This is a genomic window from Kitasatospora sp. NPDC032757 (genome assembly GCF_055579305.1).
The window spans coordinates 1-53,683 of sequence record NZ_JBVINN010000052.1 but is presented as its reverse complement, the minus strand read 5'-3'; the positions used below and the strand labels follow the sequence as shown (position 1 = coordinate 53,683).

Here is a 53,683-nt window from a genome sequence, read left to right as displayed (position 1 = left end):
GCGAACGACTGGACGATGGGAGCCGTGTGATCGGAGACGATCAAGCACGGTTCTGAGAGAGCCGGGGGGTGAAACTCCCCCCGGCTACTCGCTAGCAGGGCCGCGACCGCGTCGAACAGCTGCTGGCCGTGCGTGCCGCCATCACCAGGGTGCTGCGCGAACTGCCGGAGATGACCAGGGCGGAGCTGGAGCGGACCGAGGCCCTCTACGACGCCAGGCTCAGCGAGATCACCGGGGCGTAGGAGCGCGGTGCCGGGAGCGCCGCGGGCAGGGAGAAGGAGAGACGGCCGGGCTGGAGCGCGGGCGGCAGCAGCGGCCAGGCGAGGCGGGTGATCGCATCCACCTCCCGTCGGTACTGCGGCAGCGCCGCGCGCAGCTCGCGCTGGCGGGTGAGGAACTGGCAGGCCTCCTGCTCGGTGTAGGGCCGCACCTGCCCCGCCCGGGCGGCGAGCATGGCACCGACCGGGCCGGTCCACCGGCCGTCGGGGCCGATCGTGTTGCGGAAGACGGCGGTGCCATCGCGCTTCACCACGCTGAGGTGGTCGACCAGGCGCTGCTCCTCGACGGCCTGGACGCATTCCAGCACCGCCGCCAGGCACCGGTCGTGCCCGCTGGCGGTGGTGAACCGGCCCGGGCGGGTGCCGCCCCGGCTGACCTCGGCGTAGCGCAGGGCGGTGCCCTGGCGGCTGTCGGCCGCGCGGACGTCCATCACCAGCAACTCGAGGCGGTACCCGGCCCGGCGCCACGCGGCGGCATCGGCGAGGAAGGCGGTCGTGCTGCCAGGGGCGATCTCGATCACCGCGTCCGCGCGCCGCTCCGAGGTGCTGGAGGCCTGGACGAGATGCAGGGCCGCTACACCGAGGTCGCCGCGAACCTCGCCACGATCTTCGGGCGCGTCGCCGACGAGAACGGCGGCTGGGCCGCGGTCGCCGATGCCCCGCTGCAACCCGGTACGGCCGTCGGTCACAGCGAGGGCATCATCGAGCAGGCGCGGAACTGGCTGCTGTCCACGGCCGACTGCCGAACCCCCTGACCCGCACGCCCGGGGCGGTGCCCACATGGGCACCGCCCCGGGGCCGGTAGGTCAGCCCTCCTCGAAGGCCTCGGGGTGCGAGGTGTCGATGCCGAGCGCCGCCAGTTGTTCCCGGACCTGCCCGGCCGTACACCCGGCCGCCCGCGCGAGCACGTCCAGGTCATGCACGCCGACCCACCACGCCGCGACCAGGGCATCGCCGATCCGGCGGTCCGGCCGCCCGCCGCACCGGTCGGGGCCGGCGGCGAGCCCTGTCAGTGCGGCCAGGCACGCCGTCCGGGCGGCCGCCTGCGCCACGGCTTCGGCAGGAGCGGCCGGGTTCCCCGGCGTCGACCGGGCGGCCCGGTCGGGGAGTCGGCTCCGCAGCCGGCCGACTGTGGCCCGGGCCCGGGCGGAGAGCCACCCGGTCACCGGGGGGAGAAGGCGGTCCAGGGCGTAGCACACCAGGACTTCCAGCAGGGCACCGAGCATGTCGTCCACGAGGCAGCGGCGGCACGGCGCCCACGTACCGCCGTCCCACCCTTCGGCGGTGAGTAGTCCAGTTCCCCCCGGAGGCGGACGCTCTCCGCCGGAGGGGCAAGGACTTCACCTGGTGGCGACAGGCTGGTCACGACCGTGGTTGAAGGGTCGGGCTTGGCTGGCTGGCCCTCCGCGGCTGCTGACGACCAGCCTGCCCCACGACCCCGGCCCCGTACACGGCGCACTGCGGTACGGGCCCGGCGCCCGGGCCAGCGGCGGTGAGGTAGTAGGAGGGGGTGTAGTGGATCGGGTCGACGCGGTCGGCCGCCGTGAAGCCGAGGACGCGGATCTCCCGGCTGCCGGGCATCGGCAGGGACTCCAGGTCGGCCTTGGACAGTACGAGGGTCTGCCCGCCGGGCAGGTCGTACCCGCGGGCGATCTCCGCCTCCGTGAGGTACGTGAAGCGGGCCATGAGGTGATCTTGGTGGTGTGACGGGCTCACTCGCTGGCGGGTGGCGCTCCGATGTTCCGCAGTGAGGGCGGGTAGAGCGCACTACCGGCCATCCGCCCGCGTTTCGCCCCGCAAGGGACGGGGCCCGTGCCACAGTGGTCGCTGGCCGCTGGCCGCTGGCCAGGAAAGTCACCCGCCCAACGGGTTGTCATGGAAGAGCACCACATGAACGGACTGGTGAAGAAGCTCCTCGGCATCACGGCTTTGGTCGGAATCACTGCAGGGAGCCTGGCAACGTCCGGTGCTGCCCTCGCGGCGACGCCGGACAGCCGGCAGGCGGCCTCGATCTCCGGGCCAGCCGCGATCACGGAAGTGACCAACCTGGGGCTGAGCACCACCCAGGCGAAGAAGCTCCAGACCCTGCTTCAGAAGTACTGGGGCTACACCGGCGCCATCGACGGCGCGCTTGGGACAACAAGCTGGCAGGCCATGCAGCGTCTTCTGCGCACTTTCGACTACACCGGCGCCATCGACGGCATCGTCGGACCCGAGACGATCAAGGCCCTTCAGCGCTACTTGAAGGCGAGCTGGGGCTACACAGGTGCCATCGACGGCATCGCTGGCTCCGGGACCCAGGCCGCATTCGCGCGGTGGGTTGACGGAATCCATATCTGACCGTGCGTCAGAGACATCGCGGCCAGGTGGAGCCCGAAACCGCCAGCGTCGGCTATCTGGGGTCCGGTGGATATTTCGGCTGGTCGCAGCGAGGCAGCTTCCCCGGAGCACGTTCACCGGGCAGGCGCTGCGCACGTTCGCCGGGTGGTCCCAGCCGCGGCGGGTACCCGCCCGGATCGGTCCGCTCGCCACCGGCTGAAGCGGCCGCGGCGTCCACCAACGCCCCGCCGGGCCGGCCAGCGGGTCGGTCTCAATCGCGTGCGGCGGAGTGCCACAGCAGGGTGGCGGTGTAGCCCGCTGGCACGACAGGCCGGCAACCCGTTCCGCTCGGGCCCGGGGATGTCGCGATGGGAATCCGGTTGTCGGGGGCGAAGTGGCTGTCCTAGCGTGGCCGGTCCTCCTGCGGGAGGTCTGCTCCCTTCTCGGCAGGACCAGGCAACTGGACCCAGCTCACCGTCGAGGGTGACGGAGCCGAGACGGCTCTCCTGGGCCGGCCCGGATGCGATCGGGCCGGCCCTGGAGCAATTCTCGTGCCAGCGTCGTTGCGCTGTAGCCAGTAACTCCAGGATGGCGGCTGACGGGTCGAGACCGGACCCGCCAGCGGCGGGCCCTGCCTGCGCCGGGGCGCCGATTGCCGTTACACGGGCCGGTGCCTGCGGGCGGTGACGGCCTTGGTGACCGTGCGGGCGAGGTCACCGAGGCCGACTGCCGGCCCGTCGCCCCCGGCGCGCCGGTCGAAGAGCATTGAGGCAGCAGCAGGCGTTGTCGGCGCCCAACGGCCGGGAGGCTGGACAGTGAGGAAGTTCCGCACACGCTTTCGTCAAGGCGGTCCTGGACCGTATCGACGCGCACGAACAGGAACTGACGGCCCAAGCCGAGCAGGCCCGGGCCCGGATCGGGGAACGGACCAGACGGCTCCACGGACTCGACTACGGAGATCGAGAACCTGCGGACGACCCGCAAGACCCTCCTCGCCCCCCGAGCCCCCCGTCACCGAGGCCCCCTCGCCGCCCAAGGTCCCCGAACACCCCGCCTAGCGGCAGATCCTCACCGTCTTCATCGACACCGGCCGCCCGATGCGGGATCGACCTCTACCGGACCCTCGACCTGTCGATCGTCCCGAAGAACACCGAGCGCATCTGGTCGTGGCGCTCGGGGGATCGTGGCGGCGATGCCCCAGCGCCGCAGTAGGTGTCGGATCGCCCCGCTGGAGTACGCCTAATGCGACGCGAAGGACGGCAGGCAAGTTCCGTTCCCGGTCTGCTGGGACCGGAGCCGACCTTCACGGCGCGGGCTGAGTCTTTGAGTATGCCCGGACCCATCGAGTCCTTTGACAAGACGAGGCCGGATCCGCGCCCATCGTGAGTGGGACGTTACGGCACTCATGTTGGACACGGTCCTCGCGATCGAGATGTGCCGACATGGGGGCGTTCTTTCGTCCGGGCTGGTTCTGCGGGCTACGGATCCCGTCGAGGACCTGGCCGAACGTGGCGGCGTTGACGTTGCCGGGTGTGAGCACGAGCCTGGGCCTGAACACGGTGCTGCGGTCCACCTGATGCGTCGTTCGGGGCTGGTGCCGCAGGCCAGTGCGTTGCTGGACCTAGTCGGCGGCCAGTCGATCTGCGCCTCGGCTGTCGTCGTGCTGCCCGGGCTCTACCGGCAGGTGTCCCTCCGGGGGGCGATCGCAGCCGCCCCGGTGTCGCCTGGGAGGTGGCGCTGGCAGTGTGGCTCATCGTCAAGGGATTCAAGCCCTCGGGCCCTTCCCGTCCGGCCGCTGAGGCCCACCTGGTCGAAGTCCTCGGGTGAGGGGAAGGTCGCACCGCTCGGCGGGGCTGGTTCGGAGGCGAGGGGGCGGAGTACTGTGGGGATGAGCAAAGCATCCGGTCCGGAAACGTCGCCCGTTTGTGCCCTCCGGACCACATGGGGCTAGCTAGCACCGTGCGTCCGGAGCCCGACCCGAGACCCGGCCCTTCCGCCCCGATTCCGGCCCCACCCTCGTAACAGTCTGTGATGCGCGGCGCGCGCGGGAAACGACATGAACAGTTTCTCCGACCAGTTGATGATTCGGTACCTCGACCCGGCGCGGGTTCAAGGGCTACTGGTCCACGCCGACGATGCAGAGAAGAACCGGCTGCGATCCTTACTCGCCTCCGTGTACGAGCCCAGCGCGCTCGAGGTGCGGATCCTCGACGACCCCCGGGTTATCTCGACCCGGTTCCAGATGCCGGTGAACGCGCCGCTGACGGTCCACGGGAGCTGGGAGAAGCTGCTGCCCGACATCGCGCAGGCGCGAGCCGTCCTGGAGATCCCGAGCCTGGGGCCGCCGCTCTGGATCGACGTCGCGCTGGACACCGTGGTCACCGCGCGGGTCGCGCTGACCGCCGGCGCGCTGGAGTCCCTCGCTCCCGAGGAGCTCACCGGGCTGACCCAGGAGGAGTTCGTCGCCCGATTCGCCTTCCTCGACCTCGCGGAGCTGATGCGCCGTGCCAAGGTCACCGACTACCAGGAGCTCCAGAAGGAGTTTCCCCGGCTCTACCGACTGCACTATGCGCAGCCGCCGCCCTTCGACCCGACCGCGCCCGGCCGCACCTTCCGGCTGCGCGTCTCGGTGCTGATCTTCCCCGACCTGGACGACCTCGGCGGCGCGCTGCGCCGTCTCGTCCGGAGCCGGCAGGCGCTGGACGACACCCGCCCGCACGCCGACGAGTACGACGGCGGGGCGCTCCTGGCCGCGAGCGCGTGGCTCGCGGTCTTCCCCAGAGCGGCACTCCCGAACGCCGACCCCACCGGCATGGAGCAGCAGGTGACCGATCTGCTGGCCGCCGACGGCTTCGTGGCCGCTTTCGAGACCACGTCCTGACGAGACCACTTCCTGGGAGAGCACCTCCTGAACCCTGACAGACCACCTCGAGGCCCGTCGGCCGGGACCGACGCCGGGACGACACGTCGTCCGGCACCGGTGCCATCCGGCTTGACGCGCCGTCACCGCATCACGTAAGGAGCGGTCGATGCCGGTCAAGTACATCGAGGTCCATCCCCGCAGCGAGATGTTCGCGCCCGCGCTGCGGGCGTTCGGCGACATCGCCATCGTCGGCCGCGCCGGGTTCGGCGCGTCGGCCTCGGACCCGCAGCCGTTCACCTCGCCAGTGACGGCTGCGCTTTACCTTAACTCCCTCGGCGGGACAACGTTGACGGACAAGGCCGAGAAGGGAAAGTCCACAGCTCTCACGAAAGCGAGCGTTCCCGCGTCCCTCAAGGTGCGGTTCACCTCCGGTGATCTGTCGGAGGTCCACACGGTGACCAAAGTCGCCCCGGCCTCCGACGCGGAGCACGCCGCGGGACCCTTCACCCTCACCCTGGACGGCGATCTGACCGCTGAGTACCCCGCCGGTACGAAGGTCACCCAGGTGGCCGACAGTGAGCTGCTGCGCGCGGTCCGAACCGCGTTCGCGCAGACCCCGCCGCCAACCGTGGTCTGGGGTGTCCCGGTGGACTACGCAAGCCCCGGGTGGGACGACGGGCTGGCGCAGGTCGACAAGCTCGACGTCCAGATCGTGCTGCTCGCCAATACCCCGCTCACCCAGGAGAGCTCGGCCACCCTCGCCACGCTGAAACAGCATGTGACGGCCGATCTCGGCGACGGGAAGGAGCGGATCGGCGTGGCCATGCTCGACCGCGCGGTGAAGGTGAGCGAACTCGCCGCTGTGGTCGCCCCGTCTGTAATCAGCGAGCGGATGGTGCTGGTCGCCCACAGGTCGGACGACGATGTCGCGGCCGCGCTGGCCGGTGTCATCGCCGGCTACCAGCCGCACATCTCCCTGCTGCTCAAACCGATCAGCATCGCGATGCCCGACGTGTTCTCCGACACCGATATCGACGCCTTCAACAAGATGGCGGTCAACTGGATCACCAGGCCGGTGCTGCTGCCGGGCCACGCGCTCTACCTCGGTGAGGGCTACACGTCGGACGGGAGTCAGGGCAAGAAGTACATCGACATCGTCCGGGTTCTCGACGACATCAACTTCCGGGTCAAGGCCGCGCTGATCCAGACGATCGGCAACGTGCGGATCTCCCGGGTCGGGCTCCGCTCCGTCGAGACGATCGTGCAGGCGGTTCTCTCGCCGCTGGTGGCGCGGCAGGTCATCGACGGCTTCAGCATCGCGATCCCGCTGCTGACGCTGCTGGACAAGGACCCAGCGAACCCCGCCGAGGCCGAGGAGATCAGTAAGGCCAGGGCGGCCCGGTCCGTCGATCTGACCGTCCAGGTGGTATACGCGGGAGCCGTCCATCGCCTGACGATCGACCTCGACCTCAAGGGTTGAGTGAGCGGGACGAGAGAGGGAGTGAGAGACCATGCCCGGCGCCCTGAGGTGGGACACGCGGTTGACGGTGATGCTGGACAGCGTCACGTTGACGCCGATCGATTCGTTCAACCCGACCTTCAACGTGCCGGTCCAGCCGTTGCACTCATTGGAGGCGGACAACGTCGCGCACATCGTCCAGCCGCAGGTGTTCACCTTCACCATGGCGGTCAAGGCGATCGGCACGGTGGTGGCGACGCTGACCACGCTGGCCCTGTCCAGCACGGGGTTCAACATCGGGGTTCAGCAGGCGAAGGGAAACGACTGGACGTTCAAGAGCATCGCCTTCAACGACTGCTACATCACGTCCGTGGCCAACACCATCGTGATCGACGGTGTGCCGACTACCACGTTCAACTGTATCTGCCTGCAGGCCGTCCCGGCCTGATCGTCGCCCGACCGGCCCGAGGAGGGCCGAGGGAGGATCCGATGTCGGACTGGAACCCGGGCCCCGCGCCCGAACCCGACGGAGTGCAGGCCGTCGATCGGCCCGGGCCGATCGGGGCGTGCCCGGCGGATTGGGAGATCCCGGCGCCCGGATCGGAGGCGGCGATGGCCGACCGCTCCGGCACCGAGGTGCACTACGTCTTCCCGATTCACGTGGTGCTGGCCGACGACGTCACCCGGGAGGCCGGGAACGACATCGCCGCCACCATCTGGGACGCCCTCTACCAGGCGCTGAGTTGAGCCCAGGGGCGAGACGAAAGCGAGCCGAGCACATGCCCCGGATCGAGTGCGAGTTCCCGATCACCGTGACGGTCACCGACACGCCGTCGGCCGCCGCGCTGGCCGAGCTCGGCCGGGTGGTCGAGGAGGCGCTCGCCGTCCGCTTCCGCGAGGCCAGGGACCTCTTGGCGGGGGGTTGCCCCCGGGGGCGCACCGGCCCGGCCGGGTCCGCCGCCGGAACGCAGTCTAGGACCCCGGAGCGGCGGGCCGAGCCGACCGGCCGGCCGGCTGCAGCAGCGGGAGCAGGAGCCATGAACGGCGGTGAGGTGCTGCGGATCCGGCTGCACCCGCCGGAGGCGGTGGCCTTCGACACCGAACCGGCACAGCCGCGGGCGGAGCTGGCGAGCGTCCTGCTGGCGGTGGTCGGCCGGGCACTGGCCGGGCTGGGCGAGGCGGACCTCCTGATCACCACGGTTTCCGGACCGGTCGCACCGCTGGCCGTACCGACGGCCGAAGCCTTCGAGTCGGCCTCCCGACCGCCGGTCCGCCACCACCCCCTGCTGGCCTTCGCGGTGCCGGAGTCGGATCCACCAGCGGCCGACACGGCGGATCAGGCCGCAGAGGCCGGCGAGCCCGCGGCCGCCCTGGCTCCGTCGGCCCGTCCGGCCGTCCGGCCCGTCGCTCTCCGGTCCGCAGCCGGCGGCGGAAGGCGGCTGTCCGCGCATGTGCCGACCCGCCCGCCGCGGCGGAGTCGGGTCGCCAGCCGTGGCGGAGCTCCGGCGAAGCGCTCTGCAGCGACGGAACCTCAGCCGGGCGGACCCACCCGGCTGAGGTTCCGGGTGATCGTGGACCACGCGATGCGCCCGGACGAGCTGCTGCGCGAGTTCGTTCGCCAGTACTACCAGGCCAGGAACGAGCAGGAGGTCGAACGGTGGCTCGTCTGGTGGCACTGGGTGGGCGGGCACGGGCGGTCGGCCTCCAAGGAGGACGCCGAGCGCCGCTTCGTCGTGCTGACCGTCACGGACGCCACCCAGGCCGCGATGGAGACGCTGCCCTCGGCCGAGCAGGAGCAGATCAACGCGGAGACGGACGAACGGTTCTGGCGGGAGAGCGGCCTGCCCCCGGGGACGAAGCTCGGCACCGGCCCCGAGGACGCCGCCCGGCGGGCACGCTGGCGCGGTGCGCGGGCCGACGTCGCCGAGGAGCACCTGCTGCGCCGGGACCTCGCGGCCCTGCCCAAGGGCATCCGGCGTATCCTCTTCGCGGGCGACCGGCCGATGACCGTCGAGGACCTCCGGTCGGCCGTGCGGCTCGGGCACAGGTTCGCCGCGATGACGCCGGAACAGCGCGCCGACTACCTGGGCAGGGCCGCCGGAGAGACGACGAGCTGGGCCGAGCTGGACGCGTCGATCGACCGGTACCTGGAGGACGAACGCCTCCGCGAAGCCGAGGCCTTGCGGACCGAGGAGACGGCCGCCTCGCTCTTCGGCTGCAAGGACCTGTACAAGCTGTGGCAGGCCGTGAAACAGCTGGAGGACCAGCTGGGTAGGGACGAGAGCGACGACGTCTACGCCACCGCCCGCGAGCTTGCGGAGATGAGGAGGCGCTTTGAGGAGGCGCTCGACCGGCACGGCTTCCCCGACGAAGAGGCGTTCGCCGCCGCGGTGGAGGCCTACCGGCTGCAGTTCCGGGCCGCGGCGGTGAGGCTCGGGCTCGACATCCTCGGGCATATCGACCACGAGCTCCACGAGGAGCGGACCAAACTGCACACCCCCGGCTACGTCGAGAGGATGGTCGCCGCCATCGCGACCTCGTCCGCGCGCGCCGACTTCGCGGCGGCCTCAGCCCTGAGGTGGAGGACCACGTACAACCCGGAACTGGGCGAATTCGTCTCGGAGACGGGGGCGAACCAGGCCGAGGCCGAGTCCTTGAGCACCAGGGCGAGCCGGACGGTGGTGGAGGCCTCCGGCCACGACCTGCTCGTCGACCCCGACCGGCTGGGCCGGGGCACCGACCGCGAGAAGCTCGTCGGCGTCGACGCGGACGCCGCCCGCGCGTACCTGCTCGGCGTCGCCGACGACTTGCAGGGCAGATCGGCCACGGTCCGGACAGAGCTCGTGGAGGACCCCGAGCGCGTTTTCAGCCAGGAGGGACTGGTGGAGGCGGCCAGGCTCGACCAGGGAGTGGCCGGCGGGACGATCTACGCCTGGATCGTCGACGACCACATCGCGGCGGTCGGCGCGGCCCACCTCTTCTCGGGCGCCGCCGTCGCCGCCATCGCCCTGCTCCTCGCGGCGCTCGTGCCGGTCGGCGGCTGGGTCGCCGCGGCCGCCCTGGTGGCAGGCACCGGGCTCAGCGCCTGGCAGGCGGCGGAGGCGATCACGGAGTACCAGCGGGCGGGCGCGGAGTACCAGCTGTGGTTCATCCGGGACGAGCCCTCACTGCTCTGGGTGGTCATCGCCGTCGCCGCAGCGGCCCTGGACCTCGGGACGACGACGGCCCGCCTGCTGAAGGGCTCCGCCAAGGGCCTGTCGTTGCTGCGGGAGCCGTTGCTCGATGTCGCCAGGGCCGCGGACGCCGAGACGACGGCGGCCCGCTACCGGACGCTCCTCGTGAAGATCGACGAGGTCGAGGGGCTGGCGCGGAAACTCCGGGAGGTCCTCAAGGCGTACGCGGCGGCGGAACAGGGCCTCACACGCGTAGTGGGCGAGTTCGCCGGCCGGCTCTACGGAGGCTTCCTGATCGACCCGACCGGGCCGATGAAGGCGATGTACTACGCAGTGAAGAAGGGCGTGGCCACTGTCGCGAAGCTGAGCGGCGAAGCGCGGTTGCTCGAACTCCTCGGCGATGTGACGAAGTTGGGTCCTGCCGAGCGCGCCGCCATCACGACGGCGTTCAAGCAGGTGAAGCGGATCGTCACGCTGGGCGAGCAGCGGGGCATGGACGAGGCCATGGTGCTGCAGTACGTCGACCGGCTCGCCGCGGAGCGGTCGGCGGTCACGTTCGACGAGATCACGGCCGAGATGAGCGCCTGGCGTCGCCCGACCGTGGAGCAGCTAAAGGCCGAGAGGCAGCTCGTGGAGGCGAGCGAACTCCTGGAGCAGCTGCGCGCGGAGTGGGAGGAGCACCTGACCGAGCTGCGGACCGGGCCGAAGACGCCGTCCGGGGCGCGGGACACGGACCGCATCGCCGAGCTCCGCAAGGAACTCGCCGATCTGGAGGGCGCGGTCAGCGTCGACCGGTCCGGCGTGGGGCGGGTGGCCCGCGAAGGCCTCATCGCCCGGGCGCAGCGCAGACTCCGGGAGGCCGAGCGGCTCGCCGAAGCGGCCCGGGTCAGCCCGGTGGTACAGATGCGGCAGTTCTTCAACGCGTCGGCGGAGCGGGCCGAGGTCGCCGCCTCCGGCACGGTCGACCGGGTCGGCCGGCTGCGTGCGGCCTCCGGCCGCGTGGAGGTGGACCATGTCGTCTCGCTTGAGCGCATAACGCGGATGGAAGGCTTCGAGCTGCTGACGTCCGCCGAGCGCCGCACCCTCGCCGTCTGGCCGCCTGAGAACCTCCGACCAATGGACGCGTCCGCGAACGCCTCCAAGGGGGCGCGCAGTTGGTCGCAGTGGCCGCAGGCCTCGTACTACTACGTCGACCCGGCGGACATCGTGCGGGAGTGGGCCCGCGACGCGGAGCTGACGGAGAGGATCCAGAACTGGATCCGGGACAGGGTCAGGGGCCGGCGGCCGGCAGCACCGCCCGCCAAGGTCAGGGTGGACGTGCCACCCGAAGTCCCTGTGGACGTGCCGCCCGTCCAGGTCGGTGTCGATGTGCCGGAATCGCTGCCGGCCGAGGCCGCCGAGCTCCCGGCCGAGGAGGCACCGAAGCTGCTCCGCGTCCTGAGGAAGCCGGAAAGGTAGGCCGTCATGGTCGCCGGTGTGAACGTCCCCGTGCTGATCGGCCCGGTGCCGCTGCTGACCGTCACCAGCCTGACCGTCAACGAGGGCTACCAGGTGGCCCGGATCGCCGGCAGCCGGCTGACGCAGCTGGTCTCCCCGACCACCCGGACCATCACGGTCGAAGCCGTCCTGGTCGGCCGGACCAGGCTGCTGGTCAAGAAGGGCCTGGAGGCACTGGCGCTCACCTCGCGCGCCCTGGCACCCGCCACCGACCTGGCCGGCCTCCCGGTGGTCTGCGGGATGACGATCAGCCTCGAAATGCAGATCACCGGCCTGCGGTTCGTCCAGTCCAACCAGAAGCGCGACGCCATCGACGTCAGCATCACCCTGGAGCAGGTCCCGCGCTCCAGCCTGACCGCCGTCCTCGGCGAGGCCCTCGACCTGAAGCTCGCGAGCGGCATCGCCGTGGCGCGCAGTGTGAGCGGTATGGTTCCCGTCCGCCGCCAGCTGGGAGGTGTGCTGTGACTGTCCCTGTCTATCCGACCGCGCCCGTCGCCCCGACCGCCTCCGCCCTGGTGTTTCACCGGCTGCCGGTGGAACCGGACGAGGGACTCCCACAGGCCTTCGGCTGCCTGATCGGCTCCACCGCCTACGACTTCGGCCTGTACGCCGAGCTGGACGCCCCCGACACCGATCCCCCGGAGACGCTGTACGACCTCGCCGCGCCCGCCCCGGCGGCCCCACCGGTGGCCCCGCCCGGTTACCTGGTGCTCCGGGTCGTCCGGCACGGGGCGGACGGGCCTCGGACGGTGTTCCTGCGCAAGCTCGTCGTCGAGCCGGAACTCGTCCATGCCGCCGATCAGTTGGCGATCCGCCTGGTGACCGCCCGGGTGGCCCGGGGCAACCTCAACGGACCCGGCCACTACGGCACCGAGATCGTGATCGGGGTGGCGCAGCGATGGGCGTGATCCTCTGGTACCGCGTGGCCTTCCCGAAGTTGAACCTCACCGTGTCCAACGACGTCACCGCCGGCCGGATCCTGAGCGACGCCGAGATCACGGTGCGCTACGCCGTCGGCCGGGCCGGGACCTTCACCGTCGAACTGGCGGCTCTGCCGCTGGCCGCCCACCGGGCGCTGGCGGGCGCGCTCGACGGCGGCCGCGGCGATCCGAACAACGCCGTCGAGGCGGAGATCACGCTCGGTTATCTGGACGCGCCCGGGTCCCGGCAGGCCGTGCTGAAGGGCCGGGTGGACCGGCTGGGCGTCTCCGAGCGGTTCCCGCCGCTGGGCGTGTGCCTGACGGGCTACGAGGAGGCGGCATTCCGGCTGCTCACCGCCACGGGCGCGGGCGGCGGGGGCCTGCGCAGCGGCGGCACCGTGAAGGCCGGGCTCGCGCATTTCGTCGCGCGGGCCACCACCCCGGCCGGGGCGGCCAAGGCCATCGTCGAGCGCAGCGGCGGCACGCTCGCGGACGGCGCGACGCCGACCGGGCACGCGCGGGACGTCAACCTGGACGCCCCCAACGACTTCGAGCTGCTGGCGAGCCTGGCCCGGCAGTACGGTGCCGAACTGCTGGTGCAGGACGGCACCGTGCAGTTCGGCACCGCCGTCACCCACCCGCCCGCCGGGCCGGGACTGTCCGTACCGCCCGACCCGTCCGCCGCGCTGACGGCGCTCGCCGGTGAGGACGTGCTGATCGTGCCCGAGACCGGGACCATCGCCCGGCTGGCGGCCTTCCGGCCGGTCCAGGCCGGCACCGCGGCAGCCCTGCGGGTCGCGCGCGACCTGCCCGACGACATCTCGGTGGCCGCCTTCGACTTCACCGTGCTCGGCGTGCCCGAGCTGCGGGCCGGCCAGCTGGTCGCGGCGAGCGTGGACGGCTACCAGAACCCGCTCCAGGGCTACCGAATCATCGAGCTCACCCACTCCTTCTCGCCCCGGGGCAACGCCTTCACCTCCCAGGGCGGCTACGTCTGCACCGGCCGGGCCGCCGTCTTCAGCGCCGGCCCCGGCGGCGGAATCGGTGCCGGGGGCCGCAGCGGAACCGACGCCGCCAACCGCAGGAACACCGAGGCGGCCCGGCGGGGCAGCCCCGCCGCGATCGCCGAGGCGATCTCCGGGCGGATCCGCGACGCCCGTACCGTCCTGCCCTCCGTCGACGTCGGCCTTGTCGCCGCCGCCAAGCCCGACCACCGGACGGCCGACCTCGGGTACGGGCAGGGCGAGAACCCGCAGGCCGTCGCGCCGAGTGTGGACCTCGCGGTGGCCGACGGCGGGCCGGTGCTCCACGACAAGCCGCTGGCCGCGCCGTTCGCCTGGCATAAGACCGGCCTGTCCGTGCCCGTCTACCCGGGCATGCGCGCGCTGCTGAACGGCGTCCGCGCGTCCCGGGAGGACTCCGTGGTCGCAGGGTTCCTCTGGACCAACGAGCCGGCCATGGACCGCCCCGCCGCCAAGGGCGGCGACTGGTGGCTCTGCCTGCCCACTGCCCTCACCCCCGGGCCGGACCCGCGCCCGGTGGGCAAGGGCGCCAACGACCTCACCGCGGCGGACGGCCGCCGGGTGGTTGAGGCGGTCGGGCTGAAGCTGGTGGTCGGCACCTCCGCCTGCTCCGCCGTCGGCGACCGGCCTGCCGAGGGCTCTGCGGAGGAGTTCCTGCTCTCGCACGCCTCGGGCACCGAGGTGCGGATCGGCCCGACCGGCGACGTCACGCTCACGGCGGCAAGCGGCGCCACGGTGACCGTGACGGCAGGCCAGGCGTCCGTGACCGTCGCCGACGGCAAGGTGGCCGTCGCCGCCGGCTCGGCCACGGCGAGCGTGGCGGCCGAACAGGTGAGCGTCGCCGTCGGCCCCTCCGAACTGAGCGTCACCGCGAACAACGCGACCATCAGAGCGGGCGGAGCCAGCCTCACGCTCGACAAGGGAAAGGTGGCGATCGGCTGATGCCTCTCGTCCTCGTCGAAGGCGCAATCATCCAGTGCTCGCACGGCGGGATGTGCCGGCTGCCCGGCCCGGCCAGCCCGCAAGTCACCGTGGCCGGGAAAGCAGTCCTGCTCTCGGGCGCGGAGGCGACATTCGCCTTCGGGAGCGCCGCCACGCCCGTACCCGGCATGATCACGCCCTGCACCGCCGTCCTCCCGAGCGGGAACCCGCAGCCCTGCGTCACCGCACCCGCCCCGCCGGTGGGCCTTGCCGCGAAACTCGCCGTCGGCGAGCGGCCGGCCCTGCTCGCCACCGCGAACGGCGTCACCGCGAGCGGCGCAGGTCCCGGTACATGGAACATCGCCGACCCCGGCCAGAAAGTCCTGGAGGCGGTCTGAATGAACGATCCCGGCGCCATGACCGACCCCGGCCTGCCAGCCGAGGCCGGCGTCCCGATCGACCCCGGAGTCCTGACCGGTCCCGGTGTGCCTACCGACCCCGGCGCCCTCGCCGCCCTGTACCCCAACCTGTACGGCGCGCCGCCGGCCGGCCGCTCCGGCGCGCCCAGCCTCGGCCACGGCCTGGCCCTCGACGACGGCGACCTGGTCACCGACCCGACCACCGGCGGCCCGGCCGAGAACCAGGGCCTCGACACCCTCGTCCAAGCCCTGCTCCTGGCCGTCGAAACCCAGCTCGGCACCGACCGGCTGAATACCGCCTTCGGCTTTGACCAGCTCGCCCTCGGCCGCTACGCGCTCGAACTCCCCGCCCGCAAGGAGTACATCCGGATGGAACTCGTCCGCTGTCTCAGCGCCGACCGCCGGGTCGCCGACGTCCGAGAGGTGTTCTTCCAGGACGACCAGCGCTACCGCGACCTGCGACCCGACCTGGCCCCCGCCACGTACGAGCGGATCGTCCAGAGCGCCCGGGCGAGCCGCCGGTACACCGTCTACGCGATCATCGAAACCATCGCCGGCTCCACGCTGACCCTCACGTCAGGGGGACGCCTTGACTGACCTCGCCCCGCCCACTGGATCGGTCGGCCCCGACCCTCCCGCCGCCGACGGCTACGGCGTGACCCCGGACGGCTTCGTCCTCAAGGGCATCGACCGAATCGTCGCCGACCAACAGGAGCGCGCTCGGGCCATGTTCGGCAGCGACGTCGACCTCACCTCGGGCAGCGCCCTGCGCAAGGTGCTGGACGCCGCCGCCGTCCACGTCCACGAGCTCTGGCGCGGCCTGGAGGATCAGTACTACGCCAACTTCGCCACCACCGCCCAAGGCCCGAGCCTGGACCTCCTCGGCACCGACCTCGGGCTGGAGCGACGGCAGCTTCAGGCCACCGGCGAGGTCGCCCTGACCCTCACCGGCCTCGACCCCGAGCGCCCCTTCGTCCTGCCGCATGGCACAGTCCTCCAGACCGACGCCGCCGACGCGCCCAGGGTCAGCCTGCGGACCACCAAGGCCGTCCGCCTGACGGCCGACGCTTCCCCAGTCACCGTCGGCATCCGGGCCGTCCCGCGCGGCAGGCAGGGCGATCTGCCGGCCGGTCAGCCGTTGCGGCTGGAGCCCGTCTGGGCCCGGGCCCACCTCAATCTGGGGCCCGCGCAGATCACCGTCACAGTTCCCGAGGCGATCCTCGGCGGTGAACTCCTCGAACCCGACGACGTCTACCGGGCTCGCCTGCTCGGTGTCCCCCGCACCCTCTGGACCCAGGACGCCGTCCTGGCACAGATCCTGGACATCCCAGGCGTCCGCGACGCGGCGATCTTCGACCCGCTCGGCGGCGTCGACGCCTCCCGCAGCCGCTTCAACACCTACCGCTTCGGCCAGCGCACCTTCTCCGCCGGGCACTCGACCGGATCGCCGTACTACTTCGACATCATCGTGGCCGTCGAACCCGGCTGGCCCTGGCAGCCCGCCGACGGCGACCTCCCGCCCGTCCACGACGCTGTGGTCGAAGCCGTCCGGCAGTGGCGGCCAGTGTCGATCTTCCCCAACGTCAAACCGGCCAACCAGGTCGACGTCGGCATCCGGGCCACCCTGGTCGTCCAGGCCGGCCACGACCCGGACGCCATCCGAGGCGAGATCCTCGCGGCCTTCACTAACGGCGTGGACCGGCTGCGGATGGGCCGGGGCGTCCTGCACTCGGACATCGTCCTGACCGCCCGCTCGACCGCGGGAGTCGTCGACGTCCAGAACCTGCGCCTGCGCCGCTGCGCCCCCTCCTTCGGCGACATTGGCTTCGGCGGCGCCGAATACGGCAGCGCCGAGGAGCTGTCGGTCGGCGAGAACCTGCTGCTCGCGCCGGACGAGATCGCCAGGTTCGCCCTCGACAGCCCGCTTGTCGACCTCCAGGTGACCCCACAATGACCGCCGACTTCCTCGACACCATGCGGGGCGGGCTCACCCCGGCCTACGACCGCGGCATGGAACGGCTCGCCGTGCGCCTCGGCCCCGGCCCGGACGGGAGCCTGACGGCCATGTACGACGACCGCTTCCAGGCCTACCAGGACCACTACGGGCGGCTGCCGGACTCACCCCGTCTGTTGCTCGCCCCCCGGTGCGACACCGCCGAGCCGTTCACCGTCGAGGTCGGCTTCGTCGACGCGTCCGGGCGGGCCGAACCACCGGTCACCGCCCGGTTCCCGGCCGGCTGGCCGGCCGGCCGGGGCATGCCGGTGGAGCCGCCCGCCGCAGCCGGACCCGTCGGTCAGGTGCGGCTGGCCCGGATCAGGCCGCTCCCCCCGGCCCCGCGGTCGGCGGCGGACTGGGAGGTCACCGCCCTCCTGGGCAACCTCGCCAAACTGCTGTGGGTGATCGGTTCCGACTACGAGGACCTGGGCCGGCGCCTCGCCGAGGTGTCCGCCCAGCGCTACGCGCACCGCGCCCACGGGGCCAGCCTCGACCTGATCGGCCAGGACCTCGGCGCACCCCGCTTCCCACCCAGGCCGCACACCTGGGACGACAAGACGGTGGCGCTGTACCACCTGGATGACCGGGCGGCACCCGGCAGCGAGGTCGAGGACGTGGCCGACGACGCGGCGCGCTTCGGCACCACCCCGCACCGGGGACGCAACGCGGGCGCGCTCAGCGGGCGGACCGGCCGCTTCTCGGCGGCCTTCGAGTTCACCACCGACAGCCGGGTCACCGTCGATCCGGCCCCGGTCCTCGACACTGGCCCGGACGACCCGCTCACCGTCGAGGCCATCGTCCGGCCGACCCGCACCGCCGACCGGCCCGGCGCCGTCATCGCCAAGCGCTCCGTACTGAACTCCGCTGCCGTGCCCGGCTGGTCGCTGACCGTCGGCCGTTTCCGCGGGCTCGGCCGGAACCTGCGGCTGTCACTCGCCGACGACGCCGGCCACGCGGTGGAACTCTTCGCGGACCGCGACCTTGGTGACGGCCCCTTCCACCATGTCGCGGCCGTGATCGAGCGTCTGGACCGTGTCCCCGGCGACCGGGCCGGCCCGCGGCCGTCCGCCGTCCGGCTCCTCGTGGACGGCATCGAGGTGGCCCGGCAACGGCTGGACGCGCTGGGCACGCTCACCAACGACCAGCCCGTCGTGCTGGGCTTCGGCCGGGAGGAGACGCCCACCGGACCGGTCGACGCCGGGTACACCGGCCTGCTGGAGGAGGTACGGATCTCCCGCACCGCCCGGACCGGCTTCGAACCAGTGACCGGGGAGAGCGACGACCACTACCGGATGCGGCTCGGGCTGTTCCAGGGCTGGCTCGTGCCCACCGTGGACGCGCTGCGGAGGGCACTCAACGGCCCAGTGCCACAGGGGGAGGCGCAGGCGCCGATCGAGATCGACGAGGTAGCCGGGCAACCCGCCACCGGCACCTTGGACCTGCGGATCCTGCCCCACCCGCTCATTCGCAGCCAGAGCATCACCGCCGACGGCGACCGGCGAGCGGGCGAGGCCGAGGCGGTCGGCACCCCGGAGGACGAACCCGACTTCGATCCGGGCTGGCTCTGCCGGCACGCCGGCCGGACCGGCCTCGACCTCGGCCCGAACCCCGACACCGTACTGATGCAACTCGGTGTCAAACAGGCCCTGGACGCGCTACTGGACCGGCTTGCCAGCCGACCCGGGACCCTGCACGTCCTGCGCGCCCACGACCCTGCCGCCACCGACCTGCACCAGGTCGGACGGGCCCTGCTTCTGCGGCACTCCGCCCTGGAGCCCGGCGAACTCGCGGTGCACGCCCACGCCGCCGGCTTCGGCTGGGTCCAGCACACGTCCGAGGGCCTGGTCCGCGCCGCCCAGCCGCCCGGCCCGGCCTTCCGCATCCTGGTCACCCCACCCGAACGGCGGGTACGGGCGGGCGAGTCCGTATCCCTCGGCCTGGATCCGGACCTGGCCCGGCTCCCCGGCGCCAAGGTCCACTGGTCGGTCACCCGCTGCGGCCCCGGAGCGGCCACCGTCGGCCAGGGCGTCCCGGCCACACTCACCGCGGAGGCCGCCGGGGAGGTGACCGTCCAGGTCGAGGTCGTCCGCGCCGGCCACGTCCGGGGCGGAAGTCTCGTCCTGCGGATAACTCCCGCCGCCGGCGGCCTCGCCATCGGTGAGTCGATCAGCCACTCCGGCCGGACCGGGGTCACCGAGTCACAGGCCGCCGGGCCGCACACCGACCACTTCGACCCGGCCTGGCTGCTGACCCGAACGGACGACCTGCGCGGCACCACCCGCGCCGTGGACTACGGCCCCGACCCGGCCCACCGAAGGATGCAGTGCGTCACCTCCCGCGCCCTGGACCAGCTGCTCGGCCTGCTGCCCGCGGGCGGCACCCTGTCAGTGCTGGCCGCGTTTGACCCCGCCGCGGCCGGTCTGCGTGCCCAGGGCCGGGCGCTGCATCTGCGACACAGCGTGCTGCCCGCAGATGAACTGGCCGTGCTGGCCTTCGAGGCGGGGTTCGACTATGTCAAGGTCGCCCAGCCGGACCCGCCGCCCGCCGACGCCCGGCCCGTCGTCGAGGTGGCGGTGTCCGCCGGCGAGCCGATCGAGGTCTGCGGCCCACCCGACCTCGCCGTCGGCGAGCACGCGGTGGTCGCCGCCGAACCGCACGCCGCCCCGGTCGCCGCCTGCTTCACCCCCGACGGCGCCCGCGTGCACCTCTCCGACCCCGGCAGCCATCGCGTCGTCACCTTCACCGTGGCAGCCGATCGCCGCGGAGGCTTCCCCCGGCTCGCCTTCGCCGACTCCACCCTGGTCACGCCCTTTCCCGGCCCGCTCACCATGGCCGGCGGCCGGCTGTTCGTGGCGCACGAGCTCGCCGGGTCCGTCTCGGTGCTCGACCCGGTCACCCTGGCCCCCAGCCTCCCGCCACTCGAGGGCCCCCGCCCTGTCGCGCTGGGCACCGACGGCAACCGGCTCTACGTCGCGTACGCGGGCGACCGGACGCCCCCGCACATTCGCGCCTATGACCCGCAGACCGGACAGCCGACCGGGAGTGCGGACCTCCCGGCCGCTCCGCGCGGGCTCGCCGTCACTGCGAGCGCCCCCGCCCTGGTCGTGCTGCTGGACGGCGGGCAGTTCCACCTGGTGCTCCGAGCCAGGTTGAAGCTCCAGGGCACCGCCGTCAGCACGGGACCCGGCAGCGAGGCCCTCGATGCAGCCTTCACCCCGGCCGGGGCCAAGCTCTACCTGGCCTGCCGCACCGGCCCGATTGTCTCCGTCCAGGTCTACCGCGCTGGGGCGACCGCACCCACCGCCACCATCACAGGTTTCCCGCCCACCACCGTGCCGCTGATCCTGCACGCCGACCCCGACGGCCGGCACCTGTACGTGGCAACCGCGGGCTCGGCGTCGGCGGCCGGGCGCGTGCACGTGATCGACACGAGCACCGACACCCTGCTGCCCCGGGCCCTCGATCCCGGTGGCGACTGCCGCGCCCTCGCCACCAGCCCGGCGGCCGCGCCGTACCGGCCGTGCCTGCTGGCCGCCCCTGAGAACACGGGGAGCGTGCTGCTGGCCGACCCGGCACCGCTGCTCGGGCCGGCGCCTAGGCCGCCGCAGACGATGTCGCGCCAGGTGCTGGGCCCCGGTGGCGGCCGGGAGCTGTCCTGGTCGGTCACCCCGTCCGGGCACGGACGGGTGACAGCCACCTCACTCACCGACCCGGTCAACCGGGTGGAGGGCGCGGCCCCGGGCGTCGTGCCGGTGCGGGCGACCTACCTACCGAGCGGTGGGCTGCGTCCCTACCAGTGTGAGGTCCGGCTCGGCGGCGACCTCGACGGGCAGAGCGACTTCTTCATCAGCAAGGACCGCTACGACCTGATCCTCAACATTCTCAACTGGTTCCACCCGATCGGCGTGGAGTTCCGTACCGAACGGCTGCGCGCACACGTCCGCGAGCTGTCGGGCGACGCCGCCGACACCGACCTGCTGCCGGCCTACACCTTCCCGACCTACCACCGGTCGGACGAGCTGCCGTCCCGATCGCCGGCTCGCTTCCTCCGACCGACCAAGGACGACGAACCATGAGTCCCGAGATCCCCGAGTACGTCCCGAAGTTCTCCCACACCGACTGGATCGACAACGAGGACCGCGTCCAGGCAGGCGGGGAGAACGGCATCAACATCAGGTTCCACAACCTGCAGGACGAGTTCAGCACCCTCGCGCACACACACCTCAACCCGTTGATCAGATCGATGGTCCCGCAGGAGTCCTTCCTCTCGCTGGTGCCCCTCCTCACCCCGAACCGAGTGCCGACGAACACCGTGCCCCCCACACCCTGGGTGGTGGCCACCGACCAGTCGCAGAAGGTCTCGGATGCCAAGGAAGCACACGGCATCATGAACGTCCTCCTCCCGGAGGGGGTCGAGCTCAAGTCGCTCCTGGTGCTCGGCACCAGGCCCACGAACGACACCGGAGTCCTCACCGTGGTTCTGTACCGCAAGGACTTCTCCGGAGCCGGGGCGGAGGACCTCGTCACGGTCACCGCGTTGAATGCGTCCACCCCCGTGCCCGTGCCCGCGTTCGTCACCAACAAGACGCACCGGTACTTCATCACCGCGGACCTCACCGGGGCAGCGGCCAACGGAGAGTCGGTCAAGCTCTCCTGTTTCCAGATCGCCTACCGGTGATCAGTCGCCAAATCATCGAGGAGGGTGTCAAGATGCCCATCGGACCGCCGCAGGCGCAGGGAGAGAACCCCAGTACCTTCGATCCGGGCCTGGAGAGCCCGCGGATCAGCTTCGGCGTGCACGGCTCCAACGGGAACGGGCCGGGAGTGATCGGCAGCAGCAGTACGCCGGCCGCCACCGGCCCCGAGGCCGCCGGCACGATCCAGAGCGGCGTGGGCGTCCTCGGCGTCAACCTCGCCATCCAGGGCATCGGCATCCACGGCTTCTGCGGCAGCGGCACCGGCGTGTTGGGGCGGGGTGGCGAGGGCAACCCGGGGGTGCTGGGGGAGAGCACAACGGGGCCAGGCGTCGTCGGACGGGGTGTCGGCTCCGCGGAGGGGGTATCCGGAGTCGGTGAACACGGTCCCGGGGTGACGGGCGTGAGCTACGAATATGGACCGGGTGTTAGTGGGAATTGCACCGATGGCGTGGGCGTACAGGGCACCAGTGACGAGAGCCCAGGGGTATTTGGCGAGAGCAGACTAGATGCAGGTGTCGAGGGGCATGGTCCCTACGGCGTGGCCGGCTTCGGGGTGGGCGGTCCGGGTGTGCTCGCCAAAAGCGACGTGGGTCCGGCGGTCGACGCGGTGGGTGACCTGGGGATCCGCATCACCGGCCGCCACCTCGGAGCGGAGATCAATGGTGATCTCCATCTGAACGGGACTCTGCTCAACGACGGGGGTGGCGGGTTCCGGATCGACCATCCGTTGGACCCGGAGAACCGCTTCCTCTCCCATGCGTTCGTCCATTCGCCGGAGATGAAGAATGTCTACGACGGTGTGGTGACCCTGGACGTCAGCGGGAAGGCGACGGTGAGCCTGCCGGAATGGTTCGAGGCGCTCAACGAGTCCGTCCGGTACCAGTTGACGGCGCTGGGATGGCCGGCGCCCAATCTACACGTGAGCCGGAAGCTGGCCGACAACAGCTTCTCAATCGCGGGTGGTAGTTCCCGCCAGGAGGTGTGCTGGCAGGTCACCGGTGTCCGCAGGGATCCATGGGCCCTCGCCAATCCGATCCCGGAGGAAACGGACAAGGCACAGGACGAACGCGGGCTGCTGCTGCATCCCGAGGCTCGGGGGGAGCCACCGGAGCGCGGCCTGGCCGCGCTGCGCCGTCCGGAGCCGTCGTCCGCGCTGCGGGAGGGCGAGCAGAGGGCCTAACACCGGCCAACGGGAGCCACTCAGGCTCTCCGATTCTTCCGATCACCTACCGGTGATCATCCGATCGTCAGAGATGGGGTGGCGAGATGTCCCTCGGACCTCCGCAGACTCAGGCCCAATCCGCCAGTAACTTCGATCCGGGCTTGGAGAGCCCGCGGATCAGCTTCGGCGTGCACGGCTCCAACGGGGACGGACCGGGTGTCATTGGCAGCAGCAGCAGCCCGGCTACCACGGCCCCGGTATCCGACACCGCTATCGAGAGCGGGGCGGGCGTCCTCGGCGTTAACATCGCCGCGACAGGCATCGGCGTGCACGGCTTCTGCCGCGGGGGCACCGGGGTGCTGGGGACGGGCGGCGGCGACGGCGCGGGTGTGCTCGGTAGGACGGATCGCGGGCCGGGTGTCTCGGGGACGAGTGTCCAGGGGCCAGGTGTCTCGGGGACGGGGAGTCAAGGTCCTGGTGTCCAGGGGCAGGGCGGGGAATCGTCCCCCGGGGTGTCCGGTACGGGCAGCGCCGGGCCGGGTGTCTCGGGGACGAGTGTCCAGGGGCCAGGTGTCTCGGGGACGAGTGCACAGGGGCCCGGCTTGAGGGCGGAGAGTAAACAGGATGCCGGCATTAGGGCGATAGCCGGCCCGGGAGAGGCGGCAGTTGAAGGGTGGAGTAACGAAGCTCCCAATAAGGCCGAGGAGTTCGGTGTCGGAGTGGTCGGGCTCGGCGGACCTGAAGGTGAGGGTGTGATCGGGTCCGCCGACGCCGGCGATGGGGTAGAAGGATTCAGCCGCAACGGTACCGGGGTATACGGGGCAAGCGACGAAACAGGTGTTCATGGCATCGGCTACGGCCGTGAAGGCACCCCGCCTCGGAGCGTCGGCGTCCGAGCCGAGGGAGACACCGGGCTGATAGCCAAAGGCAGCTACAGGGCCGCCCAATTCCAGGGCGACGTCGATGTGTCCGGGAGCATCAACAAGTCGGCCTGCCAGTTCCGCATCGACCACCCTCTCGACCCGGCGAACCGCACTCTCTCGCACTGCTCGGTCGAGTCGTCGGAGCGCAAGAACATCTACGACGACACGGTTGCGCTCGACGCAGCCGGCGAAGCCACCGTCGCCCTGCCTGAGTGGTTCGTCGCGCTCAACGGCCGGCTCTGCTATCAGGTGACGCCTCTCGAGGGCCCGGCGCCCGAGCTGTACGTGGTCCGCCACGAGGGCGGAGGATCGTTCGACATCCGCGGCGGACGGCCGGGGGCGGAGGTGTGCTGGATGGTCACCGGGGTACGCCGGGATGCCTGGGCGTTGGCCAATCCGTTCGTCGCGGAGGAGGAGAAGCCGCCGGAGCAGCGCGGCCTCTTCCTCGCCCCGGAGGCCCACGGCCAGTCGCCCGAGCGGAGTGTCCTGGCCCAACACCGCCCTGCTCCGATGACGGGGACGCGATTGCGCGGCCCGGCCATCTCGGGACCTGATGGGCGACGCCGACGGCGTCCGGATCGAGCAGGCCCCATGGACTGATCAGGGGTCCGCTAGTGTCCTGCGCCGGAGATAGCAACGGTCGCGCGTAGGACCGACTAGGACGTCGAGGTCGGTGGTCTGGAAGCGGCGCACGCTCTTGCGGTCCAGGCCCAGATGCCGGGCGATGGCGCTGATCGTCCAGCCCTTCCCCAGAAGCCGGTGGATGTCCGCGTAGCGGTGACGAGCCCGCTCGACCATCCGAGAGGGTTTGATCTGAACGAATTGCCCATTCTGCGCCGGAGGCGGGCGCGGCCAGCGCCCGGGCGCCGATTGCCGTTACACGGGCCGGCACCCGTGGGCGGTGACGGCCTTGGTGACGGTGCGGGCGAAATTGGAATCTGCGGATGGTCGCCGTCCAGCGGGACCTGTGGCGGCCGAGCGAGGTGCTGGCCGCCTTCCAGCAGGTGGGGTTCGACCCCTCCTTGAGCAAGGTCTCCGCGCTGTGGGGCGGCAAGCCGGTCACGGTCCGCCTGGACGACCTGGACCTGATGTGCGAGGCGCTGGGCTGCACGGTCGCCGACCTGCTCCAGGCCGAGCCGGTCGGGGCCGTGCGTTCAGCCCCGGACTCGGGTCAGGTCGCGGTCGGTGCCGAGGGACGTGAGCCGGGACCGGTGCGGCCGGTGCCCCGGCCCGGCCGGCGGACCACGTTCGCTGCCGCCGAGCTGAAGGCCGGCCATGGCGAAAAGCGCGGGCGCCGCCCGCAGCTGCACGATGTGCCTGACGTGGTCGGTTACTGCGCGACGGATGGATCTGCGCCGGCTGCGAGAAGTGGAAACAGGCCCACCCCGTGCGCGGGAGGTGCCCGCGCTGCTGGCACGAGGCGCACCTCAACTCCGACGGTCTGTGCAAGTCCTGCCTCCTGGCCATCCGGGCGCAGGACGACGCGCAGTGGGCCCTGGCCCTGCCCGGGGCCCGCCCGCGCGACCTCCAGCTCATGATCGGAACTGGCCGGTACTACGCCACGCATGCTCGCCCGATCGTGCGCGGTCACAGCAACGGGCGTTGGGTGAATTCCGGCTGGAAGCGCAAGCTGAACGAGCAGCTGAAGGAACCGGTCGACGCGGCAGTACTGGAGCCGCAGTCGTGGGGCCAGGGTGCCCTGTTCCCGATGCCCCGCACCCCTACCGACGCGACGGTGCGCGCCATCGCCGCCCGGACGCCCTACGCCTGGGACCGAGCCCAACCCGTACTCCACGCGTTGAAGACCGAACGGGGCCTGACCAGGGCCTGGTACCACTGGGCCGCCGAAATGGTCCGTCTCGCCCTGGCCGTACGCGAGGCAGAGGGAGTCGCCCCGGCCGCCAGATCGCTGCTGCGGGACCTGTCGAGATGCGGCGACACGGTCTGCCTGGTCCTGCTCCGAGCCCACCTGCTGGCCCCGGAACCGCAGCCCCGGCGTCCCCTTCCCGCGGTCCCGTCCAGCCCCCGCGGTACGGCCGCCGGTGACTTGGATCCGCTGCTCGCGCCGCGCCAGTGCAGCGACTGCGACGCCTGGATGCCGGCGGACCCGGACGCGGGGTTCCTGTGCGGCCCGTGCCGGTACTGGCGGGAGCGGCAGAAGCAGAAGGCAGGCACCTGCACCCGCTGTCACCGCCGCGATCTGCCGCTGCGCGTCGGACGCTGCCGTACCTGCCTCGCGCACGGCGGCGCCGATCGCGCAGCTGGGAGGGCATCCGCCGCTACCTGGCCGTCTTGCAGCCAACGGTCACCGCGTGGACAGCGGCCGGAATGACGACTCTTCGGGAAATCACCGCCGAACAGCTGCAGACCGTGCTGGAGACCTTGGAGGGGAGAGCTCGCCGCCAGCTCGCCATCGCGCTCCGAAGCCTGTTCCGGGCGCTCAAGCGTGAGCGCCTGGTCTTCCGCGACCCGGCCCGGAATCTGCGTGTGGGCGACCTGACCGGCATCCCCCTCCCCGTCCCGTCCGACCTGCTGGCCGGCCTGCTCGACCACGTCGTGACCCCGTTCGCGCGGCTCACCGTCGCCTTGGCCGCCGTCCACGGCGTTCCCGTCAACGAGATTCGCGACGCCCTCACCGCCGACCTGAACCTCGCCCGCGGCACCCTTGAACTGCGCCGCGGCCTGCTGCGGCACACCCTCTACCTGGAAGAGCTCACCCACCGCCTTGCCTCCGACTGGCTTGCCTACCGCCACCGCCGCTGGCCGACGTCCCTCAACCCCTACCTGCTGGTCAGCCAGAAGACCGCGCTCGACCCGGACCACCCGGCCGTCAGCAGGAACTCCCTGCGCATCGGCCTGCCCGAAGGGCTGACCCTGGAGGGCCTGCGCCAGGACCGGATCCTCGACGAAGCCTTCGCCACCGGTGACCCCCTCAAGCTCATGAGGCTTTTCGGGATCACCGACGCGACCGCCATGCGGTACGTCGGCGCCGCCTACCCGGAGCGCACCGCGAAGCTGCCAAGGTAGCCAACCACCAGCGCATTGATCACGTGTGGCGGTGAACTGCGGAACCGCCGGCCGTGCCGAAGACATGCACGGCGGCGACCTGTCATGCCTGATCGCTCCGATTGCTCGCGCGGTAGCGCCAGAGGCCGGAGGTCCGGTGGTCGTGCTCCGAGAACGCGTCAAGCGGTCCGACCCGCTCGTACGCCTCCTCGGTCCGTGGGTGGTCGCGGCGGGCCAGTGCCCAGGCCGCCTCCAGGCGCAGATCCTTGTCTTCCTCGTCGAGGAGCGCCAGGAAGGCGTCCAGGACGGGGGCGCTCCGGTCGTCGTAGCAGGAGAGGGACTCTGCGGCGCGGCGCCGCACCCAGAGGGTCTGGTCGCGAACCAGCACGAGCAGGGCGTCCCGGACCGTCGGCTCGAGTCGCTTGTCGGGAGTGAACCGCTGGGCGAACGCCAGGGCGACGGAGGCCCGGACCTCGGGCTCGGGATCGTGGACGAGGCCGAGCAGCGCCGATGCGGCCGCGTCGCTGCGGGCGGCCCGCTCCCGGCTCACACAGAACACGGCCTCGCTGCGTACGCTCGGATCGGGGTGGCCGATGTACCGCAGGCCGATGGCCTCCTACTCCGAATGCCCGTGGCCGGTGTAGATGTCCAGGACGGCGGCGAGGACTTGCCCGTCGGGCTCCTCCTGCGCCCAGGACGCCAGGAAGTCGACATCCTGAGCGACGTCCGGTGCGCGGTCTACCGTCGCGAAAAGGTTCCGGTGCCAGATGACCTGCGCGAGGAAGCGGCGGTATAGGGGAGCGGGGTGCTGCCGCAGCGAGGCGAGCTCGGACCAAATGCGTGGGCCGCGGCGCTGGCCCAGGTAGTAGGCAGCCGCGAACCAGTTGCTGTCCCCGTCCTGCGCGTGCGGGACGGCGCGTGCCATCACTTCGTCGAGGGGCGGAAACACACCGAACGCCCACTCGAGGTGGGTGAGGATGGCCCCGTGGCCGTCCCGTACGGCGTGCCCGCCGAGGGAGAACTCGTCGATCGTGTCACCGTGAGGGTCGTCGACCTGGCGCTTGGCAGCCGGTTCTGCGGCTCCGGTGCGCCTGCGCAGTTCTTCGACCGCGCCCGTCTCGTGCCAGTGCCGGGCCAGGTCCAGCAGTGCACCCCGAGAAGCCTCGGGCAGGCGAAGCCGAGGTTCGTTTCCGAGCACTGCGGAGACCAGCGCGGGGGAGCCGGTGTCGACCGCCCGCAGCAAAGGGGGTGCTGCCGTCCGGAAGCTCGAGGTCCTGGTCGGCACCCCCGTCGGCCAGAACCTCAGCGGTGAGGTGATCGAACCTGGCCACGGCGGTGCAGAGCAAAGGCAGTCCGTCAGGGCCCAAGGTGTCCGGCGCCGCCCCTTGTTCCAGACAGGTCCGTACCGTATCGGTGTCCCCGGCGGTCACGGCACTGACCAACCGGCCAGCCAGGTCCAGCGACGAATCCGTCAACGGCTCCCCCTGATGGTGTGTTCGAAGTGAGCAACGTACCCGAAGCAACGAGTGAGTGCCGAGGCCACCCGTCAGCGACGAAGCGCTCGGTCGAGCGGGACAGAAGACGGCGCCACGCGGAACCCGCTCGTAGGTCCCCTAGCTGTGCAGCCTCAGCATGTGGTTTCCAACCGATGACCGACCGAGAATCCGCGAACCCGCGCAATTCGGAACTGGCTTTGTTCACGAGATTCGACAGCGTTTGTTCATGACTTCGGACAGCACCCCGGTCGCCCCGTGTTCGATTCCTGGGGCCACTGCGGCGGCACAGCGGTGGGTCGCAGCTCCGCAGAGAGGGCCCGCTCCTCGGAGAGCGGCTCGCCGCGGCCACGGCCGTCGGTTACGAGGTGACATGAGACGAGGGCGGTGCGCCAGGACCATGGTCTGGCACGCCACCCTCGCACCACCGGAAGCCGGTAGACGTCCCGCACTGCAGCCGACGGACCTGTGCTCTCAAGGCGCAGGCACGGCACCGATCTGCTGCATCACCCCGAGGAGGTCGGGCTGGCCCCGCTCCTTGATGATCTTTCCGTCGGCCAGGTAGTAGAGGTTCATGGCCTGGACCGAGATGGTCTTTCCGCTGGCCGGGATTCCGAAGAACTCGCCCTGATGCGTTCCGCGCATAGTGAACCGGGCGGCCACCGTGTCGCCCTCGGTGACGGTCTCCTCCAGAGTCCACCGGACATCCGGGAAGCCCGCGCGCATCATCGCGATCAGCTCCAGGTAGCCCTCAGGGCCCCGCAGCGGTTCCGGGTGGCTCGGCGCATGAAACTCGGCATCCGGGGCGATGACCTCACGGGCAACGTCCTCGTCGGCTGTGTTGATGAACTCGACGAAGCGACTCATCACGGATTCGGTGGATTGCGGCGACATGTCCGTCCGCCTCTCTCTTCTTGCACTGCCCGCTCGCAACGAGCGAGCGGAAGAACCACAGTACATCGATTCGATGTGTGCATCGAATCGATGCAGGTGTGGGACGATAGGGACATGCTTGACCTAGCGATACTGGGCTTCCTGGCCGAGCGGCCTTTGCCCGGACATGAACTGCGCCGCCGACTCTCGGAGCTGACGGGCTACACCCGGCCGGTGAGCGACGGCAGTCTGTACCCGGCGATCAAGCGTCTCGCCGCGGCGGGCCTGCTGGAACGGCGCGCGGACCCGGCCGCGGGCCCGGCCCGCTACATACTGAGCGTGACTGACGCCGGGCGCACCGACCTGCTGAAGCGGCTGCGCGCGCCCGCCGACCACGAGATCAGCGACTTCACGCGGTTCTTCACCGTACTGGCGTTCCTGTCCCTCCTGCCGGACGTCGCCGAACAGCACGCGGTGCTGCGGCGGCGACTGGAGTTCCTGGAGGAGCCGGCGAGCTTCTTCTACGACGGCGACCGGCCGCTGCGTGCCGAGGACGTGGCCGACCCCTACCGGCGCGGCATGCTGCTGACCGCCCGCGCCATCAGTAGCGCCGAACGGGCCTGGTTGCACCAGGTTCTGGACGGCGACGAGCCAGTCACCGCGCGCGCCGGGACGGACCCCTCTACGCTCGGACAACCTGTGCGCTGACCAGCCCCGGAGAGCCGCTCATGCTTGCGTCCTGGTACGACCGACAGGGCCCCGCCGCCGACGTGCTGCGCGTCGGCGAGCTGCCCGACCCCACCCCCGGCCCGGGCGAGGTCCGCGTCCGCGTCACCGTCTCCGGTGTCAACCCCGGCGACACCAAGAAGCGGCGCGGCTGGCTCGGCTCCTCGATGCCCCACCCACGGGTGATCCCGCACAGCGACGCCGCCGGAGTCGTCGACGCCGTGGGCGAGGGGGTCGACGGGCGCAGGGTCGGACAGCGGGTGTGGATCTACGGCGCCCAGTCCTACCGGCCCTTCGGCACCGCCGCCCAGTACACCCTCGTACCCGCCGATCTGGCTGTTCCGCTGCCCGACCACCTCAGCGACGAAGTCGGCGCGGCCCTCGGCATCCCCGGCATCACCGCCCACCGCGCCCTGTTCGCCGACGGACCGGTCGACGGCAAGCTCGTGCTGGTGCACGGCGTTCTGGGCGGGGTCGGCTCCCTGGCCGCGCAGCTCGCCCGCTGGGGCGGGGCCACGGTGATCGCCACCGTCCGGCGCGGCGCGGATCTCGCACAGGTCGATCCGGCTGTCGTGTCCCACGCCGTGGCCCTGGACCAGGGGGACCCGGCGGCGGCGATCCGCGCGTACGCACCCGAGGGCGTGCACCGGATCGTCGAGGTGTCCCTGTCCGACAACGCCGACCTCGACAACGCCGTGGTCGCGAACGGCGCGGTCATCGCCGCTTACGCGACGAGCGCGGACCGGACCGAGATCCCCTTCTGGCCGCTGCTGTTCAACAATGTCCTCCTGCGCTTGATCGGCAGCGACGACTTCCCCGAAGAGGCGAAACGCCAGGCAGCACGCGATCTGACCGCCGCGGCCGCCGTGGGTGCCCTGACCGTCGAAGTCGGCGACCGCTACGAGCTGGCGGACATCGCCAAGGCCCACGACCGCGTCGACGCCGGCAGCCGCGGCCGCGTCCTGGTCATCCTCCCCCAGTGACCCCGCCCGTCGTTCACCACGCCCACGGGTGCGTCCCCTGATCAGCCGAGGAAGCAGCCGAGCGGTACCAGGGACGGCGCGACGTTCTCAGCCGAGACAAGACCTGAGCGTGCCTCCTACGACAGAACGTCTGATTTCGCGTTGACCTGCGAGATCAGGAAGACAATCCCAGATCGCGGTCGTCACCGGCACGGTGCTGATGCTCGCCGCCATCGTCGGCCTCGCGGTCGCAGAGTCTCGGCTGAACGCAACGGACCGACGACGCGACGAGGCTGGTCAGCCTGGATACTCCGCCTGGTTGGCCAGCCTCATTCGGTCGGGTGACCAAACGGGCTGCAGGACTGCGCTGTTCGAATCGCCTGACCAAGCCCCGCTGTCTGAAGTCATGAACAAACGCTGTCGAATCTCCTGGACAGAGCCACGGAACGGACTGACTCGACGGCCTGGCCGGCGAGGGGTGCGGACCGTCATTGTCGAGGTCCTATGGACCTGGTGACGCAGCACGTCGAGTTCCATCAGGTCCACGGCCGGACCCAGCAGGTCCTCCGTGGCAGGCCGGTCCGCACCTGTCCGGATCAGCGGACGTGGTTGATGAAGACGCGGGAGCCGTCGTGGAGGTCGATCGTGGCTCCGTATCCGATGGCCGGCGGGGTGGGCAGGGAGGAGTAGAGCGCCACGGAGGCGATCTGTCGGGGTCGAAGCGGGCCTGGTAGCGGACCTTGCGGTGGGTCTGTCCCGGCAGGGTGTCCGGGTCGAAGTAAGCGCCCGTCGGCCGGCGGTCGGAGCTGATCTCGTTCCAGTCGGCGCCTATCCCGCCGGGGAGCCCGTCCTGGAAGGCGGACAGCACCCGGTACGCCTCGCTCAGCCGCTGCGGGGGCCGGAACGGGTCCGCATGGTAGGAGCCGAGCCGGATTCGCCCAGCCGCTCCGGTTCCGGTGTCGAAGACCGCCGTGGTCATGGCGTGCCAGAAGTCCACCCCGCCGTTGCAGGTCCAGAGGGTGCCGGGGACCGGTTCGACGCCAACCCGCCAGAGCAGGCCGACGTGGAACCGGTGAAGGCTGCTGCCCAGCGCGGGCTCGGGGTCCGTGCTGGATGCGCGGGTCGCCTCGCAGGACATGCCAGTGTCGTCGGCGAGGCGGCGTAGGACTACCGCGGCCTCCTCGGGGTCCTTGCCGATGATCTCCTGGACGGCGAGGACGTCGGCGTCGAGGCCGCGGATCACCTGCACGAGCAGGTCGTAGCGCTCCCGTTCCTCGCGCGAGGCCAACTGCCCCAAGTTGAACAGGTTGTAGGTGCCGAATCGCATGAAGTCTCCATAGTGGATGGCCCGTTGGGGTTGATCAGCTACGGGTGGACCGCCGGGTGGATGCCCTGTCAGGCGGGCTCGGGCGCCGCCTCGGCCACCGTGCTGTCACGCTGGCCGGGCACCTCGGCGGCGAACTGGCCGGCCTGAAGCAGATAGGCGGCCCGGTATCCGCCGTCGAGGTCGCTGATTTCGGTTCCCTCCGACGCCATTGAGGCATCAGTCGCGCTTCGTGACCTACTGAATGCCCGCGAGGCGGGAAAATACACGACCGGCGTGGGGCTGAAGCAGACAGGTGGGGAGTTCGCCCCACAGATCGCCTTATTCGTCTACGTCCCCAAGAAGCGGCCTTCCGAGGAGGTGCTGGAAGGCGAGCTGGTCCCGGCCGAGTTCGGCGGCTACGTCACGGACGTCGTCGAGGTTCAGCCGGTTCGCATCGACGACACCGCGAGGTACGACCCTCTGCGTGGTGGCATCGAAATTTCGAGGGAACGACTCATCCAGGACGGCATCTTCGCCCCGCCCACGGGCGCGCTGGGGGCCGTTGTCACCAGCCGCGTTCTCGGCGGTGAGGCCCAGTTGCTCACCTGCGCCCATGTGGTGCAGCAGAGTGACATCAACGTCTACCAGCCCGGACTGGTGTCCATTTCACCGTCCAGCGACGTGGTCGGCACCGTTGAGGCTTTGCGCCACGAGTTCAATCCGCTGTTCCTGGACTGCGCGACCATCGCTCTCAACGGGTCCCGCAGCGCGAAACCGATAGTGGAGGAGATCGGCGCGACGCAGGGTGCCATGGTGGATCTTCCGCCACTGGGAGAAGTGGTCAAGAAGCGCGGCAAGCGTACCCTGCTGACGTTCGGTTTCGTGGTGAGGCTGAGCTCGTCGGGCTTCGTGCCGGCCATCGATCAGATCGAGATCAGTGGCGCGGTGCCCTTCGTGACCTTGTTCGCGGGCAAGGGCGACTCGGGATCGGTAGTACTGAATTCAAGCAACCAGGTCATCGGGCTCCTCTTTGCGATACCGCGAGAGGACCTCGGCGCAGGCTTGGGCAGCGGTGGCCTCGCCATGCCCATTTTCAACGTGCAGGAAGCCCTGCAGGTCGACATCGCCCAGTGAACCCAGTGGGAAAAGCTGGCTCCTTCGCGCCCGGAGCTACTGAAATTGAATGAGTGGTGTCGGGTACTGGTGGGGGTCAGCCGTCCATGATCAGTCCGGCTTGGGTGAGGCATCCGTCGATCAGGTGTGGTCGGTACTGGATCTTCTTCAGGCTCCGCTTGACGGTCCTGGTCAGGTGGTCAAGGTTGGCCACGGCAAGGTTGCCGATGGTTCGCTTGACCAGCGACCAGATGCCTTCCTGCGGGTTGAGGTCCGGCGCGTACGAGGGTAGTTCGCCCGGTTCGAGGAGCGCACCGGCCGGCCCGCCAGCGCGGACGAACACACGCTGATGGCCCGCGTCGGCCGCATCTACCACCTGCTCGCCGCCGACCGGCCCGAGCAGTACCTGGTGCTCGACCGGCGCACCGTCGGCGAGGACGAGGCCGTCGAGTTCATCACCGAGGCGTGCCGCACCGTGGCCGCCGTGACCGACCCGGAAAGGGTGACCCCGTGAAACCCGCGAAGCCGATCAGCCTGCTGTGGGGGCTGCGCTCCCACTGCGCCTCCCACGGCTGCCTGTACTGCTACTTCGGGACGATCACCGAACAACGCGAGCGGATGCCGACCGCCCCTGGGGCGCTGTCCCACCTGTCGCCGAACGACCTGACCACCGACCATGTGCTGGCCTTCGGCGCCACGCTCGCCGACTCACCGGTCGGCCGGGTGTTCCTCGCCGGCGGCGAGCCGCTGCTGTGGAAGCCGATCCTCAAGCTGGTCGAGATCCTTAAGGGCGGTGGCGTCGAGGTCGTGGTGTGCACCAGCGGCGTCGCGCTGAACCGTCCCGACCTGCGGGAGTCCCTGGTCGAGCTGGGCGTAGACGCGGTGTCGGTGTCGCTGGACTCCGCCGACCCCGTCCACAACGACACCTGGCGGCCGCCGCGCCGGGAAGGCGACGGCTGGCAGAAGGTCGTGTCCGGGATCAGCGCCCTGCTCGCAGCGCGCGGCACGGCTGCGCGGCCCAAGGTCGGCATCTACAGCGTGATCACCCGCCGCAACCTGGCGGACGTCGTCGCCGTGCCCGAGCTGGCCGCCACACTCGGCTGCGACTACGCCGTCGCTCAGCCGATCGCCCTGGACCCCGACCACCGCCTGGCTGGCCAGCTCTCCCTCACTCCCGGCGACCTGCCCGACCTGCGCCGCCAGTTCGAGGAGCTGTACGCCGCCGGCCTGCAGCTCGTCCTTCCCGACCGCACCTACCCGGGACAGGTCACCTCCGCGGTCGCGCAGCCGATCGGCTTCGTGCCGGGCTGCTTCGGCGGGAACACCCTCTACTTCATCGAACCGGACGGCACCGTGTGGGACTGCCCCTCGTCGCTGAAGATCGCCGCCACCGCCCCGGAGCGCCGCCGCTCGATCAGGGGTGCCACCGCGAGGGAGCTGTTTCCCGCCCCGGCGGGGTGCGGCGGCGACTGCTCCCTGTTCAGCGTCGACTGCGTGAACATGTGGCCGCTCACCGCCTTCGACCGCATCCTCGCCCCGGCCGGGCGGGAGGCGGCCGATGTCTGAGCGCAGCGCCGCCCACCAGGCGATGGCCGCAGCCGTCGCGCGAATGCCCGACCCGGTCGGCTACCGGGAGGCCGCCCGGCTGGAGGCCGAGCTCGCCGCCGTGTTCGGTGTCCGCCACGCGGTGGCCGTCTCTTCCGGCACTGCGGCGATCCACACCGCACTGGCCGCCTGCGGCATCGAGGCGGGCGACGAGGTCCTGCTGCCCGCCGTCACTGTCGTCATGACGGTCGCGGCCGTCGTCGCCGCGGGGGCCCGCCCGGTGTTCGTGGACGCCGCCGAGGACGGACGCGGCATGGACCTGAAGGACGTCGCGGCCAAGACCGGCCCGGACACAAAAGCGATCGTGGCCGTGCACCTGGCCGGCCGTACCGATGGCATCCACGAGCTCGCCGCCTACACCTGCACCGCAGGGCTGCGCCTGATCGAGGACGCCTGCCAGGCCCAGGGCACCACCACCCGAAGCCGCCACGCCGGCACCATCGGCGACATCGGCTGCTTCTCTCTCAAGGACGGCAAGATCATCTCCTGTGGGGAGGGCGGCTACCTCCTCACCGACGACACCGCCCTCGCCGAGCGGGCCGCCGCCTTCCGCACCCACTGGCAGACCCCCGCCCCCGGCGCCCCGGCCGGCAGCCGCCTCGGTGCCAACTTCCGCCTCGCCGAGCCCCTCGCCGCCCTCGCCCGCCACCAGCTCGCCCGCTTCCCCGAGGCATTGGCGCTGCGCCGCCGACAGGCCGCCGCCCTGCACCGCGCGGTCGACGGCACGCCCGGTCTGGAACCGGTCACACCGTTCGCGAAGGAGGAGCCCAACGGCTACAGCGCCCTGTGGCGCCTCACCGTGCCCGAGCCGCGCGCCTTCAGCACCCGCCTCGCCACGGCGGGCGTAACGAACAGCGTCGGCACCCACCGTCTGACCGCGGCCCACCGCCACCCGGCCTGCGCCCGTTTTGCGACCTGCGATCTTGCCCGCGCGGAGGCTACTGTGGATGCCCTGCTGGCGGTCCCGTTTGCCGAGCACGACACCGAACAAGACATCCAGCACTGGGCATTGACGATCCGACAGGAGGTCGCCGCGTGGACCTGTTGATCAAGGACCCGCGCTTCACCGACACGACCTTCGTCGTGATCGACTTCGAAGGACTCACCCCCGCAGGCCGCCCTGCCGAGCCGATCGAGGTCGCGGCCCTCGCGCTGCGCGCCGACCGCGGCCGGCTGGTGGAGGTCGGCCGGTTCGAGTCGCTGATCCGCCCGCCCGCCGACGTCCCCGTCACCTCGTTCGACACCGCCCAGACCGGCATCACACCTGCGATGCTCGCCGCCGCAGCCCCGGCCAGCGAGGTGATGGCCCGCCTGGACGCACACCTGAGCGTGCCGCCGTACCGGCTGGTCGCCCACCACGCCTCCACCGAAGCCGGGATGATCGCCCACCAGGCCGAGCACTGCCCCACCCTGGCCGCCACGCCGCTGCTGGACACCGTGCGCCTCGCCAAGGCGGTCCTGCCCGGGCTCGGCTCCTACCGGCTGGACAACCTGCTCGGCCACTACGACATCCCCAAGCCCCCGGACAGGCACCGGGCCATGCCGGACGTCGAAGTCACCGCCCAGGTCCTGGCCAGGCTGCTGAACGCGGGGTGCACCACCGGCCGGTGGCGCACCCTGCTGGAACTGGACATGGCCGCCGGGCTGCAGCCCAAGCGCCTCACCCCTGTGGTCCCGGAGGCGGAGCAGAGCGCCCTGTTCTGAACCCCGACTCACGCCGCCAGGCGCAGCGACCCGTCGGAGATCATGCCGAAGAGCTGCTTCACCTGGAGGCGGGAGTCCTCCGACAGGCCCTCGACCTCGGCCACTTCCTGCTCGGTGAACCACCGCACCTCGTGCACCGCGCCGTCGGCCGGCTCGTCGTCGCTCACCCGGGCGACGTAGACGTGGTCGATGTGCCGGTGCGGCTCGCAGGTGTGGTTGTCGGCGCAGGCGTCCATCTCCACCACCCACCACGGCGCGACGGGCGCGCTGTGCGGGAACCCGGAAGGCAACGGAAGCGAGGGCCCGGACAGCAGCTCGGCGCGCAGCCCCGTCTCCTCCTCGACCTCTCGCAACGCGGCCTCGGCCGCCCCCTCGTCCACCTCGACATGCCCGCCGGCCGGCAGCCACAGCTCCAGCCGCGGGTGCCACACCAGAGCCGTCCGGCACACCCCGTCCCGACCCAGGCGGAACACGAACGCACTGGCTGTCGATTCCTTGATCATCCACGTCTCCGCTGCACTCGGCCAACCTCACACCGCCCCGGCCCAAGGGCACCGGCGGCAGGAACCGAGCCTTTCACACCCCGCACCACCGCCCTGACCAAACGTCACCATCCGGCCCTGCGCGCCGCCCGCTCCTGACAAGGAGATGCCCATGGAGCCCGTCTGGAACGGCCTGCTGACCTGCGATTACGAGCACACCAGGTCTGGCAGCACCCTGCTGGAACTCGACCTGTACACCACCTCACTCACCCGCTGGCCGCTGGTGTTCATGGACGATCCCCGCCCGTACGGGAAACTGCGCCGCGCGGGGATCGTCGACATCCCCGAGCCGGACCACCTTGCCCTCACCGCCCGCTGGCACCACCTGCTCGCCGATCCCGCCTACGCCACCGCGATGGTCACCACCGCCCGGAAGCGCCAGCAGATCGCCGACGCCACCCTGACCGCCCTGGAACACCAGCTGGACCACGGCGAAGTGGCCGAGCGGCAGCTGGCGCAGGCGACCGAGGCATTCCTTGGCGTGATGAGCGCCCACATCGTCAACTGGCTCCTGCCCGACGACGACTGGCAGCAACTGCTCGCCGACCTGCTCGGCGGCAACGCCGAGGGCCGGGCCTGCCGCCTGGCCCTGAACACCCCCGACGCCACCGGCCACCTCCTGGACGCCCACCTGGTGCTCCTGGACGGCGCCGCCGCCATCGCCCAAGGCGCCGACCTCGCCACCGCGGCCGACGCGCTCGCCGCCCGCGCCGGAACCCTGTACGGCGACGGCTCCCCGGCCGCCGCCGCGATGCCTCTCGAAGACCAGACCCGCGCCGCCCACTTGCTCACCGCCGCCACCACCACCGACACCACCGGCCAGCGCACCGCCATCGACGGGGCCCGTCGCCGCGTGGTCCAACTTCGCGACGCATGGGCGCTGGCCGCCCAGCTCGCCGCCGCCGGCGACCCGGTCGCCACCGCGCGGGTGGCCGCGCTGACCAGCGTGTGCCGGTGGGCCACCGGCAGCGAGGAGAGCCGCAAGGTCCAGCGGCACCGCTTCCTCGCCGCCACCCGCCGCTGGTGCGAACGCCACGGCACCGACCCCGCCACCGTCACCACCGTCGACCTGCTGGCCCCAGGAGCCGCCCGATGACCACCACCGCCCTGCCTTCGCTCGACCAGGCGCTGACGACGCAGACTGCCGGGGCGAAGGCCACCGCCCTCGCCCGCCTCTTCGCCGCCGGTCTGCCTGTTCCCTCCGGGATCGTCATCCCCGTCGGCCACCCCGATGAGCACCTGGCGGACGCCGTCGCCGAAATCCTCGCCCACGTCCCGGCTCCTCACGGGCTGATCGCCCGCTCCTCCGCCGTCGCCGAGGACGGCACCACCGCTTCCTTCGCAGGCCTGTTCACCTCCCGCATCAGCACGGCCGAGCCCGCCGCACTGCTGGACGCCGTCCGAGCCGTCCGCTCCTCCGCCCACCACCCGACCGTCACCGCCTACAGCCAGGCCCTCGGCACCCCCGCCCTGCCGGCCATGGCCGTCCTCGTACAAGCTGTCCTACGCCCGGTCTGCTCGGGTGTCCTGGCCGCCGAGGTAACCGACGGCCGGTGCACCGGCTGGCGGATCGAGGCCATCCGCGGCCTCGCCGAGCCGCTCGTCTCCGGCACCCAGACCGGCGAGACCCACACCAGCGGCCCCGGCCACCGGCACACCGTCCGGCCTGCAATGCAGGAGACCCTCCAACTCCCGGGTTCCCCCGGAGAGTTGAAGATGCCCCCGGGGGAGTGGGTCGACCTTGACCCGGCCACCGGCACCCGGGCGAAGATCCTGACGTCCGACGCGGGCGTGCTGCACCTCCACACCCCAGCCGGCCTGGTCGAGGAGCCGGTGCTCACCCCCGAGGCGCGCGAGCAGCTGCTCGCCACCGCCGCCCGTGCCGCCGCCGCCCTCGACCTCGACCAAGTCGACGTGGAGTGGGCGATCACCGCCGACGGCGCGCTCCACCTCGTCCAGGCCCGCCCGCTCACCGCACCCCTCGCCGACCACACCACCAGCCAAGCGGGCTCCACCGACGGCCAAGTGCTGCACGGGATCGCAGCCGCCCCCGGACGAGGCACCGGACCCGCCACCCACTTTGCAGGCGCCGACAACCCCGCGATCGCCGACCGGGTGCTGGTCTGCCAGGTACTCGGCCCCGAAGCCGTCCCGGCGCTGCTCACCGGCCCGGCCGCCGTCGTGGCCAGCACCGGCGGCGAGCTCTCCCACACCGCGATCATCACCCGCGAACTCGGCATCCCCTGCGTCACCAACGTCACCGCCGCCCGGGCCGCCCTCACCCCCGGCACGGTCGTCGAAGTCGACGGTGGCGCCGGCACTGTCCGCCCCGCCCCCGCCGTCCCCGCCCAGCGCACCGCACAAAGCCACTCGCTCGCTACCACCGCGGTGCTCACCCACATCCTGACCGGCAGCGAGCCCACCGACGGCCGCGCGGCCACCGTCCTCCTCCACGACCCAAACGGCCTGGTGCCCGCCGACCTCACCGCCGGCACGGGTGGCGTGCACCGCATCGGGGTGCTGATTCCCGGCGACCTCGCCGTTCCCGCCACTGTGCCGGACGGCTGCCAGACGGTCGACCTGCCGGGCCTCGGAGTGCTTCTGTGGCCCACGGACGCACCGCCCCCGCCCAAGACCATCGCCGTCCTCGGCCCCGAAGGACAGATTCTCCACCAGCGGACAGTTCCCCATGCAGACCACTGAATGGCACCTTGAGAACGTCGCGGCGCTGATCGTGGACTGGGACGGCACCGTCGTCGACAACACCAGCGCTCGGCACGCCGCCCTCCAAGCCGCGCTCGCACTTCACGGAATCGACGTGCCCGCCGACCGATACCGCCAACTCGCCGGTTTGCCCGTGCGCGACGTCATCGCCGTACTTGTCGGGGGCGCCGCCTCCGTTCCGGTGGAGGACGTGGTGGCGCGCAGCCGGGCCGCGCTGCTCGGCGGGCCCGCACCCGCCCCCATCGCCTGCACCCTCGACCTCCTCCACGCAGCCCGGCGCCTCGGCATTCCCCGGGCCGTCGCCTCCAGCGCGGCCGCCATCCTCGTCCACCACGGCATGCGACTTCTTGGCCTGGCCGAACTCCTTCCGGTGGTTGTCACCGCCGAGGACGTCGCCTGCGGCAAGCCCGCGCCCGACTCCTACCTGGAAGCCGCCCATCGGCTCGGCGTCGACCCGGCACTGAGTCTGGCCGTCGACGACGCCGACGACGGCATCGCCGCGGCCCAGGCCGCCGGGATGCGCACTCTCACCATCCGAGGCGGCCGTCTCGCCGTCCCCGAACCCGCCATGCCCCACGGAGGTCCACGTGCCGCGCAACCCTGACGACCAGGCCACCGGACCGCAGTCCGTGCTCGCCGTCTTCGCCCACCCCGACGATGCCGAACTCTGGGCCGGCGGCACCCTCGCTCTCCACGCCCAGCACGCGCCCGTCAGCATCGCTGTCCCCTGCCACGACCCGATCCGCGACACCGAAGCCCGGGCCGGGGCCGCCATCCTCGGCGCCACGCTCCACCAACTGCCCGAGCTCCACGCCGAAGCCATCCGGGAGCTCCTGATCGCGCTCCGGCCGTTCGTCGTCATCACCCACCCGATCAACGACGTCCACACCGCCCATCGCCGCGTGTGCGAAGCCGCCCTCGAAGCGCTGCCCGAGGCGAAGATCGAAACCGGCCGACCGCGCCGCCTCTACACCAGCGACACCTACAACTCCCTCACCCTCAGCGGGCCCGTGACCCCCACCGTGATGGTCGACGTGACCAGCACCTTCGACACCAAAATGCGGGCCCTGCGCAAGCACCGCTCCCAGCCGATCGACGACCACTTCGGCCCCATGGCCGAACACCTCGCCACCCTGTGGGGCAGACGCAGCGGAGCGCTCCACGCCGAGGCCTTCACCGCCCTGCCGATCCTCGGGCGCCTGCCCACAGCCCCCCACCTGTGACACCTGCGGCTCCGGCGGCAACCGCGAATCGACTGGGACGAGCTCGAACGCCGAGTGCCTTCAACCGGAGCCTGCTCGGCACCAGCTGGCTAAGGGTTGTCCCGCAATTGATCTTCGATGGTGGCAGGCACTCTCGCCCATCGGTGGCAGACCGGACTACGCGGCCTGGAGGAGGTTGTCGAGGTGGGCGATGCCGAGCATGGCGTGGTGGACGCCGTCGCCCTTGAGGCGGCAGTCGCGAAGGATCTTCCAGGTCTTCATCCAGGCGAAGACGTGCTCGACGCGGGCGCGGACCTGCTTGTGCTCACGGTTGTGCTCGGTCTGCCACTCGGTCAGCTCGCGGCCTTTGGGCCGGCGGTGCGGGATCACGAGGCCGGTGCCGGGATAGCCGCCGTCGGCGATGGTGGTGGTCCTGCCGACGGCGGCTTTGGCGCCGGACTCGGCCCATGCCTTGCAGTCGTTGCGGTTGCCCGGAACGGGTTTGCCGACTGCGACGACCAGGCGGGTGTGGGCGTCGACGACGACCTGGTGGTTGGTGGAGTACCTGTAGTTCTTGGACTTCTCGGCGATGGCATGGTCCCGGGTGGGGAGACGATGCGGCGTACGGCGACGAGCCGGAGCGATCCCGGGGTCACGTACTGGTGGACGCTCTTATTCAACTGTCGTCAGTTCGGCGTAACGCCAAGCTGGATGGTGACACTGGGTAACCTCCCAGCTCACCTGGACTGGACCGCTGCCCCGAGACATGATCGCGGATATCGCCGGTCGGCTTACTCCCTGGGTCGTCCCGGCCGATACCGCCAACCGAGGTGGGGGCGCTCGCCCTACGATGGTGGCCGCGTGCGTCTTGATCAAACTGCCGGCGTGGGGGAGTCGCAAGGTGGAACAGCTGTCATGGAATGAACTGGCCGCCTACCGCGCCCGGGTGCGCGGGTGCCTGCTCGGCGGGGCGATCGGGGACGCGTTGGGTAACCCCGTGGAGTTCCTGTCACTGGATGCGATCCGGGAGAAGTACGGCGAGGCGGGCGTCACCGATCTCGTCCCGGACCACGGGGGTGTGACCGGGACGGTCACCGACGACACTCAGATGACGCTCTTCACCGCAGAAGGCTGGCTGCGCGGCTACTCTCGGGCCAAGTCGCGCGGTCTCGGCGGCGCCGAAGCGATGCTCATCCGTGACGCGTATCTGCGCTGGCTGGACACCCAGAACCACCCCGCGCCGCCGCCCGCTGACAACCTCCGGCACCGTTCCGGCCGGCTGCGCGAGGAGCCCTGGCTGTACGCACGACGGGCACCCGGCAACGCTTGCCTGGCCGGCCTGCGGGAGAACTACACGCCCGACCCGTACGGCAAGCCCGGCGGCAACCCCGGCCCGGTGAACCCTGGTTCGAAGGGGTGTGGCACCGTGATACGCTCCGCGCCGTTCGGATTCACCGACCACGGGGCCGAGCGTGCCTTCGAGTTCGCCGCCCAGTGTGCCCAGATCACGCACGGCCACCCCACCGGCTACTACGCCGCCGGTGCGTTCGCCGCCATGATCAACCATCTGGTCCACGGCGAGTCACCGGAGGGTGCGGTCCTGCGAGCCATGGAGCTGCTCGCCCGCTACCCCGACCACGAGGAGACAACCACCGCGCTGCGCAAGGCCGTCGACCTCGCCGCCGACGGTGAGGCGACGGCGGAGAAGCTCCAGACCCTGGGCGCGGGCTGGGTCGCGGAGGAGGCCCTGGCAATCGGCGTCTACGCGCTGCTGGCTCGTACCCGCACCCAGACCTACTACCTCGGAAGTCAGGGCACTGTCTGCGACCCCAGGCCGGCCCGCACCCCCATTGAGGCCGCCTTCCTGCTCTCCGTCAACCACTCGGGCGACAGCGACTCCACCGGCTCAATCTGCGGCAACCTCCTCGGTGCTCACCACGGCGACGTGGGTCTGCCGCAGGACTGGCTGGAGCGGGTCGAAGGGCGCGCGACGATCGCCGTGCTCGCCGACAACTGCGCCTCCGAGGTGTACCCGGGTGAGAGGCGGCCCTGGCATCACTGACGCCATGCGAAGAGTGATGGTGCAATCGCCGTCGTGCGCCATGATTCCTGTGGGGAAAGGGGGCTCGGTATTCCTCCAGGATTGAACGCTAAGCCGTCGTAGGGGGTTGACCAGGTTCGCCGGATCGGGTGCCCGGTCGAATGACAAGTGGGGGCTGAATCGGTTGATTCCGCCCCCAGGTGCCGATCCGATCGACTCGGCGCGCCGACTTGCGGGAACCGGCAGCTGATCCAATCGAATCCGGTCAATCGTTCCGCCTCCCCATTTCGCCCCCGCTCGAGTGGTCTGCGGACACCGCCGGGCCCCGCCCGGCCCACCCGGGGAAAGGCGAAGACCACATGGCCGACCGGCTCTACCTGTGGCACTCCACTGACAAGCAGACCGACGCCCGCCAGCGCCACGCCCTGGCCCCGCTGCTGGCCGCCGGCGCCCCCGTCTACGAGGACCCCGCCACCTCCACCCGGCAGCTCTCCCTCGACCGCGCCGGATTCACCCGGCTCCTGAACGAGGCCGCCGTCGGCGACACCATCCGCATCGCCGACGCCGCCCGGCTCTTCCGCTCGGTGGCCGACATCCTCGCCCTGCGGCCGGTGCTGATCCGCCGCGGCCTGCACCTGCGGGTCGAGTCCGGACTGCTGTCCGGCATCGACCTCGCCTCCGACGATCCCGGCACCAAGATGATGGTCAACGTCCTCGCCGCCGTGCTGGAGTTCCAGCGCGACATGATCAGCGAGAACACCCGCGAAGGCGTCGCCGCCGCCGAAGCCGCCGGCAAGACGCTCGGCCGCCCCGCCGCGCTCGACCCGGACCAGGTGGTGAAGGTGGTCGAGGCGTTCAGCAAGGGCGCCGCCGTCAAGGCCCTCGCCCGGCAGCACCAGGTCGACCCGAAGACGATCCGCCGCGTCCTGGACGCCGCCGGCGCCAGCGAACTGCCCGAGCAGCTCGACGTTCTTCCGGCCCCGGCTGCCGAGCAGCAGCACCAGCAGCCCGCACCGGCCCCGAACACCACCCTCGACCTGCCTGGCCTGCTCGCCGAACACCTCCTACGCACCGCAGGCGACGAGAAGATCCGCCGCGCCGTCATCTCCGGGCGCATCATCCGCCGCGGCCAGGGCTACTCAGTCCGCCTCACGGCGCCGCTCGAACTTCACCGCACCGCGCTGCATCAGGCCAGCGCACTCGCGGCCGGCACGGCCGGGCCCGCCGAGCGCAAGGCCCACCGGGTCTACGCCACCCGCATCACGGCCGCGACGACCGCCCCCTGATCATCAGGGGCTTACCGCTAACGACGGCCTGATTGACCGAAGCCGTGGGATGTCTGTCAAGTCAGCATGTTGAGAGGTGGTCTCCGCGCTGTGAAGCTGGAGGGCAGCGAGTGGGGCCGCCATCAACTGCGACAGCGCCATACTGGCGACGTTTCATGACGGGACTGGAGAAACGGCCCGGAAAGCGTGTCGCACCGTGTCGCCGGTAATGCATATGGCATGACCGGTGGAGCGATTCGGGCGTACGGCCTCTACTACCCCTACTTCCGTGTGCGTGAGGACAGTTGGCTCAAGGTGATGGCGTTGTACTGGCCCAAGATCGTTCGTCTTGTGCCACCTGACGTGCGGGACCACGCCGCGGTGTCTCACACGGTGCGGGCGCTCACCGAAGAACTCAATGTCCTCGACCGGGTTCCCGCAGGAGCTTCGGTGCAGGCGGTGGCCCAGCAATTCGAGGACGCCCTGTCGCGGCCGTCCCTCGCGTCCTTGCGCCTGTTCCGAACCGGGACGGCGATGGATCCGTCGACCCGGGTAGCCACGCTCCATGCAGGAGAGGTGGACCCGCGTCTGCGGGTTCTGCTGTCGGAGCTGGGGATCGCGCAGGAGTTGGGGAGCTCTTTGGATCTGCGCGAGCAGGTGAGGTTTGAGCCGACAAACGGACCGACAGCCGAGACCTGGGCGGAGCTGGGCTTCCCAACCTATGCAGCGGTGGATGAGCGCCTGGCGAAGGTCTACAAGAGCGTGCTGGCGGGAGACTTCGCTCGGGCGAACAGGATGCAGCCGACCACTGACCAGGAAACGGCTCACGTGGTCTCGGAGGACTGGGGCACTGACCAGATCGAAGCCGCTCTTGTCGGCCGGCCGCCCATGGCTCCGTCGGCAAACCATGGTGCGCTCGCTGAGACGTTGGCCTGCTTGGCACTCGAACTGGTCGTTCCCAGGGATCTCTCGGCGGTTCCAGTCGAGAAGATCATCAAGCTTCGACAACGCCACGGAGCGGAGTTCATGGCCTTCGGCGCCCAGGTGGACCAGGTCGCTGCGGAACTGAGTGACCTCACGGAGATCCGTGACGCCACCATGCTCACTCGCTACCTTGAGAGCGTGGTGGCTGAGCGGTTTGCCCGCCCCCAGGACGAGCTGAGGAAGCAGATGAAGGCCCTCGGGCTCGATGCGGCGACCATGGCCATCAACGTCAAGACCGAGATCCCCGCTGGTGTGGCTGTGCTAGGTGGCAGTGCGCTTCTGGCGGGGCACCCGGTGGTCGCGGCGACAGCCTCCGCGGCAATCGGGATCATCGGCGTCCGCCGAAGTGTCCGGGAAAGACGGGACACCGTCCTCCAAGCCGCGCCGGCCGCCAGCTTCCTTCTTCACACGGGTGACGCTCTTCTACCCAAGAGCCTATTGGAGCGCTCCCTTGGCCAGCTCCAGCGCGTGGTCGGCACTGCCTCCATCAGGTAGCGGGACGGCCGGGCCGATCAGCGACCTGGGCGGGGCCGGAGCGGGGTGACGTTGGCCGTGTTGCCGCTGAGCACGTCGCGTAGTTCCTGGTTCTCCAGGGTCAGGGCTTCGGCAAAGTCGCGTGATGTCCGTTTCGTGATCACGTGAGCCCAAGGAGGGCGAGTGGTCGCTGCGGGTCGCGGGCATTGCGCCGCAGTGCGGCGGCGATGCCGCGGACGCCTGCGAGACGGAGTGCACCGATGGTGAGGTTGCGCCAGGTGGCCATCGCCCGGGGTGCGCTGCCGGTACGGAGCTGGGAGGCGTCCTCGGCGAAGGTCACGTCCCGGATGTGGTGCAGTGCCTCGATGGACCAGCGGCCGCGTATCAGGGCCGCGAGCTGTGCGGGAGTGGCCCGGCCGGCGGGCAAGCTGGTGACCGCGTATATCGTCTTGATGGTGATCTTCCCGGTCCTGCGGTTCACTCGGCGGCGCTTGAGCTGGATGGCCTGGCGGGCGTGCGGGAAGAGCAGGTTGTTCACGGTGGCCGCCTTGATGCGGCGGATCTCGCCCCGCCCGTGTCCGGTCTCCCTGATGCGTCCCTGCAAGGGATCGCTTGCCAGGGAAGGGACTTGAGCTGCTTGCGAAGCTTCTTCTGGTTGCCCTTGACGATCACGATGTAGTGGGCGGACCGGCTCATGACCAGGTAGTCGGCGTGCTCGCGCTGGGTGTGCATCGCGTCGCTGGTCACCACGGCTCCTGCGAGGCCGGCGATGGTGTCGAGCAGGGGCTGGAAGCAGGTGATCTCGTTCGCCTTCTCGCCGACGTCCAGCTGGGCGAGGACGCTGCTGGTGGTGTGGTCGAGGGCGGCGAGCAGGTGGATCTTCCGGCCGTTCGCCCGGGCGGCGCCGCGCAGGCTCTTGCCGTCCACCGCGACCGCACGCAGCCCGTTCGCCGGGAGGTTTTGCGGCTGGCGGTCGGCGAGCCAGCGTCCCACCGCGCGGTCGAGTGCGTCTCCGTCGATCCGGGCGAGGACCCGGCGGATGGTCGCTTCGCCGGGTGTCGGATGGCGTCCGGTCAGTGGATCGCACCGGGCGCCGAGTGCACTGAGGACGTCAGGTGGAGCGTCGGCGGCCCACTCGCTGATCGCCAGAAGCGAGGTCGCTCCGGCCAACACGGCGGTGGCGGCCAGCGCGAGCACGTACGTCAAGGCATGGCGCACCCCACGGGGATCGCGGGGATCAGGCACCTCGGCCAGCCGTTCCAGCAGGCCAGGGCACTCGCCCGGCCTGGTCGGCGGCTGGTCGCGGAGCTGGTCAAGGGCAGGCGGGATCAGGGATGATGCAGCGGCAGGCACGGTCTTCCAGCGGGATGCACGGGGCGTCGAGAACTCCATGATCTTGGAAGCCCGTGCCTGCTTCACGTCCGGACCGCTTACCCGCCGCGGACCGTGACCAAGCGGACGATTCGTCACTTTGCCGAGGCCCTGGTGGGGTCGGTGTTCGGTTTTGGAGGCCCGGTGCTGCGCCCCGGGGCCTGTTCTGTTGTCCACAGGTCCGGTCCCGGAGGTTGGCGGGCATGACGACCAGGACCTGCCCGGTGGTCTGCCGGGACCACGCCGAGCTGACCGCCCGCCTCCGGGTTGTTGTCCGGTCGGCGCCCGCGGCACTATCCAGGCCTAGCTGCTGGCCCTCCTCGCCCGGCACGTCGACGGCCGGCCGCTGCGCCTGGGCGGCTGGCTGCGCCGGGACAGGGCGACGGCCCGGGTGGTCGGGAGGCTGGCTGTCTGGCTCGGTGTCAGGCTCGGCACGGTGTGGCGGCACGCCCGCGGCACCCGCTGGCCGGCCGGTGCCCGGCTGCGTGGTGCGGTGGCGTACCAGCTCCGCCGGGAGTTCTGCGTGGAGCTCGCCGAGCAAGACGTGCAGCGAGCCAAGGAAGCGGCCCGAGACGCCCGTCGACGGGTGCCTGTGGTGCCTGTCGCGTGGGTTGTCGCGTCTGCTGTCGCGTGGGGTGCTGACGCGTGGTGTGACGTGGGTGGATGCCCCCGGTTTCCTTGTGTGGGGTCGGGTGCGACAGGTGGGCGTGGCTGCGGGCTGGGTGAGGTCGTCGGGGGCCGCCGCCTCCGCGTCGACCAGGTTGCTGCTTCCTGCGCCCGGTCGTGGACCGCAATTCGCGCGAGGACACCTCGGTCTGTCAGCTGGCGGCCAGGTTGACGAGGTATCCGGGTTGGACGCCGTTGATGGTGCGGATGGCGGTGCCGGAGGAGACCCAGACGCTGGTCGGGGTGTCGCTGGTGGGGATCTGGAAGACGCCGTGGACGGGGCCGGTGGTGTTGGGGTTGATGCCGAACGTGGGGCCGGTCTGGCCCTTGCTGTGCCAGTACTGCTCGTAGTCCAGGGCGTGTGCGGCGTCGTCCTGGGTCTGCTGGTAGTGGACACCGCCGACGTTGAGGCTGACGGTGTTGTTGGCGCTCCAGGTTGCTGTCTCGGTGCCGACGTTGGTGGCGGTCATGGCGAGGACGCAGTACTTCTTGCCGGCCTCGGGCGTCGGTGTGGGGGTGGTGGAGTTGGCGGCGTAGGCCAGGACCTGTGGGTCGAGGCCGTTGCACGTGACGCTGTCGACAGTCACCCGTAGCAGGGTGGGCGGGGCGCCGTTGCTGTAGGTGATGGTCAGCGTGAACGGCTCGCCGACGCGAGGAAACCGGTGGTGAGATCCGGTGCACCAACCGGTCGCCGCCCCTTCCGCCCGCTGCGCCCGGATTCCGGCCATCTGCCCAGGTCAGAGGCCATGGTGAGTGGCCATCAAGGTGAAACTCACCACCCCGACAACCCTCTCCTTCCCCTTCCTGTCCTTGGCTTTGTGGGTGGTGGTTGGGTGGGGCGGTGGCGTTGAGGGTTCGCTGCGCCTGCGGCGGGCCTTTTCTTCTCTCGCGTCCGGCTGGTGCCGGCCGCTCGCGGTGGGGCGGTGGCTGGGGCGCGCGGGCGGCACCAGAAGGCCCGTCAGGCCGCCTCGGCCGGGCCCGGCCGCCGCGTTCCTCGGACGGGGCGGGCGAGACGGCCTGGAGCGCTGACCCGGCGGGCGCCGGGCCCGCCGGGTCAGCGCCTGAGCGCGGCGAGCCGCTCCAGCTGGACGACACCCAGATCGTTGTCGAGGCCCCGACCTCGTTCGGCGAGCCTGTCGACTTCTGGTCGGCCGTGGCGGCGGCGGTCGACGACTACCGCGTCGACCGCCAGGCTGGCCAGTCTGTCCGGCTGGAGCTGTGGTCCGAGAGGCGCCAGGAGGCTGATCTCGGGGTCGGCCGGGGCGTGGGTGGACTCATCTGCCATTGTCAGCTTGCCCCCTCGGTTGAAAAGGGTCGGCTGACCAGCTCCGCGCGCAGCGCTTGGCGAGTCTTCTTGTCTCCGATACTGCGGAGCAATGCGATAAACGTGTTGTTGCGGGCGAGCGTCGGAAAATCTTCGGGCAGTGCGGTCTCCAGCAGCTCAACCTCCCTCCTCAACTCCTCGCCCGTCGCAGACCTGTCCGGCGCAGGGATGCCCTGTTTCTGAAATGTCCTGCGCGCGACCGTCCACCATGCATGATTGGAAGGTGGAGGAGCTGAAACCCTGGCGCGCACCGTCGCATAGTCGAGAAAATCCCCAATAGGGTCATCGCTCGATTCATCGCGCACCATAAAATCATAGAATGACGCGTATAGGTGCTGCAGGAGTATTGCGGTTATAAGTAGTGAACTATCCAGCGGCATCGCACTCCATGCAGGATTAAGGCGGTATTCTAGGATGAACCCATTGATGATCCGCTTGATTCTTCGAGGATTGCTTCCGGCCCGCTCGAGAAGGATGTTCGTCACTATATCGTCGACCAAGTGTGAGGTTCCAGATCGCTGCCCGTAGCCTTTTATCAGTTTCTTGAGCTGTGACTCGTCGGGCGGGGAGACGCGGTACGCAACTTGAACGATCTTTTCGAGATAAGCCCGTCCCTCGTCCACGCCGCCACGTGCGGATGTGGAAACACTTCGGGCAAGTACGGAAAAGTCACATGCTAAAACAAAGATGAGTCCTGGGGCGTCCAGGTATAATTTCACGGCTTCGCACACTTCGATGACTACATCATCGGAGCATCGATCGAGATCGTCAACGAAGACCACAAGGGCTCGACCGGGACGACCGGGGTTATTCACCCAGTCCGTCAGCATGCCTGAAATCAGGTCACGCATTTTATTGCGCGACTTCGCATCGACGGTCAGCGTGTTCCACATTTCATCTATCAAGCGTGAAACGCCCAAAAATCGGCCGATGATCGCGGATATGATCCATGCCATGCCGAGTGCGCTCCTGTGGTCGGTCAAACTGCGAATCCGGCGCCGCACAACATTGTCGTCAAGCCGCCCGAGAACCGACTTGATCAATCCCTCAAGTGCACTACTTCCTTGGGCCGTCCACGCATTGAACCGAACGCAGGTAATTTCTTGTTCGCCAGCCGATTGAGACCGGAGGTCAGACTCGATCAGTCGCAGTAGTGTACTTTTACCTATGCCCCAGCCCCCGTCAATTGCCAGAACAAAGGGGGCTGCTGTTCTCGAAGCAGTCAGTATGGAGGCGATGCCTGCGGCGATCTCACCCGCGCCGAGAAGGTCATCGTCCGATTTATCGGCAGGCTCATCATTCAGCAGCTTATAAGTTTGCCCGATGTCACTGCTTCCGATTTCACCCGAGGTGGCGGGCCAATTGACATCCGAATGCACTGCAAGAATTCGCTGCATCGGCACGCCGGACAGCCTGGAGATTGCTTCGGCGATGTCCTCTTCACGGACCTCGGCGACGACGTCCGGGTCGCCCTTCCATTCCTTCTCCCGCTTGGCCTTCGCGGTGAGCAGCTGCTTCTCGTCGTCACGCAGTGAGGCAGCCGTATCGAAGTCCTGTGCGTCGATGGCGCTTTCCTTCTCGCGGCGCACGTCGGCGATCTTCTCGTCGAGCTCGCGCAGGTCCGGCGGCGCGGTCACCCGGCGGATTTGTACCCGGGAACTGGCCTCGTCGATCAGGTCGATCGCCTTGGTCGGGAGGAAACGGTCGGAGATGTACCGATCGGCCAGGGTGGCGGCGGCGACTAGGGCGGCGTCCGTGATGGAGACGCGGTGGTGCGCCTCGTACCGGTCGCGCAGTCCCTTGAGGATCTCGATGGTGTGCGGCAGCGACGGCTCGGCGACCTGGATCGGCTGGAAGCGGCGCTCCAGGGCCGCGTCCTTCTCCAGCTTGCTGTACTCATCGGGCGTCGTGGCGCCGACGGTCTGCAACTCACCGCGGACCAGCATCAGCTTCAGGATCGAAGCGGCTTCGATCGCGCCCTCGACGGCGGCCGCACCCACCACGGTGTGCAGATCGTCGATGAACAAGATGACATCGCTGCGGGAGTGGATCTCCGCCAGCGCCTTCTGCAGGAGCTCCTGCCTGCCGTTGGCGCTGTCCGCCCGCGCCATCAGCGCGTCCCAGTCGAGAGCGTAGAGCTGTTTGTCCTGGAGGTACCCAGACACGTCGACTGCCGCAAGCATCTGGGCGAAACCGTCCACAACGGCGGTCTTGCCGACACCGGGCTCGCCGATCAGGACGGGGTTGTTCTTGGTGCGGCGGGACAGCACCTGCATGACCCGTTCGATCTCCTTCTCGCGCCCAATGACGGGGTTGGGGTGGGAATCGCGGGCGGCCCGCGTCAGGTTGCGGCTGAACTGGTCCAGGATGAGTGGGGTGTCCTCGGCCAGGCTCCCGGCGACGGCGGTCTGGTCACTGGGCAGTGCCTCGATAACTTGCTGGCGCACCCGGTTGAGGTCGGCGCCGAGCTTCACCAGGACCTGGGCGGCGACGTCCTCGCCCTCGCGGATCAGGCCGAGCAGGATGTGCTCGGTGCCGATGTAGTTGTGGCCGAGCTGCAGGGCCTCGCGGAGCGACAGCTCCAGGACCTTCTTCGCCCGGGGGGTGAAGGGAATGTGATCGGACGGGGCCTGCTGGCCCTGGCCGATGATCTCCTCGACCTGCTGGCCCTGGCCGATGATCTCCTCGACCTGCTGGCGAACGGCCTCGAGCGAGATCCCGAGGCTCTCCAGGGCCTTTGCGGCGACACCCTCACCCTCGTGGATCAGACCCAGGAGGATGTGCTCGGTGCCGATGTAGTTGTGGTTGAGCATCCAGGCTTCTTCCTGAGCCAGGACGACAACCCGCCGCGCGCGGTCGGTAAACCTCTCGAACATTTCGCTGCTCCTCGTGGAGCACGCTCCTTGCAGTTGACCGACTATGGCGGTGGTCGGTTGCGGTTAAGATCGCCAGTGTCCAGTCAGCCCGCCGTAGTCCATGGCCATCGCCACGCCCCTCTCGCACTCACCACGTTACGCCGCGTCCGACGCTGCTACGCAGCTCAGCCGTTGACCAAGCGCTGACTGCTTGAGCTGGGATTGCTTTGGTCCGGCAGTCCGGCACCTTCCCAGAGAACGGCGCCAACCTCGCCCTGCACGTCCGGGCTGGCTTCGGCGGGGCGGGGCTCGACTGGCGCCTGGCCCGGCCGGGCCGGGCGCCAGTCGAGCAGCACTCCAGGCCGTCTCTGACCGCCCGAACGCGGCGAGCCGCTTCAGCTGCTCGGCGGCTGACCTGGCCCAACCGGCTCTTGGTGTTCATGGCCTGTCCGCAGCTGTCGCGTCTGCCTGTCGCGCCCCCTTGCCGCGTGGGGTGCTGTCGCGTGCTGTGACCTGTGCGGATGCCCGCTCACCCCCGTGTGTGGTCGGGGCGCGACAGCTCGGCGCGACAGACCCCGAGCGCAACGAGGGGTGCAACGCGAGACTCCGCGTTGCACCCCTGACTGGGCCTTCGCCTCTCCCGGACGACGGCTGGCCGCGTTGCACCGCGTGGTCCGGCCCCTGGCCCTGCGTCCGGCCTGCCCTCGTTCACCCTGCCGTTCAACCCCGCGCCGACGGAGGTGGGGCCCGGCGATTTCGCCGGCCGGGAGCTCACCTTCTACTACCGCCCCCAGGTCCCCATCGCGGTGGCTGACCTCGGGCGCACCGCCGGCTACACCCTGCGCTACGCCGAGCAGGGCCTGATCGCCTGCGTCACCGAGCCGGTCTTCGACGCCCTGTTCTGCGACCCCCGGATCGACCCGACCCGGTCCAACGGACGCTGAGGAGCAACGCCCGATGTCAGACGACCTGTTCAACTCTGTCGACGCCCACGAGGGAGCTGAGCAGCAGTGAGCCCGGATGACCCGAACCAGCCGAACGAGGCCGCGCTCCTGACGCAGGAGCTCATCGACCAGGGCTACGCCAGGTCGCCAGGATGCTCGGGCGCGACGCCTCCCTCGTCTCGCAGTTCTTCACCAAGGGCAAGGGCGCCGCGTTCGTCGGCGCCCTGCGCCAGATGGTGCGTGCGGTACGCGGCGGCGAGCGCGACGAGGAGGCACTGTCGGGCATTGCCGAGGCGAACACGACCCGCCGCCGCACGAGGACGGGGCAGAAGGCGAGGGTGCGGGGCAAGGACGTGATCGGTGTTCCGGGCGGGTCGATGGCCGGCCGGGCGGGGAAGCAGGCCATCAAGTCAGGTGCCGCGCACCTGGCGGTGGCCGACCTCGTTCTGCCCGGCGACGCGTCGATGTACGTCATGAGCGCGATGGAAACGTCCCGCGAGCTCATCCGGCACTCCTACTACCGGTACGAGTTCGCCACCGTCGCCGTCACGCATTCCCTGTCCGCCCTGGAGCACGTCCTTGCCGAGCGTCTGGCGATCAACGAACCACTCCAGGACCTCATCGAGCGGGCCACCGACGCAGGGCTCATCACGGCCGAACTCGCCGCCGAACTCGACCGCAGCCGACTGCTGCGCGACGAACTCACGCAGGGCACCGTGACAAGTGCCGCCCTCGGCCCGGCCAGGGCCATCGCCATGCTGCGTGCCGTCTTCGATGCTGTTTCCCTCCTCCTTCGCCCACCATCTGCGGCAGACGTGGCAGCCGTCGACATGAGCGGAGCACAGCCTGAAGAC

48 protein-coding genes and 6 pseudogenes are annotated in these 53,683 nt (G+C 70.5%); 37 read left to right on the top strand and 17 right to left on the bottom strand.

Annotation, left to right across the window (positions count from 1 at the left end):
* Window positions 1-205: 205 nt before the first annotated feature.
* On the bottom strand, window positions 206-847 hold the full coding sequence (locus tag ACZ5WK_RS36070; RefSeq protein ID WP_465554083.1) for a zeta toxin family protein: 642 nt from the start codon (window positions 845-847) through the stop codon (window positions 206-208).
* Here ACZ5WK_RS36070 and ACZ5WK_RS36065 point away from each other — a divergent pair.
* The gene (locus tag ACZ5WK_RS36065; RefSeq protein ID WP_465554085.1) at window positions 842-1,033 is read left to right on the top strand and encodes a hypothetical protein; all 192 of its coding nucleotides are present in this window, start codon (window positions 842-844) and stop codon (window positions 1,031-1,033) included. The genes ACZ5WK_RS36070 and ACZ5WK_RS36065 overlap by 6 nt on opposite strands.
* 51 nt (window positions 1,034-1,084) lie before the next feature.
* On the opposite strand, the gene ACZ5WK_RS36060 is transcribed toward ACZ5WK_RS36065, so the two are convergent.
* On the bottom strand, window positions 1,085-1,504 hold the full coding sequence (locus tag ACZ5WK_RS36060) for a hypothetical protein (protein ID WP_465554079.1): 420 nt from the start codon (window positions 1,502-1,504) through the stop codon (window positions 1,085-1,087).
* A 136-nt stretch (window positions 1,505-1,640) separates the two neighbouring features.
* On the bottom strand, window positions 1,641-1,994 hold the full coding sequence (locus tag ACZ5WK_RS36055) for a Ku protein (protein WP_465554077.1): 354 nt from the start codon (window positions 1,992-1,994) through the stop codon (window positions 1,641-1,643).
* 174 nt (window positions 1,995-2,168) lie between these two features.
* Here ACZ5WK_RS36055 and ACZ5WK_RS36050 point away from each other — a divergent pair, with 174 nt between their 5' ends.
* The 19 genes and pseudogenes from ACZ5WK_RS36050 (at window position 2,169) to ACZ5WK_RS35960 (ending at window position 26,676) form a co-directional block, all read left to right on the top strand.
* Window positions 2,169-2,618: a peptidoglycan-binding domain-containing protein gene (locus ACZ5WK_RS36050; protein WP_465554075.1), complete on the top strand. Its 450-nt coding sequence runs from the start codon at window positions 2,169-2,171 to the stop codon at window positions 2,616-2,618.
* 2,035 nt (window positions 2,619-4,653) lie between these two features.
* Window positions 4,654-5,478 (top strand): hypothetical protein, encoded by an 825-nt coding sequence (locus tag ACZ5WK_RS36045; RefSeq protein WP_465554073.1) that lies wholly within the window; start codon window positions 4,654-4,656, stop codon window positions 5,476-5,478.
* A 148-nt stretch (window positions 5,479-5,626) separates the two neighbouring features.
* Window positions 5,627-6,940 (top strand): hypothetical protein, encoded by a 1,314-nt coding sequence (locus tag ACZ5WK_RS36040; protein ID WP_465554071.1) that lies wholly within the window; start codon window positions 5,627-5,629, stop codon window positions 6,938-6,940.
* A 31-nt stretch (window positions 6,941-6,971) separates the two neighbouring features.
* A complete protein-coding gene (locus ACZ5WK_RS36035) occupies window positions 6,972-7,367 on the top strand; it encodes a hypothetical protein (protein ID WP_465554069.1) in 396 nt (131 codons plus the stop codon).
* 41 nt (window positions 7,368-7,408) lie between these two features.
* The gene (locus tag ACZ5WK_RS36030) at window positions 7,409-7,666 is read left to right on the top strand and encodes a hypothetical protein (protein ID WP_465554067.1); all 258 of its coding nucleotides are present in this window, start codon (window positions 7,409-7,411) and stop codon (window positions 7,664-7,666) included.
* 32 nt (window positions 7,667-7,698) lie between these two features.
* Window positions 7,699-11,550: a hypothetical protein gene (locus ACZ5WK_RS36025; RefSeq protein ID WP_465554065.1), complete on the top strand. Its 3,852-nt coding sequence runs from the start codon at window positions 7,699-7,701 to the stop codon at window positions 11,548-11,550.
* Between the two features lie 6 nt (window positions 11,551-11,556).
* Complete coding sequence (locus ACZ5WK_RS36020) at window positions 11,557-12,054, top strand: hypothetical protein (protein ID WP_465554063.1); 498 nt, start codon at window positions 11,557-11,559, stop codon at window positions 12,052-12,054.
* Entirely contained in the window at window positions 12,051-12,497 is a 447-nt protein-coding gene (locus ACZ5WK_RS36015; RefSeq protein ID WP_465554061.1) for a hypothetical protein, read from the top strand. Before ACZ5WK_RS36020 ends, ACZ5WK_RS36015 begins: the two co-directional genes overlap by 4 nt.
* Complete coding sequence (locus tag ACZ5WK_RS36010; RefSeq protein ID WP_465554059.1) at window positions 12,488-14,473, top strand: hypothetical protein; 1,986 nt, start codon at window positions 12,488-12,490, stop codon at window positions 14,471-14,473. The genes ACZ5WK_RS36015 and ACZ5WK_RS36010 overlap by 10 nt, the downstream gene beginning before the upstream one ends.
* The gene (locus ACZ5WK_RS36005) at window positions 14,473-14,850 is read left to right on the top strand and encodes a hypothetical protein (RefSeq protein WP_465554057.1); all 378 of its coding nucleotides are present in this window, start codon (window positions 14,473-14,475) and stop codon (window positions 14,848-14,850) included. Before ACZ5WK_RS36010 ends, ACZ5WK_RS36005 begins: the two co-directional genes overlap by 1 nt.
* Window positions 14,851-15,468, top strand: a complete 618-nt coding sequence (locus ACZ5WK_RS36000) for a hypothetical protein (protein ID WP_465554055.1) — start codon at window positions 14,851-14,853, stop codon at window positions 15,466-15,468.
* Window positions 15,461-16,825: a baseplate J/gp47 family protein gene (locus ACZ5WK_RS35995; RefSeq protein WP_465554052.1), complete on the top strand. Its 1,365-nt coding sequence runs from the start codon at window positions 15,461-15,463 to the stop codon at window positions 16,823-16,825. Before ACZ5WK_RS36000 ends, ACZ5WK_RS35995 begins: the two co-directional genes overlap by 8 nt.
* Window positions 16,822-20,943, top strand: a complete 4,122-nt coding sequence (locus ACZ5WK_RS35990) for a LamG-like jellyroll fold domain-containing protein (RefSeq protein WP_465554050.1) — start codon at window positions 16,822-16,824, stop codon at window positions 20,941-20,943. The genes ACZ5WK_RS35995 and ACZ5WK_RS35990 overlap by 4 nt, the downstream gene beginning before the upstream one ends.
* Window positions 20,940-21,545, top strand: a complete 606-nt coding sequence (locus ACZ5WK_RS35985) for a hypothetical protein (RefSeq protein WP_465554048.1) — start codon at window positions 20,940-20,942, stop codon at window positions 21,543-21,545. Before ACZ5WK_RS35990 ends, ACZ5WK_RS35985 begins: the two co-directional genes overlap by 4 nt.
* A gap of 32 nt (window positions 21,546-21,577) precedes the next feature.
* Entirely contained in the window at window positions 21,578-22,744 is a 1,167-nt protein-coding gene (locus ACZ5WK_RS35980) for a hypothetical protein (RefSeq protein ID WP_465554046.1), read from the top strand.
* A gap of 734 nt (window positions 22,745-23,478) precedes the next feature.
* Window positions 23,479-24,249 (top strand): hypothetical protein, encoded by a 771-nt coding sequence (locus ACZ5WK_RS35975; protein ID WP_465554044.1) that lies wholly within the window; start codon window positions 23,479-23,481, stop codon window positions 24,247-24,249.
* A 344-nt stretch (window positions 24,250-24,593) separates the two neighbouring features.
* Window positions 24,594-24,915: pseudogene (locus ACZ5WK_RS35970) on the top strand (helix-turn-helix domain-containing protein).
* Window positions 24,916-25,036: 121 nt separating this feature from the next.
* A complete protein-coding gene (locus ACZ5WK_RS35965) occupies window positions 25,037-25,981 on the top strand; it encodes a hypothetical protein (protein ID WP_465554042.1) in 945 nt (314 codons plus the stop codon).
* Entirely contained in the window at window positions 25,978-26,676 is a 699-nt protein-coding gene (locus ACZ5WK_RS35960) for a hypothetical protein (protein WP_465554040.1), read from the top strand. The genes ACZ5WK_RS35965 and ACZ5WK_RS35960 overlap by 4 nt, the downstream gene beginning before the upstream one ends.
* A gap of 82 nt (window positions 26,677-26,758) precedes the next feature.
* Here the strand turns inward: ACZ5WK_RS35960 and ACZ5WK_RS35955 are convergent, their stop codons facing one another.
* From ACZ5WK_RS35955 to ACZ5WK_RS35945, 3 genes are all read right to left on the bottom strand, one after another.
* Window positions 26,759-27,214 carry a HEAT repeat domain-containing protein gene (locus tag ACZ5WK_RS35955; RefSeq protein ID WP_465554038.1) on the bottom strand — a complete coding sequence of 152 codons (456 nt, stop codon included), beginning with the start codon at window positions 27,212-27,214 and terminating at the stop codon, window positions 26,759-26,761.
* Window positions 27,215-27,271: 57 nt separating this feature from the next.
* A complete protein-coding gene (locus ACZ5WK_RS35950; RefSeq protein WP_465554036.1) occupies window positions 27,272-27,940 on the bottom strand; it encodes a hypothetical protein in 669 nt (222 codons plus the stop codon).
* Between the two features lie 682 nt (window positions 27,941-28,622).
* Window positions 28,623-29,042, bottom strand: coding sequence for an ester cyclase (locus ACZ5WK_RS35945; RefSeq protein WP_465554034.1), 420 nt, complete (start codon window positions 29,040-29,042; stop codon window positions 28,623-28,625).
* 114 nt (window positions 29,043-29,156) lie between these two features.
* Between ACZ5WK_RS35945 and ACZ5WK_RS35940 the strand changes: the two genes are divergently transcribed.
* Together ACZ5WK_RS35940 and ACZ5WK_RS35935 are read left to right on the top strand one after the other, a co-directional pair.
* A complete protein-coding gene (locus ACZ5WK_RS35940) occupies window positions 29,157-29,729 on the top strand; it encodes a PadR family transcriptional regulator (protein WP_465554081.1) in 573 nt (190 codons plus the stop codon).
* Window positions 29,730-29,749: 20 nt separating this feature from the next.
* A complete protein-coding gene (locus ACZ5WK_RS35935; RefSeq protein WP_465554032.1) occupies window positions 29,750-30,730 on the top strand; it encodes an NADPH:quinone reductase in 981 nt (326 codons plus the stop codon).
* Window positions 30,731-31,211: 481 nt separating this feature from the next.
* Here the strand turns inward: ACZ5WK_RS35935 and ACZ5WK_RS35930 are convergent, their stop codons facing one another.
* Both ACZ5WK_RS35930 and ACZ5WK_RS35925 read right to left on the bottom strand, forming a co-directional pair.
* Window positions 31,212-32,036, bottom strand: a complete 825-nt coding sequence (locus ACZ5WK_RS35930) for an endonuclease/exonuclease/phosphatase family protein (RefSeq protein WP_465554030.1) — start codon at window positions 32,034-32,036, stop codon at window positions 31,212-31,214.
* Between the two features lie 68 nt (window positions 32,037-32,104).
* The gene (locus tag ACZ5WK_RS35925; RefSeq protein ID WP_465554028.1) at window positions 32,105-32,245 is read right to left on the bottom strand and encodes a hypothetical protein; all 141 of its coding nucleotides are present in this window, start codon (window positions 32,243-32,245) and stop codon (window positions 32,105-32,107) included.
* A 64-nt stretch (window positions 32,246-32,309) separates the two neighbouring features.
* On the opposite strand from ACZ5WK_RS35925, the gene ACZ5WK_RS35920 reads away from it, so the two are divergent.
* Entirely contained in the window at window positions 32,310-33,149 is an 840-nt protein-coding gene (locus ACZ5WK_RS35920; protein ID WP_465554026.1) for a serine protease family protein, read from the top strand.
* Between the two features lie 76 nt (window positions 33,150-33,225).
* Here the strand turns inward: ACZ5WK_RS35920 and ACZ5WK_RS35915 are convergent.
* Window positions 33,226-33,423 (bottom strand): annotated as a pseudogene (locus tag ACZ5WK_RS35915) (IS630 family transposase); the annotation flags it as partial.
* A 54-nt stretch (window positions 33,424-33,477) separates the two neighbouring features.
* On the opposite strand from ACZ5WK_RS35915, the gene ACZ5WK_RS35910 reads away from it, so the two are divergent.
* From ACZ5WK_RS35910 to ACZ5WK_RS35895, 4 genes are read left to right on the top strand one after another with little or no spacing between them, the layout of a single operon-like run.
* The gene (locus ACZ5WK_RS35910) at window positions 33,478-33,642 is read left to right on the top strand and encodes a hypothetical protein (RefSeq protein WP_465554024.1); all 165 of its coding nucleotides are present in this window, start codon (window positions 33,478-33,480) and stop codon (window positions 33,640-33,642) included.
* Complete coding sequence (locus ACZ5WK_RS35905; RefSeq protein WP_465554022.1) at window positions 33,639-34,694, top strand: radical SAM protein; 1,056 nt, start codon at window positions 33,639-33,641, stop codon at window positions 34,692-34,694. The genes ACZ5WK_RS35910 and ACZ5WK_RS35905 overlap by 4 nt, the downstream gene beginning before the upstream one ends.
* Window positions 34,687-35,781 carry a DegT/DnrJ/EryC1/StrS family aminotransferase gene (locus tag ACZ5WK_RS35900; protein WP_465554020.1) on the top strand — a complete coding sequence of 365 codons (1,095 nt, stop codon included), beginning with the start codon at window positions 34,687-34,689 and terminating at the stop codon, window positions 35,779-35,781. The genes ACZ5WK_RS35905 and ACZ5WK_RS35900 overlap by 8 nt, the downstream gene beginning before the upstream one ends.
* Window positions 35,769-36,437, top strand: coding sequence for a 3'-5' exonuclease (locus ACZ5WK_RS35895; protein WP_465554018.1), 669 nt, complete (start codon window positions 35,769-35,771; stop codon window positions 36,435-36,437). Before ACZ5WK_RS35900 ends, ACZ5WK_RS35895 begins: the two co-directional genes overlap by 13 nt.
* A gap of 8 nt (window positions 36,438-36,445) precedes the next feature.
* On the opposite strand, the gene ACZ5WK_RS35890 is transcribed toward ACZ5WK_RS35895, so the two are convergent.
* On the bottom strand, window positions 36,446-36,940 hold the full coding sequence (locus ACZ5WK_RS35890; RefSeq protein WP_465554016.1) for an NUDIX hydrolase: 495 nt from the start codon (window positions 36,938-36,940) through the stop codon (window positions 36,446-36,448).
* Window positions 36,941-37,091: 151 nt separating this feature from the next.
* Here ACZ5WK_RS35890 and ACZ5WK_RS35885 point away from each other — a divergent pair, with 151 nt between their 5' ends.
* From ACZ5WK_RS35885 to ACZ5WK_RS35870, 4 genes are read left to right on the top strand one after another with little or no spacing between them, the layout of a single operon-like run.
* Window positions 37,092-38,075 carry a hypothetical protein gene (locus tag ACZ5WK_RS35885; RefSeq protein ID WP_465554014.1) on the top strand — a complete coding sequence of 328 codons (984 nt, stop codon included), beginning with the start codon at window positions 37,092-37,094 and terminating at the stop codon, window positions 38,073-38,075.
* Window positions 38,072-39,682 (top strand): PEP/pyruvate-binding domain-containing protein, encoded by a 1,611-nt coding sequence (locus ACZ5WK_RS35880; RefSeq protein WP_465554012.1) that lies wholly within the window; start codon window positions 38,072-38,074, stop codon window positions 39,680-39,682. Before ACZ5WK_RS35885 ends, ACZ5WK_RS35880 begins: the two co-directional genes overlap by 4 nt.
* On the top strand, window positions 39,669-40,307 hold the full coding sequence (locus tag ACZ5WK_RS35875; protein ID WP_465554010.1) for an HAD family hydrolase: 639 nt from the start codon (window positions 39,669-39,671) through the stop codon (window positions 40,305-40,307). The genes ACZ5WK_RS35880 and ACZ5WK_RS35875 overlap by 14 nt, the downstream gene beginning before the upstream one ends.
* Window positions 40,291-40,926, top strand: a complete 636-nt coding sequence (locus tag ACZ5WK_RS35870; RefSeq protein WP_465554008.1) for a PIG-L deacetylase family protein — start codon at window positions 40,291-40,293, stop codon at window positions 40,924-40,926. Before ACZ5WK_RS35875 ends, ACZ5WK_RS35870 begins: the two co-directional genes overlap by 17 nt.
* 156 nt (window positions 40,927-41,082) lie before the next feature.
* On the opposite strand, the pseudogene ACZ5WK_RS35865 reads toward ACZ5WK_RS35870, so the two are convergent.
* Window positions 41,083-41,517: pseudogene (locus ACZ5WK_RS35865) on the bottom strand (transposase); the annotation flags it as partial.
* 289 nt (window positions 41,518-41,806) lie between these two features.
* Here ACZ5WK_RS35865 and ACZ5WK_RS35860 point away from each other — a divergent pair.
* The 3 genes from ACZ5WK_RS35860 (at window position 41,807) to ACZ5WK_RS35850 (ending at window position 45,690) form a co-directional block, all read left to right on the top strand.
* Window positions 41,807-42,967 carry an ADP-ribosylglycohydrolase family protein gene (locus ACZ5WK_RS35860; RefSeq protein ID WP_465554006.1) on the top strand — a complete coding sequence of 387 codons (1,161 nt, stop codon included), beginning with the start codon at window positions 41,807-41,809 and terminating at the stop codon, window positions 42,965-42,967.
* Between the two features lie 338 nt (window positions 42,968-43,305).
* Window positions 43,306-44,232, top strand: a complete 927-nt coding sequence (locus ACZ5WK_RS35855; protein WP_465554004.1) for a recombinase family protein — start codon at window positions 43,306-43,308, stop codon at window positions 44,230-44,232.
* 219 nt (window positions 44,233-44,451) lie between these two features.
* Window positions 44,452-45,690, top strand: coding sequence for a DUF6236 family protein (locus tag ACZ5WK_RS35850; protein WP_465554002.1), 1,239 nt, complete (start codon window positions 44,452-44,454; stop codon window positions 45,688-45,690).
* Window positions 45,691-45,829: 139 nt separating this feature from the next.
* Here the strand turns inward: ACZ5WK_RS35850 and ACZ5WK_RS35845 are convergent, their stop codons facing one another.
* Both ACZ5WK_RS35845 and ACZ5WK_RS35840 read right to left on the bottom strand, forming a co-directional pair.
* Entirely contained in the window at window positions 45,830-46,207 is a 378-nt protein-coding gene (locus ACZ5WK_RS35845) for a hypothetical protein (RefSeq protein WP_465554000.1), read from the bottom strand.
* The gene (locus ACZ5WK_RS35840; protein WP_465553998.1) at window positions 46,204-46,875 is read right to left on the bottom strand and encodes an ISAs1 family transposase; all 672 of its coding nucleotides are present in this window, start codon (window positions 46,873-46,875) and stop codon (window positions 46,204-46,206) included. The genes ACZ5WK_RS35845 and ACZ5WK_RS35840 overlap by 4 nt, the downstream gene beginning before the upstream one ends.
* A 3-nt stretch (window positions 46,876-46,878) precedes the next feature.
* Here ACZ5WK_RS35840 and ACZ5WK_RS35835 point away from each other — a divergent pair, with 3 nt between their 5' ends.
* Window positions 46,879-47,007 (top strand): hypothetical protein, encoded by a 129-nt coding sequence (locus tag ACZ5WK_RS35835; RefSeq protein ID WP_465553996.1) that lies wholly within the window; start codon window positions 46,879-46,881, stop codon window positions 47,005-47,007.
* A gap of 851 nt (window positions 47,008-47,858) precedes the next feature.
* On the opposite strand, the gene ACZ5WK_RS35830 is transcribed toward ACZ5WK_RS35835, so the two are convergent.
* The 4 genes and pseudogenes from ACZ5WK_RS35830 to ACZ5WK_RS35815 form a co-directional block, all read right to left on the bottom strand.
* Entirely contained in the window at window positions 47,859-48,434 is a 576-nt protein-coding gene (locus ACZ5WK_RS35830) for a hypothetical protein (RefSeq protein ID WP_465553994.1), read from the bottom strand.
* A 326-nt stretch (window positions 48,435-48,760) separates the two neighbouring features.
* Window positions 48,761-48,991 (bottom strand): hypothetical protein, encoded by a 231-nt coding sequence (locus tag ACZ5WK_RS35825; protein WP_465553992.1) that lies wholly within the window; start codon window positions 48,989-48,991, stop codon window positions 48,761-48,763.
* A gap of 2 nt (window positions 48,992-48,993) precedes the next feature.
* A pseudogene (locus tag ACZ5WK_RS35820) lies at window positions 48,994-50,268 on the bottom strand (KAP family P-loop NTPase fold protein); the annotation flags it as partial.
* A gap of 147 nt (window positions 50,269-50,415) precedes the next feature.
* Window positions 50,416-51,906 (bottom strand): annotated as a pseudogene (locus ACZ5WK_RS35815) (Clp protease N-terminal domain-containing protein); the annotation flags it as partial.
* 719 nt (window positions 51,907-52,625) lie between these two features.
* On the opposite strand from ACZ5WK_RS35815, the gene ACZ5WK_RS35810 reads away from it, so the two are divergent.
* The gene (locus ACZ5WK_RS35810; RefSeq protein ID WP_465553990.1) at window positions 52,626-52,829 is read left to right on the top strand and encodes a hypothetical protein; all 204 of its coding nucleotides are present in this window, start codon (window positions 52,626-52,628) and stop codon (window positions 52,827-52,829) included.
* 152 nt (window positions 52,830-52,981) lie between these two features.
* Window positions 52,982-53,683 (top strand): annotated as a pseudogene (locus ACZ5WK_RS35805) (hypothetical protein); the annotation flags it as partial.

Bases quoted from the DNA above. Each gene is read 5' to 3' on its own strand.
- ACZ5WK_RS36025 (WP_465554065.1), top strand. From the start codon at position 7,699: ATGCCCCGGATCGAGTGCGAGTTCCCGATCACCGTGACGGTCACCGAC.
- ACZ5WK_RS35960 (WP_465554040.1), top strand. From the start codon at position 25,978: ATGACGACTCTTCGGGAAATCACCGCCGAACAGCTGCAGACCGTGCTG.
- ACZ5WK_RS35850 (WP_465554002.1), top strand. From the start codon at position 44,452: ATGACCGGTGGAGCGATTCGGGCGTACGGCCTCTACTACCCCTACTTC.
- ACZ5WK_RS36005 (WP_465554057.1), top strand. From the start codon at position 14,473: ATGCCTCTCGTCCTCGTCGAAGGCGCAATCATCCAGTGCTCGCACGGC.
- ACZ5WK_RS35930 (WP_465554030.1), bottom strand. From the start codon at position 32,036: ATGCGATTCGGCACCTACAACCTGTTCAACTTGGGGCAGTTGGCCTCG.
- ACZ5WK_RS35875 (WP_465554010.1), top strand. From the start codon at position 39,669: ATGCAGACCACTGAATGGCACCTTGAGAACGTCGCGGCGCTGATCGTG.
- ACZ5WK_RS36030 (WP_465554067.1), top strand. From the start codon at position 7,409: ATGTCGGACTGGAACCCGGGCCCCGCGCCCGAACCCGACGGAGTGCAG.
- ACZ5WK_RS36000 (WP_465554055.1), top strand. From the start codon at position 14,851: ATGAACGATCCCGGCGCCATGACCGACCCCGGCCTGCCAGCCGAGGCC.
- ACZ5WK_RS36040 (WP_465554071.1), top strand. From the start codon at position 5,627: ATGCCGGTCAAGTACATCGAGGTCCATCCCCGCAGCGAGATGTTCGCG.
- ACZ5WK_RS35830 (WP_465553994.1), bottom strand. From the start codon at position 48,434: ATGGCCGGAATCCGGGCGCAGCGGGCGGAAGGGGCGGCGACCGGTTGG.
- ACZ5WK_RS35885 (WP_465554014.1), top strand. From the start codon at position 37,092: ATGGAGCCCGTCTGGAACGGCCTGCTGACCTGCGATTACGAGCACACC.
- ACZ5WK_RS36020 (WP_465554063.1), top strand. From the start codon at position 11,557: ATGGTCGCCGGTGTGAACGTCCCCGTGCTGATCGGCCCGGTGCCGCTG.
- ACZ5WK_RS36035 (WP_465554069.1), top strand. From the start codon at position 6,972: ATGCCCGGCGCCCTGAGGTGGGACACGCGGTTGACGGTGATGCTGGAC.
- ACZ5WK_RS36045 (WP_465554073.1), top strand. From the start codon at position 4,654: ATGAACAGTTTCTCCGACCAGTTGATGATTCGGTACCTCGACCCGGCG.
- ACZ5WK_RS35980 (WP_465554046.1), top strand. From the start codon at position 21,578: ATGCCCATCGGACCGCCGCAGGCGCAGGGAGAGAACCCCAGTACCTTC.
- ACZ5WK_RS36050 (WP_465554075.1), top strand. From the start codon at position 2,169: ATGAACGGACTGGTGAAGAAGCTCCTCGGCATCACGGCTTTGGTCGGA.
- ACZ5WK_RS36060 (WP_465554079.1), bottom strand. From the start codon at position 1,504: ATGCTCGGTGCCCTGCTGGAAGTCCTGGTGTGCTACGCCCTGGACCGC.
- ACZ5WK_RS36065 (WP_465554085.1), top strand. From the start codon at position 842: ATGCAGGGCCGCTACACCGAGGTCGCCGCGAACCTCGCCACGATCTTC.
- ACZ5WK_RS35825 (WP_465553992.1), bottom strand. From the start codon at position 48,991: ATGGCAGATGAGTCCACCCACGCCCCGGCCGACCCCGAGATCAGCCTC.
- ACZ5WK_RS35925 (WP_465554028.1), bottom strand. From the start codon at position 32,245: ATGGCGTCGGAGGGAACCGAAATCAGCGACCTCGACGGCGGATACCGG.
- ACZ5WK_RS35910 (WP_465554024.1), top strand. From the start codon at position 33,478: ATGGCCCGCGTCGGCCGCATCTACCACCTGCTCGCCGCCGACCGGCCC.
- ACZ5WK_RS35880 (WP_465554012.1), top strand. From the start codon at position 38,072: ATGACCACCACCGCCCTGCCTTCGCTCGACCAGGCGCTGACGACGCAG.
- ACZ5WK_RS35940 (WP_465554081.1), top strand. From the start codon at position 29,157: ATGCTTGACCTAGCGATACTGGGCTTCCTGGCCGAGCGGCCTTTGCCC.
- ACZ5WK_RS35900 (WP_465554020.1), top strand. From the start codon at position 34,687: ATGTCTGAGCGCAGCGCCGCCCACCAGGCGATGGCCGCAGCCGTCGCG.
- ACZ5WK_RS35935 (WP_465554032.1), top strand. From the start codon at position 29,750: ATGCTTGCGTCCTGGTACGACCGACAGGGCCCCGCCGCCGACGTGCTG.
- ACZ5WK_RS35855 (WP_465554004.1), top strand. From the start codon at position 43,306: ATGGCCGACCGGCTCTACCTGTGGCACTCCACTGACAAGCAGACCGAC.
- ACZ5WK_RS35835 (WP_465553996.1), top strand. From the start codon at position 46,879: ATGGCGCACCCCACGGGGATCGCGGGGATCAGGCACCTCGGCCAGCCG.
- ACZ5WK_RS35945 (WP_465554034.1), bottom strand. From the start codon at position 29,042: ATGTCGCCGCAATCCACCGAATCCGTGATGAGTCGCTTCGTCGAGTTC.
- ACZ5WK_RS35890 (WP_465554016.1), bottom strand. From the start codon at position 36,940: ATGATCAAGGAATCGACAGCCAGTGCGTTCGTGTTCCGCCTGGGTCGG.
- ACZ5WK_RS36010 (WP_465554059.1), top strand. From the start codon at position 12,488: ATGGGCGTGATCCTCTGGTACCGCGTGGCCTTCCCGAAGTTGAACCTC.
- ACZ5WK_RS35990 (WP_465554050.1), top strand. From the start codon at position 16,822: ATGACCGCCGACTTCCTCGACACCATGCGGGGCGGGCTCACCCCGGCC.
- ACZ5WK_RS35985 (WP_465554048.1), top strand. From the start codon at position 20,940: ATGAGTCCCGAGATCCCCGAGTACGTCCCGAAGTTCTCCCACACCGAC.